The following is a 55300-nucleotide window of genomic DNA, read 5'->3' as shown; positions in this document are numbered from 1 at the left end:
GACCTGTTCGGCACCCGGCACACCGTGGGCTTCTACAACACCTTCACCGCCCGTTGCACCGACGAGGACGCCGCCCGGCTGGCCGCCGAGGGGATCGAGGTGGCCCGGGCGGACGGCTCCGAGGACGTGCACGCGCTGCGCGGGCCGGGCTTCGCCACCCTGCAGTTCCACCCGGAGTCGGTGCTCACCCGGGACGGCGTCTCGCTGGTCGCCGAACTGCTGCGCAGCGCGGTCGCGGTCTGAGGGAGGGTCAGGGGCGCCCCGCGCGGGGCGCCCCTGCTCAGAGGGTGTCGTCCAGGCCCTTCTCGATGGCGTAGCGGACCAGCTCGACCCGGTTGTGCAGCTGGAGCTTGCCGAGGGTGTTCTGCACGTGGTTCTGCACCGTGCGGTGGGAGAGCACCAGGCGGTCGGCGATCTGCCGGTACGACAGGCCCTTGGCGACCAGCCGGAGCACCTCGGTCTCCCGGGCGGTCAGCTGCGGGACGGCGGGCGAGGCGGGTGCGGCCGGCTCGGTGGCCAGCCGGCGGAACTCGCCCAGCACCAGCCCGGCCAGGCCGGGGGTGAAGACCGGGTCGCCGTGGAAGGTGCGGCTGACGGCCTCGATCAGCTCCTCCCGGCTGGCGGACTTCACCAGGTACCCGGTGGCGCCCGACTTCACCGCCTCCAGCACGTCGGCGTGCTCGCCGCTGGCGGAGAGCACCAGGACCCGCACCGTCGGGTCCTGGGTGACGATCTGCCGGCAGGCCGCGACCCCGGGCAGGGTCGGCAGGTTGAGGTCCAGCACCACCACCTGCGGCAGGCTGGCCCGGGCCCGGCGGACGGCCTCCTCGCCGTCCCCGGCGGTGGCCACCACGTCGAACCCGGCCTCCGCCAGGTCCCGGGAGACGGCCTCCCGCCACATCGGGTGGTCATCGACGACCATGACGCGGACCTGAGCGTCCATCAGCGGGCTCCTCGGGGGTGGGTGGTGCGGCTCGTACGCCTCCGGCGAGGTTAGCGGAGCCGTCCGGGCGAAACCGGGCGGCCCCGGCGGGCGTCCTCCAGCCCATGAGTGATCTTGGAGCGGAGTCGAGCCCCCGGGACCGGGCCGGCTGCCTGTGGCTGGTGGTCACCGCCGTGGTGGCCACGGTGGTGGCGCCGGTGTCCGCGGGCTGGGTGGTCCGGGGGAGCTGCTTCCGCGGCGAGGTGCTGCCGTGGGTGCTGATCGCGGCCGGGGTCTGGTTGGCCCTGGTGGTCCTGCTCACCGTGCTCGGCCTGGCGGTCGAGCGGCGCGGCCCGCAGCTCCAGCGGGTGGCCCTGGTGGTGCTGGTCCTGCTGACCGGGCTGGTGTGCGGGATCGACTCCGCGCTCGGCCCGCTGCCGTCGGACGACTGCTACGGGAACGTCCCGTAGCGGCTGACGGTCCGTCAGTCCTGCGGCCGGCGCGGGACCCGCAGCTCCACCTCGACGCCCTGGCCCGGGGCCGAGTACAGGTCGGCGGTGCCGCCGAGGTCGTGCAGCCGGCCCCGGATGGACTGGGAGACGCCGAGCCGGCCGGCCGCCTCGGCGGCCGGCAGCCGGTCGGGGGCGTAGCCGGGGCCGTCGTCGCGGATCGAGACGGTCACGGCGTCCGGCTCGTCCTCGACCAGGATCCAGGCCCGGGCGGCCGGGCCGGCGTGCCGGCGGACGTTGTCCACCGCGGCACCGACGGCGGCCGTCAGCTCGGCGGCGGTCCGGGCCGGGAGCGGCACGGGGGTGGCGGGGGCGGAGAGGGTGATCCGGTCGTCCGCGTAGCGGGTCAGCAGGACGGAGAGGTCGGTCTCCTCGGCGGCGGCCGGATCGGCGGGCCGGGCGCCCGTCATCAGGGCGCGCAGGGCGCGCTCCTGCTCGCCCGCCAGCCGGCCCAGCTCGCCGAGCTCCTCCGGGTGGCCGCTCTCGCCCACCCGCCGCTGGACCAGGGCGAGCACCTGGAGCACGCCGTCGTGGATGTCGCGGGAGAGCCGCTCCCGCTCCCGGGTGGCCGCCTCGACCTGGAGCGCGCGGGTCAGGGCGCTCTCGCCGGCCCGGGCGATCTCGATCACGTAGCCGATGGCGCAGCCCACCACCAGCAGCAGCACGATGTTGTGCAGGTTGTCCGGGGTGATCCCGCCGTGCCCGGCGATGTTGGCCAGCCCTATCACGGCCCCGGCGAAGGCGGCCCAGCGCCAGCCGCCCTTGCCGGCGAAGCCGAGCACCGTGCCGGCCGCCCAGATGGTCGGCAGGGTGGGCGCACCGGCGGCGATCCGGGCGGGGGTGTCGATGTAGCCGCTCATCACGATGCCGAAGACGGTGAAGGCCATGTCGGTGGCCAGCACGTACCAGGTGCACCGCTGCGGGCCGGCGAAGGCCCGGGTGGAGGCCAGCGTCCAGAGGGTGAGCGCGCCGAGGAAGATCCAGCCGGAGACGGGGTGCAGGAAGTCCAGGTAGGACCCGAAGAAGCGGAGCACCGCGTAGGCCAGGGCGAGCAGCCGGAAGGTGGAGATGGCCCGCCACAGCGGCATCTCCACCGACATCCCGCCGGCCCCGAGGGGCCCGCCCCAGCCCGGTCGCTGAGCCTCCATCAGGCCCCCCTCCGCCGGAGTGCTACTCGGGCTTCTCGTCCTTCTGGTCCTTCTGGTCCTTCTCGTCCTGCTCCGCCGCGAGCTCGGCGGCGGCCTTCTTCTCCGCGTCCTGCTGCGCCTTGACGGCCTTCTGCTCGGCCTTGCGCTCGGTGTCGGCGCGCTTCTTGTCCTCGGCGATCTGCCGCTTGGCGGCGGTCGCGTAGATGTCCACGTACTCCTGGCCGGAGAGCCGCATGATCTCGTACATCACCTCGTCGGTGACCGAGCGCAGGATGAAGCGGTCGTTCTCCATCCCCTGGTAGCGGGAGAAGTCGAGCGGCCGGCCGATCCGGATGCCGGGGCGGACGCCGAAGTTGGGCATCACCTGGCCGGGCGGCTGCACCTTCTCGGTGTCGATCATCGCGACCGGGATCACCGGGGCGCCGGTGGCCAGCGCGACCCGGGCCAGGCCGCCGACCTTGCCCCGGTAGAGCTTGCCGTCGGGCGAGCGGGTGCCCTCGGGGTAGACCCCGAACAGGTCGCCGCCCTCGATCACCGCGATGGCGCTGCGGATCGCCGCCTCGCCCGCGCCGCGCACGCCGGAGCGGTCCACCGGGAGCTGGCCGACGCCCTTGAAGAAGGCGGCGGTGAGCTTGCCCTTGATGCCCGGGGTGTTGAAGTACTCCGCCTTGGCGATGAAGGTCACCCGACGCTTCATCAGGGCGGGCAGGAAGAACGAGTCCGAGAACGAGAGGTGGTTGCTGGCGATGATCGCCGGCCCGTCCTCGGGGATGTTCTCGGCACCCTCGATCCAGGGCCGGAAGAAGATCCGCAGCAGCGGTGCGACGATCATCTTCATCAGTCGGTAGAACAACCGGGGCCTCCTGGAGTGCGGACCGCACGATCCTAATGCTTCCGGCCGGTCCGGTACGCACCGGCGGGGCTGTACGAGCCGCATCCCTGCGTGGGACGATTCGAGCGCCCGTTCACACTCCCTCGTCGAGGAGCCAGCCGATGCCGCTGATGCCCGGTGCCGAACCGTACCGCCGGGAGGGCGGCCCGGTCGGCGTGCTCTTCGTCCACGGCTTCACGGGCTCGCCGCAGTCGATGCGGCCCTGGGCCGAGGAGTTCGCCGCCGCCGGGTACACCGTCTCCCTCCCGCTGCTGCCCGGCCACGGCACCCGCTGGCAGGACATGCAGGTGACGCGCTGGGAGGACTGGTACGCCGAGGTCGACCGGGCCTTCCGCGAGCTGGCCGAGAACTGCGAGCAGGTCTTCGTCTGCGCGCTCTCGATGGGCGGCGCGCTGGCCCTGCGGCTGGCCGCCCGGCACGGCTCGGCGCTCGCCGGTCTGGTGCTCGTCAACCCGTCCGTGCGTTCCGACAACCCCGCAAGTGTGTTGTTGCCGGTGATCCGCCACCTGGTGCCCAGCCTGCCGGGGGTGGCGAACGACATCGCCAAGCCCGGGACGCACGAACTCGGTTACGACCGCACCCCGTTGCACGCCGCCTGGTCGCTGAGCCGGCTCTGGCGGACGGTGCAGGCGGAGCTGCCGGACGTCCGCCAGCCGGTGCTGCTGCTGCACAGCCCGCAGGACCACGTGGTCTCCCCGGCCAACTCCGAGTTGGTGCTGGCCCGGATATCCTCGACCGATGTGACCGAGCTGCTCTGCGAGCGCAGCTACCACGTGGCGACGCTGGACCACGACGCCGGACTGATCGTCGAGTCGAGCCTCGACTTCGTCCGGCGCCTGACCCCGGCCGCCGTCGTGGAGGCGCGCGGCGTGGACGTGAGTGCCGAGGACCTCCTCAGCTGAAGGGCCGGCAGTGCAGATGAACAACACGGCGGGCGACGACGAGGAACTGCCCCTGGACGGCAAGGCCGCGCCCGAGCCGTCGGGCGGCTCCGACGCGCCCGTCCGGCGTCCGGTCGGCGGCGGCAGCCAGGCCGAGCAGGACGCGATCTTCGCGGCGCTGGTGGCCCAGTTCGACGATCCGGTCGACCTGACCGACCCGGACTGGCCGGAGATCGAGAACGTCCGGGCCAAGGAGACCAGGGCCCGCGAGGCCCGGCAGGACCTGCCCGGCGGCGCCGACGGACCGGACGGGTTCGCCCCGCAGCCGCGCCGCCGCCCGGAGGCGCCCGGCCCCCGGGACTACGTGGCCGCCGAGGATCCGGACGAGGGCCACTTCGTCCCGCCGGAGCCGCCGCCGCTGCCCTCGCTGGACACCACCGCCCGGTTCGCCTGGCTGGCCGTGCTCGGCGGGCCGGCCCTGCTGCTCTTCGACGTCCTGGTCTGGCGCGAGGTCTCCGGCTGGCCGGCCTGGGTCGGCGTCAGCGCCTTCCTGGGCGGCTTCGCCACCCTGGTCATCCGGATGAAGGACCGCGACGACGAGGACGAGCCGGATGACCCGAACGGCGGAGCGGTGGTCTGACGCCCCGTCGGGTGGGGGGAATGCGCGGGCATGACGAAGGGCCCGTACCGGGTGCAGCACTCGGTACGGGCCCTTCGAGGGTGTTACAGCGGGCGGATGTTCTCGGCCTGCGGGCCCTTCTGGCCCTGCGTGACGTCGAACTCGACCTTCTGGCCCTCGAGCAGCTCACGGAAGCCGTTGGCCTGGATGTTCGAGTAGTGGGCGAACACGTCCGGGCCGCCACCCTCCTGCTCGATGAAGCCGAAGCCCTTCTCCGAGTTGAACCACTTGACGGTGCCGTTAGCCATGTATTGATCTCCTTGTAGGAGGCCCGCCAGAAACAGGAAATGCGCCTCCGGTCACAACCGGAAGGCGCACACAACGTTCATGGGAACCAGGAATTGCAAGTGGTTCCCACTGTAGCAGAGGCACCGGCGGGGTCACTCCGGCGCGCTGGGGCGCATACTGGCCGGGATGACGAATTCAGGAGCAGGACGCCGCGCACTGCCCACCAGTCCCTTCAAGGCTCAACCGCAGCCCGTGCCCAAGGAGTTCGCCGTGGGCGAGCGGGTCTCCCACGACCAGTACGGCCTCGGCCGGGTGATCGCCCTGGAAGGCGGCCCGGACAACGCCGTACTGGTCGACTTCGGCTCCCAGCGGGTACGGGTGTCGGCCCCCTACACCCGGCTCTTCAACCTCTGACCGCGGGGATCCGGACGGCCGCGAGCAGCGGCAGGTGGTCGGTGGCGGCCACCAGGTCGGGCTGGGTGACCCCCGGCAGGCCGTGGGGGACGCCACAGGCCAGCACCTCGATGCCCGGGGTGGCGAAGAGGGCGTCGATCCGCTGGTGCGGGTCGGACGGCACCGAGGTGTTGGTGCCGCCCCAGGGCGCCGCCAGGTGCCCGTCCTGGTAGGCCTCGGACATCCGCCGCCAGCCGGGGCCGTCCGGGTGCTCGTTGAAGTCCCCGGCGACGAAGCCCTCCTCGCCGGGCCCGAACTGCTCCGGCAGCAGGGCGAACTGCCGCAGCCGCTCGTCCGGGTCCAGGCTCAGGTGGCAGCTCGTCACGGTGAACGGGGCGCAGCCGCCGATCCGCACCCGGGCGGTGGCGAAGCCGCGCGCGTGCAGCCCCCGGGTCTTCGGCAGCAGCCGGTCCCGGACCTCCAGCACGTCCACCGACAGCCGGCCGAGCAGCAGCGGCCCGGCCGCCGCCCGGCCGCCGCCGGAGAGCACCACCAGCCCGCTGCGGGCCGCCAGCCAGGCCGCCTGGCCCTCCGGACGCCAGTAGCGCGGCGACTCCTGGACGCAGACCACGTCCGGGGCGCAGGCCCGGATCACCCGGACCAGCGCGGCCCGGTCGTCCCGGAGCGAGCGCACGTTGTAACTCAACACCCGGACCGTACGGGACCCGTCGGGCCCGGGCCCGGACTCCGGCAGCGGAGGCAGTCGGCTCATCCGGCCGATGCTACCGACCGGGCCGGGCCCGCAGGCGCGGATCGCGCCGGTCCGCCGGGGCGCGCCTCAGCACGGGCCGGGGAGCTGGCTCTCGACCCGGGCGGTGTAGTCGTTGCCGACCTTGACGTAGAGCGGTTCGGCGGCCGAGTAGCTCCGCTCGAAGTCCGGGGTCCACGGGAAGAACCCCTCGAAGGAGACCCGGTAGCACCGGCCCGGGTCCACCCGGAAGGTGTCCCAGTCCTGGCCCGGCGGGGTCTGCCGGCCGGGTGGGAGGGTGGTCCAGCGCTGCTCGGACTGCTCGGAGGCGCAGCCCGGCCGGCGGGTCGTCAGGCCGCCGGTGGACTGGCCGCCCGCGCAGTAGTTCCGCCCGGCGGTGAGCGGCTGCCCGCTCGCGTTGACGGTCTCCGAGCAGATGCCGGTGCAGCCGCCGCCGGGCAGCGGCAGGGCGACGGCGCCGGTCAGCGCGAGCGCCAGCGTGGTGGTGACCGTCAGGGCCCTGCGCATCGGCTCTCCCGTCCCGGCGGCAAGCGGTCCCGTCAGGATAGGAGGCCCGGCGGCGGCTGACCCGCGGTCAGAACGCCGGCCGCTCCCGGGTGTCCAGGTCGGCCCGGCCGGCCATCGCCGAGGAGGCCTCGGCGTGGAAGCGGCGCGGGATGCGGCCGGCCCGGTACGCCAGCCGGCCGGCCTCGGCGGCGTGTCGCATGGCCCCGGCCATCAGCACCGGCTGCTGCGCCCGGGTGACGGCGGAGGCCAGCATCACGGCGGCGCAGCCGAGCTCCATGGCCAGTGCCACGTCGGAGGCGGTGCCGGCGCCCGCGTCCAGGATCACCGGGACGTTCGCGCTCTCCACGATGAGCTGGAAGTTGTGCGGGTTGCGGATGCCGAGGCCGGAGCCGATCGGCGAGCCGAGCGGCATCACGGCCGCGCAGCCGACGTCCTCCAGCTTGCGGGCCAGCACCGGGTCGTCGTTGGTGTAGGGCAGCACGGTGAAGCCGTCGTCCACCAAGGTCTCGGCGGCGTCCAGGAGTTCGACCGGATCGGGCAGCAGGGTGCGCTCGTCGGCGATCACCTCCAGCTTCACCCAGTCGGTGCCGAGCGCCTCGCGGGCGAGGCGGGCGGTGAGCACGGCCTCCCCGGCCGTGTAGCAGCCGGCCGTGTTCGGCAGCACCCGGATGCCGTTGCGGGTCAGCACGTCGAGCACCGAGCCCTGGGTGCCCGGGTCCACCCGGCGCATCGCCACGGTGGTCAGCTGGGTGCCGGAGGCGAGCAGGGCCTGCTCCAGCACCTCCAGGCTGGGGGCGCCGCCGGTGCCCATGATCAGCCGGGAGTCGAAGACCGTCCCGGCGATGGTGAGTTGGTCGTCGGCCATGCTGCTCAGCCTCCCTGGACGGCGGTGAGGATCTCCACCCGGTCGCCCGGGTGGAGCACGGTCGCGGACCACGAACTGCGCGGCACCACGGCCTCGTTGACGGCGGCGGCGACCCCGCCGGGGGAGGCGCTGAGCTCGCTGACCACCAGGTCGAGGGTGGTGGCGGCGGGCACCTCGCGGGGCGTGCCGTTGACGGTGAGGGGGATTGGGCTCGGCTGGTTCATGCGGCGGCCTTCGGGGTGAAGCGGCTGGGGGAGAAGGGGGCGGCCAGCGCGGGCACCGCGCCGGTGGCCAGGTAGTCGGCGGTCAGGTCGGCGGTGACGGGGGTGAGCAGCACGCCGTTGCGGTAGTGCCCGGTGGCGGCGACCAGCCCGGGGAGCGCGGTCGGGCCGAGCAGCGGGGCGTTGTCCGGCGAGCCGGGGCGCAGCCCGGCACCGGTCTCCAGCAGTGGGAGCTCGGTCAGGCCGGGCACCAACTCGTGGGCGTCGCGCAGCAGTTCGTAGACCCCGCCGGCGGTGACGGTGGTGTCGTAGCCCTGCTCCTCGCTGGTCGCCCCGATCACCAGCTCGCCGTCCGCGCGGGGCACCAGGTAGATGTGCTGCCCGCGCACCACGGCCCGGACGTTGCGGGACAGGAACGGCGCGTAGGCGGACGGGATGCGCAGCCGCAGCACCTGCCCCTTGACCGGCCGCACCGGCGGCAGCACGCCGTCCGGCAGGCCGGGCAGCCGGTGGCTCTGCGGCCCGGCGGCCAGCACCACCTGAGCGGCCGTCAGCTGCTCGCCGGAGCCGAGCCGGGCGCCGGTGGCCCGGCCGTCGGTGACGGTGAGTTCGACGGCTGCGGAGCGGATCACGGTGACGTTCGACCGCTCGCAGGCCAGCACCAGCGCGGCGGCCAGCCGGCGGCCGTCCACCTGGTGGTCGCCGGTCACGTGCAGTCCGGCGCGCACCCCGGGGGCCAGCATCGGTTCGAGCCGGCGGGCCTCCCGGCCGGTCAGCCAGTGCGACTCCAGGCCGAGCCGCTGCTGGAAGGCGTGCAGCTCGCGCAGCTCCTCGCGGTCGTCGGAGTCCAGCGCCACCGCCAGGGTGCCGGTCCGGCGGTAGCCGGTCTCCAGGTCGGTGAGGTCGGTGAGCTCGGCGACGAAGTCGGCGTACCGGTCGTTGGAGGCCATGCCGAGGCGGAGCAGCGGCTCCTCGCCGTACTGCAGCTCGGTGACCGGGGCCAGCATGCCGGCCGCCACCTGGGCGGCGCCCCGGCCGGGCTCGGGGTCCACCAGGGTGACGGCGAGGCCGCGTTGGGCGGTGCGCCAGGCGACCGCCAGGCCGATGATGCCGCCGCCGATCACCAGCACGTCGCTCTCGGTGCGTGTCAAAGCCGTGCACTCCCTTCGCCGGAATGACCCGGATCAGGTTCGGACGGTCGCCGGCCGCGTCAGCCCGCCTCTCAGCCCGGTGCGCCGGGCTCCCGTGGATACCGCCCCACCATATCCCCGCCCGGGTCGTCGGCCGAAGGGCGAGTTCACGGAGTGGGCGCGGCCGTGGCGGGCCCCGCTGGTGCGAAGCTCCAAGGTCCGCCGCGGGGTCCGCCGCAGGCCCCGTCGTCAGGTCAGCCGGTGGCGTCGAGCAGGGCCCGGAGCAGGCCGGGGAAGCGGGCCTCCAGGTCCTCGGTGCGCAGGGTGTTGAGCTTGGTGGTGCCCGCGTAGGACTGGCGGATCAGGCCGGCCTCGCGCAGCACGTTGAAGTGGTGGGTGAGGGTGGAGCGGGAGACGGTGGCGTCGAAGGTGCCGCAGCTCATGCCGGCCCCGGACTCGGACAGCTGTGTGACGATCCGCCGCCTGACCGGGTCGACCAGCGCCTCCAGGACCTGCTGCAGGGTGACGTCGGCCAGTTCGGGGTGATCCAGGGTGCGGGTCACGGTGACTCCTCGGGAGGGCGGGTAGGTCCCATCGTACGGCCGGACCGGGCGATGTTCGACTGTCATCGAAGTTTGACGGTGGTCGAAATTCATGGTTCGGTCGTTCCGAGTGCGGATCCGGCAGAAGGAGAGACCGAACCATGGCGCGGCACGTCCAGTTCGACGAGATCGGCGGCCCCGAGGTCCTGACGGTGCGTGAGGTGGAGGTCCGGGCGCCCGGCCCCGGCGAGGTCCGGATCCGGGTGGACGCGATCGGCCTCAACCGGGCCGAGGTGATGTTCCGTTCGGGCGGGTACTTCCTCCGGCCGAGCTTCCCGTCGGGCCTCGGTGCGGAGGCGGCCGGCGTGGTCGAGGAGCTCGGCCCCGAGGTCACCGGCTTCGCCCCCGGCGATCCGGTCGGCGTGGTGCCGGCCTTCCCGCAGAACGTCTACGGCACCTACGGCGACCACGTGATCGTCCCGGCCCACGCCCTGGTGCCCGCCCCCGCCGGGCTGGACCCGGTGGCCGGGGCGGCGGTCTGGATGGCCTACCTGACCGCGTACGGGGCACTGGCCGAGGACTCCCCGGTCCGGCCGGGCGACCACGTCCTGGTCACCGCCGGCTCCAGCAGCGTCGGCCTGGCCGCGATCCAGACGGTCCGTCACCTCGGGGCGGTGCCGATCGCCACCACCCGGGGCGAGGCCAAGCGGAAGGCCCTGCTGGCGGCCGGGGCGGAGCACGTCATCGTCACCGACCGGGAGGACCTGCCCGCGAGGGTCGCGGAGATCACCGGCGGCCGGGGCGTCCGGCTGGCCTTCGACCCGGTCTCCGGCCCCGGGGTGAACACCCTGGCCCGGGCGATCGCCCCCGGCGGGCAGCTGGTGGTCTACGGGCGGCTGGACCCGCGCCCGACCCCGCTGCCGAACGCCGACGAGTACCCGGCGCTGAGCACCCGCACCTACACGCTCTTCGAGGTCACCGGCGACCCGGAGCGGCTGCGGCGCGGCGTCGCCTTCGTCACGGCCGGGCTGCGCAGCGGCTCGCTGGTGCCGGTGGTGGACCGGACCTTCGCGCTGGACGACATCGCCGAGGCGCACCGGTACATGGAGTCCAATGTCCAGGTCGGCAAGATCGTGGTCACCGTCCCGCACCAGGCGGCACCGACGGCCTGAGCCGAGGCGCGCCCTCCGGTCGCGCTGCGCCGGGGGGACGGCAGCACGGGCGACCGGCTGACGGCGGGTCGGCTGGAGGTCGGCCGCCTTCCGTGCCCGCGCGGTCCCCGTGCCTGCCGTCGCGTGTGCCGGTGCGGGCCCGGGGTACGGCCCGCGTGGGTAGGGTGACCGCTGTGGCTGAACTGACGGGTAGTGGACGGGCGGTCGTGGTCGGGAGCGGCATGGCGGGGGCGCAGTGCGCGCTCGCGCTGCGGGCCGGTGGCTGGGACGGGCCGGTGACGCTGCTCGGGGCCGAGCCGCACGCGCCGTACGACCGCCCGCCGCTCTCCAAGGACGTGCTGCTCGGCCGGACCGACTCCACCACGCTGGACGTCAACTGGGCGGGCGTCGACCTGCTCCCCGGCCACCGCGCCACCGGCCTGGCCGGCGGGGTGCTCCACACCGACCGGGGCGAGTTCGGCTACGACACCCTGGTGCTGGCCACCGGAGCCAAGCCGGTCACCCTCCCGGGCGCCCGGACGCTGCGCACCGTCGAGGACGCCCGTGCCCTGCGCGAGCGCCTGGCGCCCGGCCGCCGGCTGGTGCTGGTCGGGGCGGGCTGGATCGGTGCCGAGACCGCGACGGTGGCCCGGAAGCTGGGCTGCGAGGTGACGGTGGTGGAGGCCGCCGCCACGCCCGTCGCGGGGGCGCTGCCCGCCGAGGTCGGTGCCCTGATGGCCGGTTGGTACGCCGAGGCCGGGGCGGAGCTGCGCTGCGGGGTCGGGGTGGCGGCGGTCGAGCCGGGCGCGGTGCTGCTCGCGGACGGGGCCGAACTGCCCGCCGACGAGGTGGTGGTGGGCATCGGTGCCCGCCCGGCCACCGGCTGGCTGGCCGGCAGCGGGGTCGAACTCGACCACACCGGAGCGGTGTTGACGGACGACCGGCTGCGCACCTCGCTGCCGGGGGTGTGGGCGGTGGGCGACTGCGTCTCCTACCCCTCGGCCCGGCTCGGTGCCCGGCTGAACACCCAGCACTGGGACCACGCCCTGCAGTCCGGCCGGGCGGTGGCCGCCGCACTGCTCGGGGCGGAGACCCCGTACGACCCGGTGCCCTACTTCTGGTCGGAGCAGTTCGGCCGGATGGTGCAGTACGCCGGGCGGCACGGCGAGGGGGACGCGCTGGTGTGGCGCGGCTCACCGGAGGAGGCGGGCTGGACGGTGCTGTGGCTGCGCGAGGGCCGGCTGACGGCGCTGCTCGCGGTGGACCGGCCGCGTGACACCGGTCAGGCGAAGAAGCTGATCGAGCGCGGCGCGGTGCTCGACCCGGCGCTGGCCGCCGACCCGGCGGTGCAGCTGAAGGCCGCCTCGGTTTAGGGCGTGGCGGCCCGAGATGGCAGTCTTGGTGCCGTGAGCGAGAACGAGTCCAAGATCGAATCCCTGGTCCGCGAGTGGACCTACCTGCCCGACATCTGCGAGCGGTGGGGCGTCCGGGTCACCGAGGTCCGCGACATGGTGCGGTCCGGCCAGCTGATCGCGGTGCGCCGGGGCCCGAACAAGTCGCTCCAGGTGCCCGCCGCGTTCATCACGGACGAGGGCCTGGTGAAGCACCTGTCCGGCACCCTGACGCTGCTGCGGGACGCCAAGTTCACCGACGAGGAGATCATCGAGTGGCTGTTCACCGAGCAGCCCTCGCTGCCCGGCAGCCCGATCGAGGCCCTGGTGGAGAACCGGGGCACCGAGGTCAAGCGCCGCGCCCAGGCCGAGCTGATCTGATGGACCGCCGTCAGCAGCTGGCCGAGGCCCGGCTCTACCTGTGCACGGACGCCCGGCGCGAGCAGGGCGATCTCCCGGAGTTCCTCGACGCGGTGCTGGCCAACGGCGTGGACGTCGTCCAGCTGCGCGACAAGGGGCTGGAGGCGAAGCAGGAGCTGGAGTACCTGGAGGTCTTCGCCGACGCCGCCCGCCGGCACGGCAGGCTGTTCGCGGTGAACGACCGGGCCGACGTCGCGCACGCGGCCCGGCCGGACGTGCTGCACCTCGGCCAGGACGACCTGCCCGTCCCGGCGGCCCGGGCGATCCTCGGCGAGGACGTGCTGTTCGGCCGCTCCTGCCACGCCGAGGCCGAGGTGGACGCGGCGATCGCCGAGCCCGGGGTGGACTACTTCTGCACCGGCCCGGTCTGGCCGACCCCGACCAAGCCCGGCCGGTACGCCCCCGGCCTCGGCCTGGTGTCGTACGCCGCCAAGGCGGTGACGGACCGTCCGTGGTTCGCCATCGGCGGCATCGACCTCTCCAACCTGGACCAGGTGCTGGCGGCCGGCGCCACCCGGATCGTGGTGGTGCGCGCCATCACCGCCGCCGACGACCCGGGCGCGGCTGCGGCCGAACTCGCCCGCCGGGTACGGCAGTAGCGCACGCAGGAGCTCCCGACCGGCCGTCCGCATCCGCTGCGGGCGGCCGGTCGTCGCATGGAACGGGTGTGATCCGTGCGGCAGTTCGGGCCGTTCGGAACCAATGATCGTCTTTGGGCGTATTTGTCACCGTAGACGAACCGACGGCGGGCAAGGGGAGCGTGACGATGACGGGCAGGCACGGACGAGGCATACGGATCGCGGTGGCGGCGGCGGTGGCGGCGGCCCTGGTGGCGGGCGGCGGGGTGGTCGCCGTGCAGGCGCTCGACGGCGGGGGCGGCTCCGCCCCGGTCGCCGCGCCGAGCCCGAGCCCGGACCCGGTGGTACGGGTGGACCCGTCGATCGTGCACGCCTCCGAGGAGCAGGGGAAGACGGTCAACCTCACCATCGACGACGGCCCGGACCCGACCTGGACCCCGAAGGTGCTCGACCTGCTGGCCCAGCACCACGCCAAGGCGGTGTTCTGCATGGTCGGCCCGAACGCGCAGGCCCACCCGGCCCTGGTCAAGCAGGTGGTGGCGGGCGGCCACCGGCTCTGCGACCACTCGGTGCACCACGACACCGGCATGGACAAGAAGCCGCTCGCCTACCAGCAGAGCGAGATCCTGGACGCCCAGCGGATGATCGAGCAGGCGGCCGGCGACGGCGCCGAGGTGCAGTACTACCGGGCCCCCGGCGGGGCCTTCACCCCCGAGAGCCGGCAGATCGCAGCCGAGCACGGGATGCGCCCGCTCGGCTGGAACGTCGACCCGGACGACTGGAAGCGCCCCGGCGTGGACGCCATCGTGGCCGCCGTGCAGAACGGCATGGCCAAGGGCACCGGCCCGACCGTGCTGTTCCACGACGGCGGCGGCGACCGCTCGCAGACCTACCAGGCGCTGGAGCGGCTGCTGCCCTGGTTCGAGCAGCAGGGGTACCACTACGGCTTCCCGCAGGTCTGATCCGGCGTCCTTCGCGGGCCGTCCTGGCAGGTCGTCCTGGCGGGTCGTCAGTACTTGCGGACGGTGGCGGCCTCGGCCAGCGCCAGCAGCACGGCGCGGGCCGGGCCGCCGGCCAGCGGGGCCGCGTCCAGGGCGGCCAGCGACTGGGCCATCAGCTCGTCGATCCGGTGCTCCACCAGCTCGGCCGCGCCGCTGCGCTCCACCAGGCGGCGCAGCACCGGCACCTCCTCGGCCGTCAGGTCCGGGGCGCCGAGCCGCTCGTCCAGGTGCCGGGCGTCGGCGGGGGAGAGGCCGCGCATCGCGTGCGCCACCAGCAGGGTCCGCTTGCCCTCGCGCAGGTCGTCGCCGGCCGGCTTCCCGGTCACCCCCGGATCGCCGAAGACCCCGAGCAGGTCGTCCCTGAGCTGGAACGCCTCGCCCAGCGGCAGGCCGAACTCCGAGTAGGCGGAGACCAGTTCGGGCCCCGCTCCGGCCAGCAGCGCGCCGACCTGGAGCGGTCGCTCGATGGTGTACTTCGCCGACTTGTAGTGCAGCACGGTCTGCGCCCGCTCCAGTGCCCCGGCGTCCGCCGAGTCCCCGGCCACCGGCTCCAGCACGTCCAGGTACTGACCGACCATCACCTCGGTGCGCATCAGGTCGAAGGCCGGCTTGGCCGCCAGCACCCGCTCGGCCGGCAGGCCGGAGCGCAGGAACAGCTCGTCGCACCAGATCAGCAGCAGGTCACCCAGCAGCACCGCCGCCGAGGCCCCGTACTGCTCCCGGTCGCCGCGCCAGCCGTTGGCCCGGTGCAGCCCCTCGAACCGGCGGTGGATCGACGGCAGGCCGCGCCGGGTGTCGCTGCGGTCCATCAGGTCGTCGTGCACCAGGGCGCTGGCCTGGAGCAGCTCCAGCGCCGCCGCCGCCCGGGCGATGCCCGCCCCCTCGGCCGGGCCGCCGGCCCCGCGCCAGCCCCAGTAGCAGAAGGCCGGGCGCAGCCGCTTGCCGCCGTCCAGCAGGAACTCCCGCAGCGCGTCGGCGACCGGGCCCAGCTGGGGCGAGACGGTGTCGAGCAGCTCGGACTGCTCGGTCATGAAGACCGCGAGCGCCGCGTTGACACGCTCGCGGACGGACTCGGTCTCCAGGGGACTGACCGGGCGGGCGGTGGGCGTGGGCACGATGGGACTCCGGATCACTGGCATCACTCGGGTGACGATCAGCCTAACCGGGCGGCCGTGAGGGCCGTGCCGGGTCCGGCCGTCGAACGCCCGTCCGGGCAGCGGTGGGAACGTCCGTACGGGCGGCGGTGGGAACGTCCGTACGGGCCGTCCATCGAACGGATTGCGGGCGTCTCAGCTGGTGGACGACGTTTGGTCGGCCGTTCGCGGGGAGGGCTAATCTGCCAGCATGGCACTCGGCATCCCGTCCACCAGAACCGACCGGGCAGAGACGGTCCGTGACCTCTTGGCGGCCGGAGACCGTTCCTTCTCCTTCGAGTTCATGCCGCCCCGCACCGAGCTCGGCGAGTCCAAGCTGTGGGACGCGATCCGCCGGGTCGAGTGCCTGGACCCGAACTTCGTCTGCATGACGTACGGCGCGGGCGGCGGCTCGCGCGAACGGACCGTCAACCTGGTCGGCCGGATCGCCACCGAGACCACCCTGACGCCCGTCGCCCACCTGACGGCGGTCGACCACTCGATCGCCGAGCTGCGCAACATCATCGGCCACTACGCCGACCAGGGCGTCCGCAACGTGCTCGCGGTCCGGGGCGACCCGCCCGGCGACCCGGAGGGCGAGTGGGTCCGGCACCCGCAGGGGGTCGAGTACGCCTACCAGCTGGTCGAGCTGATCAAGGGCATCGGGGACTTCTGCGTCGGGGTCGCGGCCTTCCCCAACATGCACCCGCGCTCCGCGAACTGGGACGAGGACATCCGGCACTTCGTGGCCAAGTGCCGCGCGGGGGCCGACTACGCGATCACCCAGATGTTCTTCGAGGTGGAGGACTACCTGCGGCTGCGGGACCGGGTCGAGGCGGCGGGCTGCTCGACGCCGATCATCCCGGAGATCATGCCGGTCACCAACATCCGCCAGCTCACCCGCTTCCCGCAGCTCTCCGGCTCGGACTTCCCGCCCGGCCTCAAGGACCGCTTCCTGGCCGTCGCCGACGACCCGGACGCCGTGCGGGCGGTGGGGCTGGACCACGCCACCGCGATGTCCGAGCGGCTGCTCGCCGAGGGGGCGCCGGGGCTGCACTTCATCACGCTGAACCACTCGACGTCGACGCTGGAGATCTACCAGAACCTCGGTCTGCACCAGCGCTGAGCGACGCCCGCCCGGCGGAGGCCGGGCAGGGTGCGAACGGTCCGTCCACCTCCGGTCGGCGGCCTTGCTGCGGATGGCCGCCGGGGTCGTCCACGGGCGCGGGGAGCCTGTACAGTCGCCGGGACGCGGGGCGGGCTGGGCCGGTGAGTTGGAGGAACGCGGTATGAGCGTCGGGTACCTCGTGCTGTACGCCGCCCTCGGGGTGGTGGCGCTCTGGCTGGTCGCCGAACTGCTGCTGCAGAGCCGTGCCCCGCTGCACTGGCGGGCCGTCGCGCTGGCCGGCTTCCTGCTCGTCCCGGTCGGGATGTCCCTCTCCTCCGTCCCGGTGATCGGGGCGGGTGCGGCCGGCTTCGCGCTGGGCCAGGTGATGGTGACCCTCTCGGTGAAGCGCGGCTACACCTCGGGCTGGTCGCTGCGCCGCGCCGACGGTGAACTCCCCGGTGCGCTGGCCAAGGTGCCGCTGCTGAGCGCGGCCACCGGCGGCGAGGACCCGGCCGCCGAGGCGGTCGCGGTCGCGAAGGTCGGCGAGGTCGGCCCGGTCGAGGAGCCGTCGGCGGAGGAGCCGGCCGCCGCCGCGCCGTACGCGTTCGAGCAGGTGGGCTTCGAGCAGGCCGCGTTCGAGCCCGCGCCGTTCGAGCAGACGCCGTTCGAGCCCGCGCCGTTCGACGGCTCCGCCTACGACTACCGGCAGCAGGCCGCGTACCAGCCGGAGCCGCTCGCCGAGGACAGCGTCTACGCCGGTGCGTACTACCAGCCGCAGCCCGAGCAGCAGCAGTACTACGCCGCCGCCGACGAGTACGGCCACCAAGCGCCGGTGGGCGGCTACGAGCAGCAGTACCAGCCGCAGTACCAGGACCCGTACGCGCAGTCCGGCTACTACGAGCAGGGCTGGCAGCCGCAGGAGGACTGGCAGCAGCAGCCCGCCATCCCGCAGCAGCCCGCCCCGGGCCACGACCAGCAGCAGCCGAACTGGAACTACCAGCAGCAGCCCTGACGGCCCGTCAGCCGCTCAGGAGCGGTAGCCCTCCACCTCGGCGGCCGGCCGCAGCTTCGCCCCCGCCGGGTCCTCGCCGAACTCGGCCCGGGCCCGGCGCTGGCGCAGCAGGTCCCAGCACTGGTCGAGCTTGACCTCGATGGCGGCCAGCTCCGCCCGGGCCGCGTCCTGGTCCGTGCCGCCGGCCGCGATCCGGGCGCGGAGCTGCTTCTCGGCCTCGACCATCTGGCCGATCGAACCGAGGATCTCGGCGTTCTCCTTGCCGCTCATGGGCGTCTCCTGTGAACGAGTGGGTACCGGACCCGCTCCATCCTGCCCCACCGGCCGCCGCCCGCGACTCGGGAACACCCGGGCGGCGGCGCTGGTTGCAGGGGGCGGAACGAGGGCCTGACCGAGGAAGGAGCCCCCGCAGTGAGCTACCAGGAGTACCAGCGCGCCAACCTGTTCTTCGACTCGAAGGACTACAGCGGCGCGGCCGACATCCTCGCCCCGATCGTCGAGGCGGACCCGGGGAACCGGGCGGCCGTCGAGCTGCTCGGCCGGTCCTACTTCCACAGCGCCCAACTGGGCCGGGCCGAGGCCGCGTTCCGCCGTCTGGTCGAGCTCGACCCGGCGAACGGGTGGGCCTACGAGGCGCTCGGCCGCACCCTGCACCGGCAGGGCCGTCCGGACGAGGCGGGCCGCTACCGGCGCCTCGCCGAGGCGATGGGGACCGAGCCGGAGACCGGTGCCGTCTACGAGGTCCGGGCCGCGAACCTGGCCGACTAGGCCGGCCCGGTGCCGTCAGGTGGCCCGTCGCACTCCGTGGGGTGCGGCGGGCCCTGACGTACCGTCAGGCGTCAGGCCGGGCCGATCAGCCCGGCCACCACGCAGGCCGACATCCCGGTGCGGGCCAGCCCGCCGCCGGGGTGGGCGGCCGAGCCGATCCGGTACAGCTGCGGGTGGTCGGTCGCGTTCGGCGGGCTGAGGAAGGCCCCGCCGAGACCGGCCAGCGAGGGCGGGCGCAGCTCCGAGCGCTCGGGCACGTGCAGCCGGAGCAGCCGGTCGCGGAGGTCGAGACCGGCTCCGGCCAGGTGCTCCAGCAGGTGCCCGGGGTAGCCGTCGGGCAGGTCCGGCCCGCCCGGGGGCACCGTGACGGTGAGGGTGACGGCCTCGTGGCCCGCCGGGGCGCCCTCGCCGGGGCGGTGCACCTGGACGGTCGGGAAGCGCGGGTACTCGCCCCGGTCGAACAGTGCGGCCAGCTCGGCGGCGCCGTCCCGGGCGTGCACCACGGTGCGGACGGCGGTGCCCGCGGGGCGCTCGCCGCGCAGCGACAGGAGGACCGAGAGCCGCCGCGGCACCGGCCGCGCGGCGGGCGGGAGCAGGCCGCCGCCGGCCGCCACCAGCACCACGTCGGCGTCGATCCGCTGCTCCGCGCCCGCGGGGCCGTCGGTGAGCACCCCGGCCACCCGGCCGTCCGCGGACAGCACCTCGGTGACGGGCGTCCCGAAGCGGAACTCCACCCGGCGCTGCTCGCACCGCCGGTACACCGCCGTGGCCAGCTCGCGCAGGCCGCCGCCGACCGACCAGACGCCGAAGGACTGCTCCATGTAGGCCAACACCGTGGCCCCGGCGGGCGCGGTGCGCGGGTCCAGGCCGTGCCGGAGCGCGTACTCGTACAGCAGCGCCGTCGGGCCGGCCCCGCCGCCGAGCTCCTCGGCGGCGACGGCGGCCAGGGTGTGCGGGCGCTCGCGGCGCAGCCGGGCCAGGCCGCGCCGGGGCGGTGCGGGGTAGGGGTCGGTGTGCAGCGGGGTCGGGTCGGCGGGCAGCGGCTCCTCCAGCAGCGGGCGGCGGGTGGCCTCCCAGACCGTGCGGGCCCGGTTGCTCACCTCGCCCCAGCGCTCGCCCGTCCCCGGCCCGAAGGCGGCGTCCAGCGCCTCGGCGACCCGGCCCCGGGAGGCGTTCGGCAGCACCAGCTCGGTGCCGTCCGGGAAGAGGTGCCGGCTCTCCGGGTCGACCGGGGCCAGCCGGACCAGCTCCTCCAGCGGCTCGCGACCGCTCTTCAGCGCGAGGTCGCGGTAGACGGCGGGCAGCGCCAGCAGGGTCGGGCCGGTGTCGAAGCGGAAGCCGTCCGCTTCGTGGCGGCCGAGCTCCCCGCCGTACGTGGGCCCCGCCTCACAGACCGTCACCCGATGCCCCAGCGTGCCCAGCCGCGCCGCCGCGGCCAGTCCGCTCATCCCCGCGCCGACGATCACGATCCGTGCCATGCGGACGATCCTAGGGGCTGTCTCCCGGGTGGGGCCGGGCGGCTCGGAGGGGGCCGTGGCTGACGGTCCGTCAGCTGGTCCTAGGGTGGCGGCATGGACGCAGAGATCGTGCTGGCGGAGCGGTTCGAGGCCGAGCGGCCCGCGCTCCGGGCGGTGGCCTACCGGATGCTCGGCTCGCTGGCCGAGGCGGAGGACGCGGTGCAGGAGGCGTGGCTCCGGCTGAGCCGTGCGGACGTGGCGGAGGTGCGCAACCTCGCGGCCTGGCTGACCACCGTGGTCGGCCGGGTCTGCCTGGACCAGTTGCGGTCCCGGAAGGCCCGCCGGGAGGAGAGCACCGACTTCCAGCTGCCGGACCCGGTGGTCTCCGACCTAGTGGACGCCGATCCGGAGCGGCAGGCGCTGCTCGCCGACGAGGTCGGCCTGGCCATGCTGGTGGTGCTGGACACCCTGCCGCCCGCCGAGCGGGTGGCCTTCGTGCTCTACGACATGTTCCAGGTGCCGTTCGAGACCGTGGCGCGGATCGTGGACCGCGAGCCCGCCGCCGCCCGGCAGTTGGCCTCCCGGGCCCGCCGCCGGGTGCAGGGCGCGACCCCGCCGGAGGAGCCGGACCGAGGGCGGCAGCGGGTGGCGGTCGAGGCGTTCCAGGACGCCGCCCGGGACGGGGACTTCGACGCGCTGCTGGAGATCCTCGACCCGGACGTGCTGCTCCGGGTGGACTCCGGCCCCGGCCTCAGCCAACTGCTCCGGGGCGCCCGGCTGGTCGCCGCGCAGGCGGCCCGGTTCGCCGGGCTGGCCCCGTTCGGGCGGCTGGTGCTGGTCAACGGGCAGCTCGGCAGCCTGGTCGAGCCGGACGGCCGGCCGTACTCGCTGCTGGCCTTCACCGTCCGGGACGGCCGGATCACCGAGATCGCGATCCTGGCCGACCGCGAGCGGCTGGCCCGGCTGGACCTGCCGCCCGCACTGTCCTGACCCGCACTGTCCTGACCCGCGCCGTCCTGACCTCGGGTCAGTACGGCATCCGGCTGGCGCCGCCGGCCTGCCCCGCAGGGGTGCGGCCGGCGGCGCGGTCCGCCTTGCGCTCCCGGCGGCGGGCCAGGAAGCGGCGGATCCGGGTGACCGCGAACCACACCAGCAGCGCGCCGACCAGCAGCAGCACGGCGGCGGCCGAGGCGGCCAGCCAGGGGTGGAAGATCGCCAGGGTGACCAGGCCGGCCACCGAGAGGTCCTCCGCGACGCTGGCCACGACGTTGCTGGCCGGCTCCGGCGAGGTGTTGATCGCCATCCGCAGCGAGGCCTTGATCAGGTGGCTGACCAGCGCCGTGGTGCCGCCCACCGCCCCGGCCGCCACCTCGCCCAGCGAGCCCGGGTCCTGACTGGCCAGCAGGGCGCCGATGGTGGCCCCCGCGATCGGGCGGATCACGGTGTGCACCGCGTCCCAGACCGAGTCCACGTACGGGATCTTGTCCGCCACCGCCTCGCAGAGGAACAGCACGGTGGCCGCGATCAGCACGTCCGTGCGCTCCAGCGCGGGCGGCACCGAGTCGGCCCCGCCGAACCGGCCCAGCAGGCCGAGCAGCAACACCACCGCGTAGGCGTTGATGCCGCTCGCCCAACCGCTGGTGAAGACCAACGGGATGACGCTCATCCGCTCCCCCTCGTGAACACTCCTGGCGCTGTCAGGACGACACCGTACCGGTGCCGGTTCCCCCGCTGCCGAAGGTGAGTACGGATACTCAGACGCGCACTTGAGTACGGCGACGGATACCCGCCCGACCTGCGGGAACGGCAGAGTTGGGGCCACCCGGAGCGACGGACCGTCAGGTCCCCTCCGGACAGCGGCCCGACGTCCACGGACTGTGGGGGACCGGTGGGCATCCACTCGGGCCGCGACAACGGGCCGGGTGCGGCCGCGGACCGCCGACACGGGGCGGCGGACCGCGGTACGGGGGAACGCCGGGCCTGGGGGGACCCACCCGGGGGGCCACGGGGGAACCACGGGGGGACGCGTCCGGGCGTCCCGCACCGGTCGGTGCGGGGCGCCCGTGCGTCATCGCCCACTACCAGATTGTCAGTGCCTCCGTCCACCATGGAGTGGTGTGGACCGTCCGGTCCGCACGACCGCCGTGGACCGGGGGAGAGTATGACCATCAGTCAGCCCGAGACCGCCCCACTGCTGCCCGCCCCGTCCGGCCCGCCGTACGTCCCGGCCGGCCGCCTCCGGGGCGCCGACATCCACCCCGTGCCGCGCCGGGCTGCCGCCCCGCCGGCCGCCCTCGACCTGCTCCGGCACGCCGAGCTGACGCTGCTCCAGGCCCGTCAGTACGAGGACCCGCTGCAGCGCTACTCCACCGCCCACCTGGCCGCGCTGCGGACCACCGCCGCGGTGCTGGCCGTCCGGGGCCGCCCGGAGAAGCGGACCAGGCGCCGGCAGGCGATCCGCAGCGCCTGGGACGTGCTGCCCGAGGTGGCCCCCGAGCTCTCCGAGTGGGCGGCCTTCTTCGCGGCCGGCGCCCGCCGCCGCGCCGCCGCCGAGGCGGGCATCCCGAACGCGGCCTCCGGCCGGGACGCCGACGACCTGATCAGGAACACGGCCCTCTACCTCCGCCTGGTGCAGCGGCTGCTGGACCTGCACCCGGACCGACCGCTGCCGTTGGGGGAGCGGGGTGGCGCGGTGGAGTGAGGGGGAGCGGTGGGCCGGGCGGCGGGGTGACGGGCCGTCAGGCCGCGCCCCGGGGGGGCTTGTGACGCAGTGCGGCGGGAGGGGCGCCGGGGGCGTCTAAGGTGGTGGCGTCCGGCGTCCCGCTTCGCCCTAGCCGAGGAGTCTCCGCCTTGTACCCGACCCGTCCCCGCAGTGCCCTGCGTACCGCCGTGGTGTGGGAGGTGGTACGGGCCGCCCTGGAGTCCCGGGCGGCCGAGCTGGGCAAGCCCGTGCTGGAGGTGCTCGACACCGGCGGCGGCACGGGCAACTTCGCCGTGCCCGTGGCCAAGCTGGGCCACCGGGTGACCGTGGTGGACCCGAGCCCGGACGCGCTGTTCGCGCTGGAGCGCCGGGCCGCCGAGGCCGGCGTCACGGAGCTGGTCCGGGCCGTCCAGGGCGACACCCAGACGCTGCCCGAGCTGGTCAGCCCCGGCACGGTGGACGCGGTGCTCTGCCACGGTGTGCTGGAGGTGGTGGACGACCCCGCCGAGGCGCTGAAGAACCTCACCGCGACCCTGGTGGAGGGCGGACTGGTCAGCCTGCTGGCCGCCAACCGGAACGGCGCGGTGCTGGCCCGGGCGCTGGCCGGCCACTTCACCGACGCCCGGACGGCCCTGGACGCCCCGGACGGCCGATGGGGCGCCCAGGACCCGATGCCCCGCCGGTTCACCGGTGAGGAGCTGAACGAGCTGACCGCCGCCGCCGGCCTGCGGGTCGCCTCGGTGCACGGCGTCCGGGTCTTCGCCGACCTGGTGCCCGGGGTCCTGGTGGACACCGAGCCGGGGGCCATGGAGGCGCTCCTCAAGCTGGAGCGGGCCGCCGCCGAGCAGCCGGCCTTCCACGCCGTGGCGACCCAGCTCCACCTGTTGGCCGCGCTCGCCTGACCCGGTCTTCACCCCCCGTTGGCGGCACCGAAACCAGGGTCGTCCGGATGAATCCGCCGGTTCGGGCACTTGTCGGGACCCCGCTGCGTTGGGTGCCAGTGAGCGGGGAAGGTGACGTGGCCCGAGCCACGTGCACTCGACCGTCCCGAACCGGGCGCCCGGACCGTATGATCTGGGTAAAGCCGGAAAGCATGACGGCCTGGCCGGTGGGGCATATGGTCCACACAACGACCCGAGCCAGGGGTGGCGGACCGGTCGCCCCGCGACCGACGAGTAGGAGGACTCCGTGCCGCTCTCGGAGCACGAGCAGCGACTGCTCGAGCAGATGGAGCGAGCGCTGTACGCCGAAGATCCCAAATTCGCGTCAGCGCTTGAGGGAACCGGGCTGCGCACCTACACCCGTCGGCGGGTCTACCTGGCCGCCGCGGGGTTCGTGGTGGGCATCGCCCTCCTGATGGGGGGCCTCGTCGCCAACGTACCCGTGGTGGGCGTGGCCGGTTTCGTGGTGATGCTGGGCTGCGCGGTCTTCGCCGTGAAGGGCTGGAAGCGTGGTCCGGCCGGGCCGGGAGCGGGGGCCAAGGACTCCCCGCCACCCCGACGCAAGGCCGGTGTGATGGACCGGATGGAGCAGCGCTGGCAGCGCCGCCGGGACGAGCACGAAGGCCACGACGGTATGTGACCCGCGCGGAAGACCGAGTTCGTGGACGAGGGCGGGCAGTCGAGAGGAATCGACTGCCCGCCCTCGTCGTGCGTCCGGCGCCGGGCCGCTTTGAGCAGAACGTCCTGAGCCGGGCGTCCCGAGCACGGCCTGCGCACGGGCCCGGACCGATCCGTCTGGTGCGGTGCGGTGCGGGTGCCGGGTCCCACCGGGACCCGGCACCCGCCCGTCAGTCCCGCTCGCGCCGCCGCAGGCCCGGCAGGCGGCGGAGCGCGCCGGCCACCCGGTCGGACCGGGACCGGACGGCGTCGCCGACCGCCGCGAAGCGGGCCCGGATCCGCTGCCGCAGCCGGGCCGAGGAGGGCGGCAGCAGGACCGCCCGGGTCCGGCCCCGCCGACCGGCCGAGGCCCGCAGGCCCTCGGCGGCGGTCCGCACGTCGGCCCCGAGCGGCAGCCCGGCGTCGGTGCTGCGGGCGTAGAGCACCCGCTCGGTGGCCAGCGCCACCCGCCCGGCGGCGGCCGTGGCGGTCTCGTCCAGCTGCCCCGCCTCGGCGATCCGGCGGACGGCGGTGCGCGGGGTGCGCGAGTCGTCCGGCGGGATGCCGAGGTCCCAGGCGGTGTCGATCAGCTCCTCCCAGGCGGCCAGGACCTGGCGGTCCGTCAGCTCGGTGCCGCCGTCCCCGCCCGGGGACCGCCGGCCGGTGCCGAGCCGACGCCGGCGCTGGCGGATCCGCCAGAGCATCGGGGTGGCCAGCATGGCCAGCACCAGCAGCGCGGCCAGGGCCCAGACCAGCACCGTCCACTCCTGCCACCAGGGCCGCTCGACGAGCTGGACCGCAGTGGTCTGCTGCTCGTCGGCGCAGCCGTCCTGGCGCTGCTGCTGCGCGGTGCAGCTGCTGCTGGCGCTGGGGGCGGCCGAGGGCGCCGCGGTCGGGGCGGTGGTGGCCTCGGTCGGCTGGGCGGTGGGCGCCGGGGCGGCCTTCTCGGTGGTGTACTCGGGCTGGGAGCCCCGGCTCGGGGTGGGCTCGAAGCGCAGCCAGCCGGAGCCGGGGAAGTACAGCTCGGGCCAGGCGTGGTAGTCCTGGCTCCGCACGGTGAAGGCGCCCCGGCCCATGTCGGTGCCGGGGGCGAAGCCGATCGCGACCCGGGCCGGGATGCCCAGCGAGCGGGCCATCGCGGCCATGGTGCCGGCGTAGTGCACGCAGAAGCCGGTCTTCTCGCGCAGGAAGCGCTGGATGCCCTCGTTCCCCATCGTCCCGGGGACCTTGAGGCTGTAGCGGAACTCGTCGCCGGTGAACCAGTTCTGCAGGGCCACCGCCTGGTCGTACGGGTTGTTCTTCCCGGCCACCATCCGCCTGGCGGTGTCCTTGACCACCGCCGGCAGGTCGGCCGGCAGCTCGGTGAAGCGGCGCATCTCCTCGGGGGCCAGCGGAGCGGAGCGCAGCTGTGCCGGGGTCGGGCTGACCTCCGTGCTGAACACGGTGTACGCCAGGCCCCCGCTGTTCGACTTGCCGTCACTGACCACCGAGCGGGTGGTGGGCTCGTACTTCCAGTTGCCCTTCACGTTGATCGACGCGGCCGGGTAGGCCATCGGCAGCCAGTCGATGGCGAGCGTGCTGGCGAGCTTGACGTCGGTGCGGAAGCCGCTCGTCCGGACGTCGTCCGCCAGGCCGGGCGGGGACGGGAACTGGGCCGGCAGGTTCTGCAGGCGCTGCTCGGAGGCCGTCCACTCGGAGCCGTTGAAGTTGTCCAGCGCGCTGATCCGCAGGTAGAGGTCGGTGGCGTTGGTGTCGGTGGTGAAGGTGAACATCTCCGTGTTCTGCTCGCTCCGCAGGCTGGAGGTCAGCGCGACCACCGGGTTGAGCGAGGTGATCTGCTTGCTGCCGCCGCCGAGGCCCGGACCGCCGCCCTTGCCGTCGAACAGGCCGAGGCCGGTGGTGGGGACCACCAGCGGGATCAGCACGGCGCAGGCCAGGGCGAGCAGGCCGACCCGGTGGCCGCTGTGCGAGAGGGAGCCGGTGCCGTCCTGGGAGCTGCCGTGGAAGACCCGGCCCCAGCGGGACAGCCGGTCCTGGCCCTCGGCGAAGAGCAGCAGCAGGTAGCCGGCGGCGGACAGCAGGAACCACAGCCAGGCGTTCTCGCTGCCGTTCAGCCCGGTGCCGACGGAGTACAGCGCGAGCAGCGGCAGCCCGGCCAGCGCGGCCCGGCGGAAGGTCACCGCGAGGGCGTCCACCAGCACCGCGATCAGGGCCACCGCGCCGACCAGGATCAGCTGCACGCCCTCGGTCGCCGGGGCCGGTGCGGTGTACTCCTGGACGGTCTTCTGACCCTCCGACAGCAGGGTGCCCAGCGCGCTCAGCGCGTCCGGCCCCGGCAGCACCACGTAGTCCATCGCGCGCTGCACGAACAGCAGCATCACCAGGTAGACGACGGCCAGCAGTTGGAGCGGCACCTGGAGCGCGCGGGAGAACGCCAGCCGGCGCAGGCCGGCCCCGACGGCGCCGGCCGCGAGGGTCACCAGCGCGGCCCGGACGATCCAGGTGGCCGGCTCGACCAGCGGGACCAGACAGAGCGTCACCAGCACGGTGGCCAGCGCCGAGTAGAGCGTGAGCTTGGCCCGGGTGGTCATCCGGTGGCCTCCCCGCTTCGGTGGGTACGGACGGCCGGGCGCGGCGCGCGGGCGGCCGGAAGGGTACGGGGGCCGGGTGCCCGGCGGGCGGTCACGACGCCGCCCCGTTGCGGTAGGGCGCGGCGCCGGCCCGCTCGGCCTGGCGCCACAGGGTGGCCACCGAGTCGCCGGCCCTGGCCGGGAGCACCGTCCAGCCGGCCTCGCGCAGCTTGGTCACCTGGTCGGTGGCGTCCTGGTCCGGGGTGTCCGGTGCCAGGTGCCGCAGGCCGGCCCAGGTACCGGTGTCCAGCAGGAAGGCGACCGCCCCGGCGGCCCGCCGCCGCAGCCGGCCCAGCCGGGCCACCTGCTCCTCGTCCAGCGAGCCCAGCACCGCGACCAGCACGCCGTCGCCGCCCTGCCGGAGCACCTGCTCGGCCCGGGCCAGCGTGCCGCCGTCGGAGAGCTCCACCACCGCGAGGGAGTCCAGCAGCAGCCCGGCGGCCTCGGCCACGGTGGCGATCGCCCCGGCCTCCGGGCCCGGCACGGCCAGGCCGGTGTCGGTCAGCAGCCTGGTGCGGTAGCCGCGCTCCAGCAGGTGCACGCCGACCGAGGCGGCGCAGCTGACGGCCCACTCGAAGGAGGAGGCCGGGCCGGAGCCCCGGTGCGCCACCTCCCGGGTGTCCAGCAGCACGGTGGCCTTGGCCCGCAGCGGCTGCTCCTCCCGACGCACCATCAGCTCGCCGTACCGGGCGGTGGACTTCCAGTGCACCCGGCGCAGGTCGTCGCCGTGCCGGTACTCGCGCGGGATCACGTCGTCGTCCCCGGACAGCGCCAGGGTGTGGGTGTTGGACTCGCCGTGCCCGGTCGACTCGCCGGGCAGCTTCACCGTCGGCAGCGGCAGCACCTGCGGCACCACGGTGAGCACGTCGGAGGCGGCGAACGAACGGTTCAGCTCGCACATCCCGAACGGGTCGGCGACCCGCAGCTGGAGCGGCCCGAGCGGGTAGCGCCCGCGCAGGTCGGAGCGGACCCGGTAGGACACCTCGCGGAAGCCGCGCGGCTCCACCCGGTCCAGCACGAAGCGCGGGCGCGGCCCGAGCACGTACGGGACCTGGTCCTCCAGCAGCAGCAGGCCGGTGGGGACCCGGGAGACGTTGTCGAGCCGCAGGTGCACCCGGGCCTCCTGGCCGGCCGCCACCCGGTACGGGCTCAGCCGCCGCCCGCCGGCCACCCGGTAGCGGGTGCGCAGCAGCAGGGCGGCGGCGGCCAGCGGCAGGGCGGCCAGCAGCACGGAGACCTGGAGCAGGGTGTCCTGGCCGAAGACGTAGGCGCAGAGCGCGGCGGTGATCCCGGCGGCCAGGAAGGACCGCCCCCGGGTGGTCAGGCCGCGCAGTCCGGTGCGCAGTCCGGTCGGACTGCCCTCCTTGGCCACCTCAGACCCGGCCCTGCGCGCGCGGGATCGGCAGGCTCGCCACCAGGTCGGTGACGATCTGCTCGGTCGAGCGGCGGCTCAACTGGGTCTCGGCGGTGGGCAGCAGACGGTGCGCCAGCACCGGTACGGCCAGCGCCTGGATGTCGTCCGGGAGCACGTAGTCCCGGCCGTCCAGCGCGGCGGCGGCCCGGGCGGCCCGGATCAGGTGCAGGGTGGCGCGCGGCGAGGCGCCGAGCCGGAGCTCCTGGTGGTAGCGGGTGGCGCCGACCAGCTCGACCGCGTAGCGGCGGACCGGCTCGGAGACGTGCACCGAGCGGACCACCTCGACCAGCTTGAGGATGTCGTGCGCGTGCGCGACCGGGGTGAGGTCGTCCAGCGGGCTGGCGCCACCGTGCACGTCCAGCATGGCGAACTCGGCCTCGGCGCTCGGGTAGCCGATCGAGATGCGGGCCATGAAGCGGTCCCGCTGTGCCTCCGGGAGGGGGTAGGTGCCCTCCATCTCCACCGGGTTCTGGGTGGCGATCACCATGAACGGGCTGGGCAGCTCGTAGCTGGTGCCGTCGATGGTGACCTGGCGCTCCTCCATCGACTCCAGCAGCGCGGACTGGGTCTTCGGCGAGGCGCGGTTGATCTCGTCGCCGACCACGATCTGCGCGAAGATCGCGCCCGGGCGGAACTCGAAGTCCATCCGCTGCTGGTCGAAGACGTTGGTGCCGGTCACGTCGGAGGGCAGCAGGTCCGGGGTGAACTGGATGCGGCGGACGGTGCAGTCCACCGACCGGGCCAGTGCCTTGGCCAGCATGGTCTTGCCGACGCCCGGCACGTCCTCCAGCAGCAGGTGGCCCTCGGCCAGCAGCACGGTGAGGGCGATCCGGACCGCCTCCGGCTTGCCCTCGATGACGCTCTCGACCGAGGCCCGGACCCGTTCGACCACTGCGCCGAGCTCGTGCAGTCCCGAACCGCCCGCGCCGCTCTGTCCGTTGAAGGTCGTCACCCGATTGCTCCCATGCCCCGAAAATCAGCTGGCCGGTCGGCCTGAAGGCGCATTCTTCCCTGTCAGGGGCCGGAACGTCACCCGAGTGGGCGACACGGGAGGAGTGTCCGTTTTGCGCGCCGATGCGGGGCCGGGTGCCTGCCGCGACCCGGCTGTCGGTTTCTTCCGCTTCGCGCGGTCCCCCGCACCCCCGGTCGTGCGACGTCGCCGCCCGACCGGGGGTGCGGCCGGTGTCAGTGGATCTCGCGGAGCAGGCCGGTGTGCACGTCGAAGACGAACCCCCGGACGTCGTCGCGGTGCGGGATGAACGGGGAGGTGCGGACCCGCTGCATGGACTGGCGGACGTCGCCGTCCAGGTCGACGAAGGACTCGACGGCCCAGGTCGGGCGCTGGCCGACCTCCATCTCCAGATCGCGGCGGAAGTCCTCGGTGAGGCCGAGCAGGCCGCAGCCGGTGTGGTGGATCAGCACGATCGACCGGGTGCCGAGGGCACGCTGGCTGATGGTCAGCGAGCGGATGGTGTCGTCGGTGACGACCCCGCCCGCGTTGCGGATCAGGTGGGCGTCGCCGAGCTCCAGGCCGAGCGCGGCGAACAGGTCGAGCCGGGCGTCCATGCAGGCCACCACGGTGACCCGCTGCACCGGGCGGGCGTCCATGCCGCCGTCCCGGAAGGTCTCGGCGTACCCGCGGTTCGCGGCCAGGAAGCGGTCGGTGACGGTGTGGTCGGCGGGTTCGGCGACGGTGGGGCCGGACGGGTCGGGGGTCACTGTCATGCCGATGACCGTAGTGGGATTCCGGCCACTGCGGAGGGGGTCGGGAGGTGAACGCGGCGGGTGTGACCGAGGACATGGCGGCTGAGCGGTGCGGCGCGTCCGGTTCGCCCCGGTCCGTCCGGCGTGCGGCCGGGGGTGCGCGCGGTGCGGCCGAGTGGGGGACGGCGGCCGTCGTCCCCGCTCCCACCTGCGGGAATCCATGCCGCCGGCCGGGTGGCAGGTGGCCGGGGACGATTGACTGGGCAGGTGGGAGCGGTAGAGTTCCGGCCAAGTGGAACCCCGGCCCCGGCGGTCCTGACGGACCGTCAACTGCCGCCCCGGGCCGGGCCGGTACGCGGTCCGCGGCCTCCACCCGCTCCGTGCCCACCTGGCGCACCTTCCCCGGTGCCGGGCGGTCACTCCTTCCCCGGACGAGCGGGCGGGGACCCCGGACCGCGTCCCGCCGGCGGCGGGCCCCGGAGCGGGCCGCGGCCGGACCGGCCGAGGCGCGCCGCCGGGTGCTCCCGGCCGCACAGAGGCGGCGCGATCGACCTGCCCCCCGGGTCGGGTCGTTCGTGGTCGGCCCGTCGTGCCGTCAACCGCCGTTCGCCGGCCGGGCGTTCGGCCGGGTCCGGGCGCGGCGGGGCCCCGGGTGGGGGGTGGGGCGGGTGGGATGGACCAGAATGGGCGTCATGAGCACCGACAGCCCGGCCCCCAAGCACGTCCCGGTGATGCTCCAGCGCTGCGTAGACGCGCTGGCCCCGGCGATCTCCGCCCCCGGCTCCGTGGTGGTGGACGCCACCCTCGGCCTCGGTGGGCACAGCGAGGCGCTGCTCACCCAGTTCCCCGAGGTCCGGCTGGTGGCGGTGGACCGCGACCCGCAGGCGCTGAAGCTCTCCGGCGAGCGGCTGGCCCGGTTCGGCGAGCGGGCGACGCTGGTGCACGCGGTGTACGACGAGATCCCCGAGGTGCTGGACCGGCTCGGCATCCCGCAGGCGCACGGCATCCTGTTCGACCTCGGCGTCTCCTCGATGCAGCTGGACGAGGCCGACCGGGGCTTCGCCTACGCCCAGGACGCCCCGCTGGACATGCGGATGGACCAGACCCGGGGCCTGAGCGCGGCCGAGGTGCTGAACACCTACACCCACGGCCAGCTGGCCCGGATCCTCAAGGTCTACGGCGAGGAGCGGTTCGCCGGGAAGATCGCCTCGGTGATCCTGCGCGAGCGCGAGAAGGAACCGTTCACCAACTCCGCGCGTCTGGTCGAGTTGGTGCGCAACGCCATCCCGGCCGCCACCCGCCGCACCGGGGGCAACCCGGCGAAGCGGACCTTCCAGGCGCTGCGGATCGAGGTCAACGGCGAGCTGGAGGTGCTGGACCGGGCGATCCCGGGAGCGCTGGACGTGCTGGCGCTCGGCGGCCGGATCGCGGTGATGTCCTACCAGTCGCTGGAGGACCGCCTGGTGAAGCAGTACTTCGCGCAGGGGGCCACCAACACCGCTCCGCCGGGGCTGCCGATCATCCCCGAGGAGCACCAGCCCTGGCTGAAGCTGCTCACCCGCGGTGCCGAACTGGCCACGGAGGAGGAGATCGAGGAGAACCGGCGTGCCGCGCCCGTGCGGCTGCGCGTGGCGGAGAGGATCAGGGAGACCCGCGGCTAGAGACGACGCCGGGCGGGGGAGCGAAGCGGCGAGGGAGAAGAGCGGTGCCGGTGGCCGGTGGTGGCCTGACGGGTGGTCGGACGCGGCGGGAGCGCGGGTCGGTCCCCGGGCAGGGCGGTGGGGTGCGGATCTCGGTCCGTCCGGCCCGGCGCCAGGTGCGGGGACGGACGCCCTTCGCGGTGCTGGTGGTGCTGCTGCTCTCGGGCGGGCTGCTCGGTCTGCTGATGCTGAACACCGCGCTCAACGAGGGATCCTTCGAACGGAGCCGGCTGGAGCGCCAGACCACCGAGCTGACGGACCGCCAGCAGACCCTCCAGCAGGAGATCGACCAGCAGTCCGCGCCGGACGCGCTGGAGCGCCGGGCCCGTGAGCTGGGCATGGTGCCCGGCGGCGACCTGGCCTTCCTGCAGGACGACGGCTCGGTCAACGGCAAGCCCGCCAAGGCCGAGGACAGCCCGCCGGTGAAGCGCACCGACCAGGAGCTGTGGAGCCGTCCGGGCGCCTCCCCGACCCCGGCCGCGCCGCCGCCCGCCGACACCGGGGTGCAGATCGACCCGGCCCCGCCGCTGGGCACCGCCCCGCCCGCCGCCGCGCCGTCGGCAGCGTCGCCGTCCGCCGCCCCGTCAGCAGCCGCCCCGTCCGCCGGAGGTACCGCGCGATGAGCACCCCCCGTCAGCCCGGCCGAGGACAGGGCGGTTCAGGCGGCAGCGGCGGCCGGCCCCGCCCCCGCCCGGCCGGTCAGGGCCGCCCGCAGCCCGCCCGCCGCCCCGCCGCCGGCGCCTCGGGTGGCGGGGCGTCAGGAGCGGCTGCCCGCAAGGCCGCTGCCGCGCCGCGCCCCCGCACCCCCCGGCCGCGCAGCGGCGAGCCGCCGCGCCGCCAGCCGCCGCCCCGCCGGCCGGCCCCGCCGCAGCCGCCGCGCCTGATCAAGCTGGGCGACCCGAAGAAGCGCCTGCGGGTGGTCGGCATCGCCCTGGTGGCGGTCTTCTCGGTGTTCGCCGGCCGGCTGGTGCAGCTCCAGCTGCTGGATTCGGACGCACTGGCCGCCGAGGCCGGGGCCAACCAGTACGTGCAGGCCAAGCTCTCCGCCGACCGGGGCTCGATAACGTCCTCCGACGGCGTGGCGCTGGCCACCACGGTGGACGCGTACGACATCACCGCCGACCCCTCGCTCTACCCGGCCGAGAAGTCCCTGGTGCCGGACGCCCCGGAGCAGGCCGCCGCGCTGCTGGCGCCGATCCTGAACCGCAGCAAGGAGCAGCTGGCCACCCTGCTGCACACCCCCAAGACCAAGTGGGTGATGCTGGCGCCCCGTCAGAGCCCGGAGACCAAGAAGCAGATCACCGACCTCAAGGCCACCCTGGCCAAGCAGGCCGACACCGCCGACTGCCGGGCCCAGCGCAAGCTGGTCGGCAAGCCCGCCGAGCAGGGCGGGCGGCAGTCCGTGGACGCGGCCTGCGCAAATCCGCTGGCCGGGATCATCTACCAGGACTCCAAGCGCCGGGTCTACCCGGCCGGCGGCCTGGCCGCCAACCTGCTCGGTTACGTGAACGCGGACGGCAAGGGCACCGGCGGGCTGGAGTACCAGTTCGAGAAGGAGCTGGCGGGCAAGGACGGCCACAGCACCTACGCCCAGGTCGGCGGCCGGATGGTGCCGACGGCCGGCGGCAGCCAGCAGTCCCCGGTGGAGGGCTCGGACCTGCGGCTGACCATCGACCGGGACATCCAGTGGGCGGCCCAGCGGGCCATCACCGACCAGGTGGCCAACGCCGGGGCGGAGAAGGGCTACGTGATCGTCCAGGACGTGAAGACCGGTCAGGTGCTGGCGATGGCCGCCTCGCCCGGCTTCAACCCCAACGAGCTGGCCAAGGCCAAGGCCGACCAGCTGGGGAACCCGGCGGTCGGCGACACCTTCGAACCGGGCTCCACCGCCAAGCTGATGACCATGGCGGCGGTGCTGGACAGCGGCACGGCGGCCTGGGACACCCACGTCACGGTGCCCAACCGGCTCCAGCGCTCGGACCAGCTGTTCCGCGACGACATCGACCACGAGACCTGGTACCTGACGCTGGCCGGCGTGCTGGCCAAGTCCTCGAACATCGGGACCATCCTGGCCGCGGAGCACCTCGGCGCGGACCAGGCGGCCTCCAACAAGGTGCTGCACGAGTACCTCACCCGCTTCGGGATCGGCAAGGTCACCGGCGTCGGCTTCCCCGGCGAGACGCCGGGCATCCTGATCCCGCCGGAGAAGTGGAGCGGTTCGCAGCAGTACACCATCCCGTTCGGCCAGGGCCTCTCGGTGAGCGCGCTGCAGGCCACCTCGGTGTTCTCCACCATCGCCAACGGCGGGGTCCGGGTCACCCCGGGCCTGCTGGCCGGGACCACCGGCCCGGACGGGCGGTACGTGCCGGCCGCGCCCGGGGCCGAGACCCGGGTGGTGAAGCCGGAGACCGCGAAGACCCTGACCGAGATGCTGGAGTCGGTGGTCTCGGACGAGCAGGGCACCGGCACCAAGGCCAAGGTCGAGGGCTACCGGGTGGCCGGGAAGACCGGCACGGCCAACCGGGTGGACCCCAAGACCGGTACGTACAAGGGCTACACCGCCTCCTTCATCGGCTTCGCCCCGGCCGACGCCCCGCGCGTCACCGTCTCCTGCGTGATCCAGGACCCGAAGAACGGCCACTTCGGCGGCCAGCTCTGCGGGCCGGTGTTCAAGCAGGTGATGGAGTTCACCCTGAAGACCCTGCACGTCGCCCCGAGCGGCAGCCAGGCACCGAACCTCCCCGTCGAGTGGAAGCCCTGATGAGCAAGAGCGCAGCGACCCGGTTTGGCTCTACGGGGGTCCCGGCGGATAGCCTTCCGGCCGTGCCGAAACCCGATCAAATCTCCGCGAGCCCGCCCCGACCCACCTCCCCGGCGGCGCTGCCGCTGGCCGAGGCCGCCCGACTGCTGGGGGTGCCGGCCGTCGAGGGCGCGGCGGTCACCGGCGTCACCCACGACTCCCGGGCGGTGCGGCCCGGGGACGTCTACGTGGCCTTCCCGGGGGCCAACCACCACGGGGCCCGGTTCGCCGCCCAGGCCGTCGGGCAGGGCGCGGTCGCGGTGCTGACGGACCGTGAGGGCGCCGGGCAGGCGGCCGACTGCGGTGCGCCGCTGCTGGTGGTGGAGAGCCCCCGGGCCCGGATGGGCGAGCTGGCCGCCGCCGTGTACGGCCGCCCCAGCGAGGGCCTGCGGATGATCGGGCTGACCGGCACCAACGGCAAGACCACCACCGCCTACCTGGTGGAGGGCGGGCTGAAGGCGGCCGGCCTGAACCCGGGCGTGATCGGCACCGTGGAGATGCGGGTCGGCAGCGAGCGGATCAAGAGCGAGCGCACCACCCCGGAGTCCACCGACCTGCACGCCATCCTCGCCGTGATGGCCGAGCGGGGCGCCGAGGCCGTGGTGATGGAGGTCTCCAGCCACGCGCTCAGCTACGGCCGGGTGGACGGCGTGGTCTACGACGTCGCGCTGTTCAACAACCTGACGCCGGAGCACCTGGACTTCCACCCGGACATGGAGGACTACTTCCGGGCCAAGGCCAAGCTGTTCCAGACCGACAAGGCCCGGCTCGGGGTGGCCAACCACGACGACCCGTACGGCCGGCGGATCGCCGCCGAGGCGCCGATCCCGGTCACCACCTTCTCGGCCAAGGGCGACCCGGCGGCCGACTGGCGCGCGCTGGACGTCCAGCTCGGTCCGCTCGGCTCCACCTTCACGGTGGCGGGGCCTGACGGTGCGTCGGCCGAGGCGAGCGTGCCGCTGCCCGGCCCGTTCAACGTCGCCAACGCGCTCGGTGCGATCACCGCGCTGGTCACGGCCGGGGTGCCGCTGGCCGAGGCGGTCGCGGGCGTGGCCGCCGTCGCGGGCGTGCCCGGGCGGCTGGAGCGGGTGGACGCCGGGCAGTCGTTCGTCGCGGTGGTGGACTACGCGCACAAGCCGGACGCCCTGCAGGCCGTCCTGGAGTCGCTGCGCGAGGTCACCAAGGGCCGGCTGCACGTGGTGGTCGGCTGCGGCGGCGACCGGGACCCGTACAAGCGCGGGCCGATGGGCGCGATCGCCGCCCGGCTCGCCGACACGGCGGTGCTGACCAGTGACAACCCGCGCTCCGAGGACGCCCTGGCGATCCTGGCCAGCATGCTGAACGGCGCCACCGAGGTGCCGGAGACCGAGCGCGGCGAGGTGCTGGTGGTACCGGACCGGGCCGAGGCGATCGCCGACGCGGTGGCCCACGCGCACGCGGGGGACACCGTCCTGGTCGCGGGCAAGGGCCACGAGCTCGGCCAGTACGTCCGGGGCGAGGTCCGCCCCTTCGACGACCGTGAGGTCCTGCGCACGGCGATCGAGCACCGCACCTCCAAGGGAGTTGAGCACCTGTGATCGCACTGACGCTGGCAGAGGTGGCCGAGGCCGTCGGCGGCACCCTGCACGGCGCGGACCCGGCCGCCGTGGTCTCCTCCTCGGTGGAGCACGACTCCCGCAAGCTCACCCCCGGCTCGCTCTTCGTCGCCATCGTCGGCGAGCGGGTGGACGGGCACGAGTTCGCCGGGCGGGCGGTGGAGGCCGGCGCGGTCGCGGTGCTGGCGACCCGTCAGCTGGACGTCCCCACCGTGCTGGTGGCGGACGTGCAGACCGCGCTCGGCAAGCTGGCCCGCGCCGTGGTGGACCGCTCCACCGCCGCCGTGGTGGCGCTGACCGGCTCGGCCGGCAAGACCTCCACCAAGGACCTGATCGCCCAGCTGCTCGCCCGCAGGGGCGAGACGGTCTTCCCGCCCGGCTCGATGAACAACGAGATCGGCCACCCGATGACCGCGCTCCGGGTCGAGCCGTCCACCGAGCACCTGGTGATGGAGATGGGTGCCCGGCACAAGGGCGACATCGCCTACCTGTGCGGGATCACCCCGCCGCTGGTCGGCGCGGTGCTGAACATCGGCACCGCGCACCTGGGCGAGTTCGGCTCCAAGGCCGGGATCGCCGAGGCCAAGGGCGAACTGGTCGAGGCGCTGCCCGCCGGGGGCACCGCGATCCTGAACGCCGACGACCCCTTGGTCAAGGCCATGGCGGCCCGTACGCGCGCGAAGGTCCTCTTCTTCGGCGAGAGTCCGTCAGCCGACGTGCGGGCCACCGACGTTCACCTCGACGACGCCGGGCGGCCGCGCTTCACGCTGACCACCCCGGCCGGTTCCGCACCCGTGAGCCTGCGCCTGTACGGTGAGCACCACGTTTCGAACGCCCTCGCCGCCGCTGCGGTGGCGGTGGCGCTCGGGATGTCCGTCGACGACATCGCCGCCGCGCTCGGCGGGGCGGAAGCGCTGTCCCGCTGGCGCATGGAGGTCGTCGAACGGGCCGACGGTGTCACCGTGGTCAACGACGCCTACAACGCGAACCCCGAGTCCATGCGGGCCGCGCTGCGGGCGCTGGCGAACATGGCTGGACGCGGCCCGGAGCGCCGCCGTACCTTCGCGGTGCTCGGTGAGATGCGGGAGCTCGGCGAGGACAGCCTCGACGAGCACGACGCCATCGGGCGGCTCGCGGTCCGACTGGACGTCACCAAGCTGGTGGCGGTCGGCGGACGGGACGCGGCCTGTATGGAACTGGGCGCGAGGAACGAAGGTTCGTGGGGTGAGGAGTCGGTGCTGGTGTCCGACGCGGACGCGGCGGTGGAGCTGCTGCGGGGTCAACTACGGCCCGGGGACGTGGTCCTGGTGAAGGCATCCCGTTCGGTGGGTCTGGAGCGGGTCGCCGAGGCCCTGCTGGCCGATGGAGCCGCGCAGTGAAGCAGATCCTGTTCTCCGGCCTGATCGGCCTGATCCTCTCGCTGCTGGGCACGCCGGCCCTGATCCGGCTGCTGGCCAAGCACGGCTACGGCCAGATGATCCGGGACGACGGTCCGCAGGCCCACCTGAGCAAGCGCGGCACGCCCACCATGGGCGGCATCGCGTTCATCCTGGCCACCCTGATCGCCTACGCCGCGACCAAGGTGATAACGGGTGAGAAGCCCACCGCCTCCGGGCTGTTGGTGCTCTTCCTGACCGCCGGGCTCGGCCTGGTCGGCTTCCTGGACGACTACATCAAGGTCGTGAAGCAGCGCTCGCTGGGCCTGCGGGCCAAGGCCAAGCTGCTCGGCCAGTCGTTCGTCGGCCTGACCTTCGCCATTCTGGCGCTGCAGTTCAAGGACGACCGCGGGCTGACCCCGGCCTCCACCAGCCTGTCGTTCGTGCAGGACTTCAGCTGGTCGATCGGCCCGGTGCTGTTCGTGATCTGGGCGTACTTCATGATCGCCGCGATGTCGAACGGCGTGAACCTCACCGACGGTCTGGACGGTCTGGCGACCGGCGCCTCGGTGATGGTCTTCGGCGCCTACGTCTTCATCGGCGTCTGGCAGTACGGCCAGACCTGCGCCGTGATGGCCACCGCCACCAACAGCTGCTACGACGTCCGCGACCCGCTGGACCTCGCCGTCATCGCCTCCGCGCTGATGGGCTCCTGCTTCGGCTTCCTCTGGTGGAACACCTCGCCCGCCAAGATCTTCATGGGCGACACCGGCTCGCTGGCCCTCGGCGGCGCGCTGGCCGGTCTGGCGATCTGCTCGCGCACCGAGATGCTGCTGGCCCTGCTGGGCGGCCTGTTCGTGATCATCACCCTGTCGGTGATCATCCAGGTCGGCTCGTTCCGGATGACCGGCAAGCGCGTCTTCAAGATGGCCCCGCTCCAGCACCACTTCGAACTCAAGGGGTGGAGCGAGGTGCTGATCGTGGTCCGGTTCTGGATCATCCAGGGCCTCTGCGTCGCGGTCGGCCTCGGCCTCTTCTACGCGGGCTGGGTGACCGGATGACGGACGGTCACAACCCCGACTTCACGGGTCTGCCCGTGGTGGTGGCCGGGCTCGGCATCTCCGGCGTCTCGGCCGCCCGGGTGCTCCGGGACCTCGGGGCCGAGGTCACCGTGGTGGACGGCGGCGACGGCGAGGGCCTGCGGGCCCGGGCCGGGCAGCTCGGCGAGGGCATCGCGGTGCGCCTCGGCGACGGCGCCACCCTCCCCGAGGGCACCCGACTGGTCGTCACCTCGCCCGGCTGGCCGCCGAGCAGCCCGCTCCTGCTGGCCGCCGAGGCGGCCGGGCTGGAGGTCTGGGGCGACGTCGAGCTGGCCTGGCGGCTGCGCAGGCCGCTGCCGGAGACCGGCGAGCCGGCCCCCTGGCTGGCCGTCACCGGCACCAACGGCAAGACCACCACCGTGCAGATGCTGGCCTCGATCCTGACCGCGGCCGGCAAGCGCACCGCCGCCGTCGGCAACGTCGGCGTCTCGGTGCTGGACGCGGTGCTGGCCGAGGACCCGTACGAGGTGCTCGCGGTCGAGCTCTCCAGCTACCAGCTGCACTGGGCGCCCAGCCTGCGCCCGCACTCGGCCGTGGTGCTCAACCTGGCCCCGGACCACCTGGACTGGCACGGCTCGATGGAGGCGTACGCCGCCGACAAGGGCCGGATCTACCAGGGGAACCAGGTCGCCTGCGTCTACAACCTGGCCGACCCGGCCACCCGCGCGCTGGTCGAGGAGGCCGACGTCGAGGAGGGCTGCCGGGCCGTCGGCTTCGGCCTCGGCTCGCCCGGCCCGTCCGACTTCGGCGTGGTGGACGGCCTGCTGGTGGACCGCGCCTTCGTGCCCGAGCGGCACAAGAACGCGGCCGAGATCGGCGCCGTCTCCGACGTGCACCCGCCCGCCCCGCACAACGTCACCAACGCCCTGGCGGCGGCGGCGCTGGCCCGGGCGTACGGGGTGGACACCAGCGCCGTCCGGGACGGCCTGCGGGCCTTCCGCCCGGACGCGCACCGGATCGCCGAGGTCGCGGTGGTCGGCGGGGTCTCCTACGTGGACGACTCCAAGGCCACCAACACCCACGCGGCGGCGGCCTCGCTGGCCGCCTACGAGCCGGTGGTCTGGATCGCCGGCGGGCTGGCCAAGGGCGCCACCTTCGACGAGCTGGTGCAGGGCGCGGCGGGCCGGCTGCGGGCCGCGGTGCTGATCGGCGAGGACCGGGCGCTGATCGCCGAGGCGCTGGCCCGACACGCCCCCGATGTGCCGGTGATCGAGGCGGCAGCGGGTGAGACTGGCGCGGTGGCGATGGCCGAGGTGGTCCGCACGGCCGCCGGACTGGCCCGGGACGGGGACACCGTCCTGCTGGCCCCGGCCTGTGCCTCGATGGACATGTTCACCAACTACGGCGAGCGCGGCGACCTCTTCGCCGCGGCGGTCCGGGCGCTGTAGCGGCACGGACCTGGACGGGGGAGCGGTGTGATGGCGGGTCAGGCCCCGGAACGGGAACCGTGGCGGGCACCGGTCATCTCGGCCAGCAGCGCCACCTTCAAGGCGGCTGACCCGCTGACCCGGCTGCGGCAGTTCCGCGGCCGGGTCCGGTACCTGCTGGCCCGGCCGCTCACCCCGTACCTGCTGATCCTCGGGGCCGGCTTCCTGCTGCTGGTGCTCGGCCTGAGCATGGTCTTCTCCTCCTCGCAGATCCTGGCCGTCCGCTGGGGGCTGCCGACCTACTTCTTCGTCATGAAGCAGGGCATCGCGGTGGGGCTCGGCCTGGTCGGCCTGGTGCTGTTCGCGCTGATGCCGGTGAAGCTGCTGCGGCTGCTGGTCTACCCGGTGATGCTCGGGGTGATGGGCTCGCTGGTGCTGGTCGCCATCCCGGGCATCGGCAAGGAGGTCGGCGGCAACCGGAACTGGCTGGACCTCGGGCTGCTCCAGCTCCAGCCCTCCGAGTTCGCCAAGCTGGCGCTCGCGCTCTGGGCGGCCGACCTGCTGGCCCGCAAGCAGAAGACCCACATGCTGGACCAGTGGAAGCACCTGCTGGTGCCCCTGGTGCCCGGCACCCTGCTGCTGATGCTGCTGATCATGCTCGGCGGCGACATGGGCACCACGATGATCCTGATCGCCATGCTGTTCGGCCTGCTCTGGACGGTCGGCGCCCCGCTGCGGCTGTTCGCCGCCACCCTGGGCATCGCCGTGGTGGCCTGCACCGCGCTGGTCATCACGGTGCCGCACCGGATGGACCGGCTGGCCTGCATCGGCGTCACCCAGCCGGACCCGAACGTCAACTGCTTCCAGGCCCTGCACGGCCTCTACGCCTTCGCGGCCGGCGGCCCGTTCGGCTCCGGGATCGGGGCCGGGGTCGAGAAGTGGGGCCAACTCCCGGAGGCCCACACCGACTTCATCTTCGCCGCGACCGGCGAGGAGCTCGGGTTGGTGGGGACGCTGTCGGTACTCGGGCTGTTCGCGGCACTAGGCTACGCGGGTATCCGGGTGGCCAGCAGTACGAAGGACCCCTTCGTCAGGTACGCCGCGGGAGCCGTCACCACCTGGATCATGGCCCAGGCCATGGTCAACCTGGGGTCGGCGCTGGGACTGCTGCCGATCGCGGGCGTCCCGCTCCCGCTGTTCTCCTACGGAGGGTCGGCGATGCTGTCGGCCCTGTGCGCCGTCGGAGTGCTGCTCTGCTTCGCGCGCAGCTCCCCGGAGGCGAAGGCGGCACTGTCCGCGCGGAGCTCTAACAGCCGGTTCAGGACCGTCCTGAACCGGGTGCTGCCAGGACGAACCACGGGGCGCGGGGCCGCACGGCCGAAGCGCAGGGAGCGGTGAATTTCGGTGCATGTCGTACTCGCAGGCGGCGGGACCGCCGGTCACATCGAGCCGGCCATGGCCCTCGCGGACGCCCTCCGCCGGCGTGACCCGTCGGTCGGGATCACCGCGCTGGGCACCGAACGCGGCCTGGAGACCCGGCTGGTGCCCGAGCGCGGGTACCAACTGGAGCTGATCCCGGCCGTGCCGCTGCCGCGCAAGCCCACCCCCGAGCTGATCACGGTGCCCGGGCGGCTGCGCTCCACCGTCCGGGCCGCCCAGGCGATCATCGAGCGGGTGAAGGCCGACGCGGTGGTCGGCTTCGGCGGCTACGTGGCGATGCCCGCCTACCTGGCCGCCAAGCGGGCCGGGGTGCCGATCGTGGTGCACGAGGCCAACGCCCGCCCCGGGCTGGCCAACAAGATCGGCGCCCGGTACTCCGACTTCGTCGCCGTCTCCACCCCCGACTCCAAGCTGCGCGACTCCCGGTACATCGGCATCCCGCTGCGCCGCACCATCGCCACCCTGGACCGCAACGCGGTCCGCCCGGAGGCCCGGGCGTACTTCGGCCTCGACCAGCGGCTGCCCACCCTGCTGGTCTCCGGCGGTTCGCAGGGCGCCCGCCGGCTGAACCAGACCATCGAGACCATCGCCCCCCGGCTCCAGCAGTACGGGGTGCAGGTGCTGCACGCGGTCGGCCCGAAGAACGAGCTGCCGGTGATCGACGACATCCCCGGCATGCCGCCGTACCGGGCCGTGCCGTACGTGGACCGGATGGACCTGGCCTACGCCGCCGCCGACCTGATGCTCTGCCGGGCCGGTGCGATGACGGTGGCCGAGCTGGCCGCCGTCGGCCTGCCCGCCGCCTTCGTGCCGCTGCCGATCGGCAACGGCGAGCAGCGGCTGAACGCCCAGCCGATGGTCAAGGCGGGCGGCGGCCTGCTGGTGGACGACGCCGAGCTGACCCCGGAGTGGGTGCTGCAGAACGTGCTGCCGGTGCTGACCGCCCCGCAGAAGCTCTGGGAGATGAGCCGGGCCGCCGCCGAGTTCGGCCGCCGGGACGCCGACGACCTGCTGGTCGACATGGTGTACGAGGCGATCGAGGCCGCCCGGCGGGGCCGCCGTGGCTGAGACGCCGGTCCTCGACCCGGTCGAGGAGGAGGACGAGGACGAGGCCGGTGAGTACCACCCCCGGCTCCGGCTCTCCCGGCGCGGGATCGTGGTGCTGAGCGCGCTCGGCGCGCTGCTGCTCGGTGCGGCTGGCTGGCTGGTGTTCTTCTCCTCGGTGCTGGACGTGCGGGTGGTCGCCGTCCAGGGCCTGGCCGGCGACCACCTGACGGCGCACCAGGTCCGCGAGGCGCTGGGCGACGGCGAGAGCGGTCCGCTCGCCCGGGTCGACCTGGCGCAGGCCGAGCGCCGGGTGGAGGCGCTGCCCCGGGTGGCCAAGGCCGAGGTGTGGCGCGGCTGGCCGCACACCCTGCGGATCAAGGTGACCGAGCGCCGGGCGGTGGCCGCCGTGAAGACCCCCGAGGGCGCCTACGGCCAGGTGGACTCGGCCGGCTTCACCTTCGCCACCGAGCCGACCGCCCCCGAAGGGGTCCCGGTGGTGGAGCTGGCACTCAGTCAGCAGGCGAACGACGCCTCGGCGGTCTTCCCCCGGGAGGAGCTGCTGCGCTCCGCGATCACCGTCGCGGCCGGCCTGCCGGAGGCGGTCCGCAAGCAGGCCGGCACCGTCCGGGTGCAGTCCTTCGACGACATCCAACTCCAGCTCGCCGACGGTGCGGTGGTGCGCTGGGGGAGTGCGGAGCGGACCTCGCGCAAGGCGCAGGTGCTGACCGCGCTGCTGAACCGGAAGGCCCGGATCTACGACGTGAGCGCCCCGGAGGCGCCCGGCGTGGGCGGTTGACGGCCCGTCGGACCCGGAGGATCCGGTAAGTTCTTCCTCCGGGGGAGGTGTTGACGGGGCACCAGTTCCGGCCCGACCCTGGGTCTCCCCGAGTGGTCACCCCGGTTTCACCGGCTGATGGATGATCACATAGGCTCAAAAGAAAAACGGGAAGCCCGGCGTGTTCGTTGAACACGGCCCGCCCACCGAAATAGTGTCCTGTGTCACCAGGCTGTGTCCCACGGTGATGTGACGCAGGCACAGCCACAACCCTAAAGGTCAAGTTTAGGGTTCGGGTCGGTGGTCGGAATTTCGGACATACAGTCAGGAATCACTCGGGCTCCCACCCATCGACATCCGTCGGACCGCGCCAACCGGTGCGGACGACCCGGAAATTCGAGGCGAGAGGCCTTCGACGTGGCAGCACCGCAGAACTACCTCGCAGTCATCAAGGTCGTCGGTATCGGCGGCGGTGGTGTCAACGCCATCAACCGGATGATCGAGGTCGGTCTCAAGGGCGTCGAGTTCATCGCGATCAACACCGATGCGCAGGCCCTCCTGATGAGCGACGCCGACGTCAAGCTCGACGTGGGCCGTGAACTCACCCGGGGCCTCGGCGCCGGCGCCAACCCCGAGGTCGGCCGGAAGGCCGCCGAGGACCACCGCGAGGAGATCGAGGAGGTCCTCAAGGGGGCCGACATGGTCTTCGTGACGGCCGGCGAGGGCGGCGGCACCGGTACCGGTGGCGCCCCCGTGGTGGCGAACATCGCCCGCTCGCTCGGCGCGCTCACCATCGGCGTGGTCACCCGCCCGTTCACCTTCGAGGGCCGCCGCCGGGCGAACCAGGCCGAGGACGGCATCGCGCAGCTGCGCGAAGAGGTCGACACCCTGATCGTCATCCCGAACGACCGGCTGCTCTCCATCTCGGACCGCCAGGTCTCGGTGCTGGACGCGTTCCGCTCGGCCGACCAGGTGCTGCTCTCCGGCGTGCAGGGCATCACCGACCTGATCACCACCCCGGGCCTGATCAACCTCGACTTCGCCGACGTCAAGTCGGTCATGTCGGAGGCCGGTTCGGCCCTGATGGGCATCGGCTCGGCCCGGGGCGAGGACCGCGCCAAGGCCGCCGCCGTGATGGCCATCTCGTCCCCGCTGCTGGAGGCGTCCATCGACGGCGCCCGGGGCGTGCTGCTCTCCATCTCCGGCGGCTCCGACCTCGGTCTCTTCGAGATCAACGAGTCGGCCCAGCTGGTCAGCGAGGCGGCCCACCCGGAGGCGAACATCATCTTCGGTGCCGTCATCGACGACGCGCTCGGCGACGAGGTCCGGGTCACGGTGATCGCGGCCGGCTTCGACGGCGGGCAGCCGCCGGCCATCGTCCGTGACCCGGTGGTGAAGTCCACCCCGGCCTCCACCACCCCGGAGCGCCCGGCCGGCCGGCCGACCTACGGCTCGGTGACGGACCGTCCGAAGGAGGCCCCGGCCCCGGTCGAGGCCCCGACCGCCACCGCCCCGCCGGTGCCGCCGCAGGTCCAGCCGGCCCGCCAGCCGTTCGTGGAGAGCCCCGCCGAGGAGCTCGACGTGCCGGACTTCCTCAAGTAACCGGCCTCCGGGCGACCGACCACGAGGCAACCGACCGCGCGCCGATGCCCACCGCGTTCCCGTCCCAGAGCGGGAGCACGGTGGGCATCGTGCGGTCCGGAGTGCGATCATCTGATCGTTCTCCAGGCAACCCCCCCCACCGAGGCGACCATGACCAACCTGTACGGACCCGAGCCGGGCGGCCCGGACTTCCTGGCCGCGCTGACCGACCGTCAGCGGGCCCGGTACGAGGAGCTGGGCACCAACCTGGAGGTCGTCGAGCGCCGGATCGCCGACGCCTGCGCGGCCGCCGGGCGGGCCCGCGAGGAGGTCCGGCTGGTGGTGGTCACCAAGACCCACCCCGCCGAGGACACCGCCCTGCTGGCCGCCCTCGGCGTCACCGACGTGGCCGAGAACCGCGACCAGGACGCCGCCCCCAAGGCGGAGACCTGCCGCGAACTCCCGCTGGACTGGCACTTCGTGGGCCAGCTGCAGACCAACAAGGTGCGCTCGGTGGTGCGCTACGCCAACCACGTGCACTCCGTCGACCGGCTCCGGCTGGTCGAGTCGCTGGCCGCCGCGGTGCGCAACGCCGGGCGCCCGCCGCTCGGTTGCCTGGTCCAGGTCGCCCTGGACAAGGAGGCCGGCGAGGGCGAGGGCCGGGCCGGCGTCGCCCCCGGCGAGGTGCTCGCGCTGGCCGACGCGATCGCCGACACGCCCGGGCTGCGGATGGACGGTGTGATGACCGTCGCCCCGCTGGCCGGACCGCTGGCCGGCGACCCGGCGGCGGCCTTCGCGCGGCTGGCGGAAATCGCAACTGCCGTACGCGGGAGCCACCCGGCTGCCACGATGGTTTCGGCAGGGATGAGCGGTGACTTGGAGCAGGCGGTGGCCGCTGGAGCGACGCACGTGCGTGTCGGGACGGCGGTGCTCGGAGTGCGCCCGACGCTCCGGTAACGTCAGCGGGTAAGTAGATCAGACTGCAGGACAAAACAGGACAGAACCCAGCAGCTGCCTACAGCGCTGGCAACCGTGGATCGAACGGAAGTCCGCCGCCCTCCAAGCCCCCTGACGGGGTGTCGGGTGCACGCGGAACCACCGGTGAAGGGCCGGTCGATCCACCCCCTAGCGGAGGAGACGGGAGCATGGCCGGCGCGATGCGCAAGATGGCGGTCTACCTCGGCCTCGTGGAGGACGAGACGTACGACGGCCAGGGGTACGACCCCGACGACGACTACGACGCGGACCCCGAGCCGATCCGGACCGGACGTACCGAGGGTCTGGAGCGGCCCGCACCGGCCCCCGCCGCCCCGGCGCCGGTCGCGCACATCGCGCCCCAGCCCGTCCCGGCCCCGGTGCCGATCCGGCAGGAGCCGCCGAGGATGGCGCCAGTGTCGTCCATCACACCCGAACGCCGCCACAACCTGGAGAAGAGCGCCCCGGTGATCATGCCCAAGGTCGTCAACGAACGAGAGCCGTACCGCATCACCACGCTGCACCCGAGGACCTACAACGAGGCCCGTACCATCGGGGAACAGTTCCGCGGCGGCACTCCCGTGATCATGAATCTGACCGAGATGGACGACACGGACGCCAAGCGGCTCGTAGACTTCGCCGCTGGACTCGTCTTCGGTCTGCACGGCAGTATCGAGCGAGTGACGCAGAAGGTGTTCCTGCTGTCTCCTGCTAACGTCGACGTAACGGCGGAGGACAAGGCTCGGATCGCCGAGGGTGGGTTCTTCAACCAGAGCTGACCCGACCACGACTTCACGTGTGGATCTGATGGCAGTGGAACGCGGCTGACGGACCGTCCGTTACGAGCGGGACAGACAGGACGAGGGAGAGGGAGACTCGATGGGGATCGTGCGGGCAGTGCTCTACTACGCACTGAGCGCCTTCCTGCTCGTCCTCCTCTTCCGCCTGGTGATGGACTGGGTCTTCCAGTTCGCCCGCTCGTGGCGTCCCGGGAAGACCATGGTCGTCGTCCTGGAGGCCACGTACACTGTCACCGATCCGCCGCTCAAGCTTCTTCGGCGTTTCATTCCGCCGTTGCGTTTCGGGGGCGTGGCGCTCGACCTGTCCTTCTTCGTACTGATGATCATTGTGTTTGTCCTGAGATCGCTCGTGCTGACTCTGCCGTCTTGAGCGCTGCCACAGGATGCCGCTGATGCCGACGATCACGTTGAGGTGAAGAGATGCCGTTGACCCCCGAGGACGTGCGGAACAAGCAGTTCACGACCGTCCGCCTGCGTGAAGGCTATGACGAGGACGAGGTCGATGCCTTCCTCGACGAGGTCGAAGCCGAACTGACCCGCCTGCTCCGCGAGAACGAGGACCTGCGCGCCAAGCTGGCCGCCGCGACCCGTGCCGCCGCGCAGAACCAGGCGAACATGCGCAAGGAGCAGCAGCCGCAGGACGGACGCCAGCAGGGCGCCCCCGTCCCGGCCGCCATATCCGGCCCGCCGGTGCCGGGCCAGCCGCAGATGCAGCAGCCCCCGCAGCAGCAGGGCCACCAGCCGCTCGGCCTGCCCTCGGGCGCCCCGCAGCTGCCGGCCGGCCAGGGCGGTCCGATGGGCCAGCCCCAGCAGCAGATGCAGCCCATGCAGCAGATGGGCCAGCAGCCGATGGGCACCATGGGCGGCCAGCAGCAGCTGGTGCAGCCGATGGGCGGCCAGATGCTCCAGCCGATGGGCCAGCAGCAGATGGGCCAGACCATGGGCGGGCAGCAGCTCCAGCCCATGGGCGGCCCGATGCAGCAGCAGCTCGGCGGCCCGCTGGGCGGCCCGATGCAGCAGCAGCCGCCGCAGCAGCAGAACCCCGGTGGCGACAGCGCCGCCCGCGTCCTCGCCCTCGCCCAGCAGACCGCCGACCAGGCGATCTCCGAGGCGCGGTCCGAGGCCAACAAGATCGTCGGCGAGGCCCGCAGCCGCGCCGAGGGCCTGGAGCGGGACGCCCGCGCCAAGGCCGACGCGCTGGAGCGGGACGCCCAGGAGAAGCACCGGGTCGCGATGGGCTCGCTGGAGTCCGCCCGCGCCACCCTGGAGCGCAAGGTCGAGGACCTGCGCGCCTTCGAGCGCGAGTACCGGACCCGCCTGAAGTCCTACCTGGAGACCCAGCTGCGCCAGCTGGAGTCGCAGGCGGACGACTCGCTGGCCCCGCCGCGGATCCCGGCCACCGCCTCGCTCCCGCCGGCCGGCTCCTCCGCGATGAGCAGCCAGCCGTCGTTCGGCGGCCAGAACTCCTTCGGCGGCGGTGCCCCGCAGCCGTCGTTCGGCGGTCAGAACTCCTTCGGCGGCGGTAACCAGCCCTCCTTCGGCGGCCAGCCGAACGGCGCCCCCACCGGCGCCGCGCAGATGGCCCCCGCCGGGATGACCCAGCCGATGGCCGCGGTCCGCCCGCAGCCGCCGCAGCCGATGCAGCAGGCTCCGGCCCCGATGCGCGGCTTCCTCATCGACGAGGACGGCGACAACTAAACAGCACCACCTCCGAGGGCGCCCCCGTCGTGACGATCCGTCACCACGGGGGCGCCCTCGCGTTCCCGGCCGTGCCGGCGCGCGGGGGATGTCCTCGGCGGGGTCGGCGTGCGGGGGAGGTGCTCGGTCTCGCCGGCGCGCGGGGGATGTCCTTGGTGAGGTCGGCGCGGGGTGGTCCTCGGTGAGGTCGGCGCTGGGGAGGTTCTCGGTGGGGCCGGGGGCGCGAGGAACTGCGCGCGGGGGTACGGCAGCATGTGCGACTGGCTGAGGGTGGTTCAGTTGCCGGTGGGCCGCCTTCCGATTCGCGCAGTTCCTCGCGCCCCTGGGGTGCTGCAAGCGGGGGTCGCGTCGCTGGGTGCCGCGCGGGGAGGTGCTCGGTGAGGTCGGCGCTGGGGAGGTTCTCGGTGGGGCCGGGGGCGCGAGGAACTGCGCGCGGGGGTACGGCAGCACGTGCAACTGGCTGAGGGTGGTTCAGTTGCCGGTGGGCCGCCTTCCGATTCGCGCAGTTCCTCGCGCCCCTGGGGTGCTGCAAGCGGGGGTCGCGGCGCTCGGGTGAGGGTGTGCCGAAGGGGCACCGGAGGTGTGTCCGGTGCCCCTTCGGGGTGGGTCAGGCCTTGCGGAGCTGGAAGTGCAGGCCCAGGCCCTCGTCGGTGAAGGTCTCGGACTGCCAGTCGGCGGCGCCCGCCGCGAAGTCGGTGGCGAGCACCTCCTCGGCGACCAGGTGACCGTGCTCGGCGATGGCCTCGACGGTCTCCTCGTCGGTGGCCCGCCAGCGCAGCACGATCCGGTCGGCGACGTCCAGGCCGGAGTTCTTCCGGGCCTCCTGGATCTGGCGGATGGCGTCGCGGGCGATGCCGAGCCGCTTCAGCTCCGGGGTGATGGCCAGGTCGAGCGCGACGGTGGCGCCGGCCTCGTTGGCCACCGCCCAGCCCTCGCGCGGGGTCTCGGTGATGATGACCTCGTCCGGCGTCAGCTCGACGCTCTCGCCGTTCAGCTCGACCGTCGCGGTGCCGGTGGCCCGCAGCGCGGCGGCCAGGGCGGCGGCGTCGGCGGCGGCGACCACCTTGGCCACGTCCTGGACGCCCTTGCCGAAGCGCTTGCCGAGCGCGCGGAAGTTGGCCTTGGCGCTGGTGTCCACCAGCGAGCCGCCGACCTCGGCGAGCGACTCCAGGGTGGAGACGTTGAGCTCCTCGGCGATCTGCGCGCGCAGGTCGGCGGGCAGCTCCTCCCAGCCCTGGGCGGCGATCAGTGCCCGGGAGAGCGGCTGACGGGTCTTCACCCCGGACTCGGCCCGGGTGGAGCGGCCGAGCTCGACCAGCCGGCGCACCAGCGCCATGTGCCGGGAGAGCTCGGTGTCGATCAGCGCCTCGTCGGCCACCGGCCAGGAGGCCAGGTGGACCGAGCCGGGGGCGTCCGGCACCACCGGGACGACCAGGTCCTGCCAGACCCGCTCCGTGATGAACGGGGTGAGCGGGGCCATCAGCCGGGTGACGGTCTCCAGCGCCTCGTGCAGGGTGGCCAGCGCGGCGGCGTCGCCCTGCCAGAAGCGGCGGCGGCCCCGGCGGACGTACCAGTTGGAGAGGTCGTCGACGAAGCCGGAGAGCAGCTTGCCGGCCCGCTGGGTGTCGTACGCCTCCAGCGCCGCGTCCACCTCGCGCACCAGGGTGTTCAGCTCGGAGAGCACCCACTTGTCCAGCTGCGGACGGTCCGCCGGGGCGGGGTCGTTCGCGGACGGGGCCCAGTCGGCGGTGCGGGCGTAGAGGGCCTGGAAGGCGACGGTGTTCCAGTACGTCAGGAGGGTCTTGCGGACCACCTCCTGGATGGTGCCGTGGCCGACCCGGCGGGCGGACCAGGGCGAGCCGCCGGCCGCCATGAACCAGCGGACGGCGTCGGCGCCGTGCTGGTCCATCAGCGGGATGGGCTGGAGGATGTTGCCCAGGTGCTTGGACATCTTCCGGCCGTCCTCGGCCAGGATGTGGCCCAGGCACACCACGTTCTCGTAGCTGGACTTGTCGAAGACCAGGGTGCCGACGGCCATCAGCGTGTAGAACCAGCCGCGGGTCTGGTCGATCGCCTCGGAGATGAACTGCGCCGGGTAGCGCTTCTCGAACAGCTCCTTGTTCCGGTACGGGTAGCCGTACTGGGCGAACGGCATCGAGCCCGAGTCGTACCAGGCGTCGATCACCTCGGGCACCCGGGTGGCGGTCTTCGCGCAGCTCGGGCAGTCGAAGGTGACGGCGTCGATGTACGGGCGGTGCGGGTCCAGGCCGGACTGGTCGGTGCCGGTCAGCTCGGAGAGCTGGGCCAGCGAGCCGACGCAGGTCAGGTGGTCGTCCTCGCAGCGCCAGATCGGCAGCGGGGTGCCCCAGTAGCGGTTGCGGCTGAGGGCCCAGTCGATGTTGTTGTTCAGCCAGTCGCCGAAGCGGCCGTGCTTGACGTTCTCGGGGTGCCAGTTGGTGGCCTCGTTCTCCCGGATCATGGCGTCCTTGACCTGGGTGGTCCGGACGTACCAGGAGGGCTGCGCGTAGTAGAGCAGCGCGGTGTGGCAGCGCCAGCAGTGCGGGTAGCTGTGCTCGTACGGCAGGTGACGGAAGAGCAGGTCACGCGCCTTCAGATCGGCGACCAGCGCCTCGTCGGCCTTCTTGAAGAACTGCCCGCCGACCAGCGGCACCGAGGGGTCGAAGGTGCCGTCGGCCAGCACCGGGTTGACCACCGGCAGGCCGTACCTGCGGCAGGTGGCGAGGTCGTCGGCGCCGAAGGCCGGCGACTGGTGGACGATGCCGGTGCCGTCCTCGGTGGTGACGTACTCGGCGTTCAGCACGTAGTGCGCGTCCGGGATCTCCACCAGGTCGAACGGGCGGCGGTAGGCCCAGCGCTCCATCTCGGCACCGGTGAAGGACTGCCCGGTGGCCTCCCAGCCCTCGCCGAGCGCCTTGGCCAGCAGCGGCTCGGCCACCACCAGCTTCTCGTTCCCGTCGGTGGCCACCACGTAGGTGACGTCCGGGTGCACGGCGGCGGCGGTGTTGGAGACCAGGGTCCACGGGGTGGTCGTCCAGACCAGCAGCGCGGCCTCGCCGGCCAGCGGGCCGGAGGTCAGCGGGAAGCGGACGAAGACCGAGGGGTCGACCACGGTCTCGTAGCCCTGGGCCAGCTCGTGGTCGGAGAGGCCGGTGCCGCAGCGCGGGCACCAGGGGGCGACCCGGTGGTCCTGGACCAGCAGGCCCTTGTCGAAGATCTGCTGGAGCGACCACCAGACCGACTCGATGTAGGACGGGTCCATGGTGCGGTAGGCCTCGTCGAGGTCCACCCAGTAGCCCATCCGCGTGGTGAGCTCGGTGAAGGCGTCGGTGTGGCGGGTCACCGAGTCGCGGCACCTGGCGTTGAACTCGGCGATGCCGTACGCCTCGATGTCCTTCTTGCCGGAGAAGCCCAGCTCCTTCTCGACCGCGAGCTCGACCGGCAGGCCGTGGCAGTCCCAGCCGGCCTTGCGGGCGACGTGGTAGCCCTTCATGGTCTTGAAGCGCGGGAAGACGTCCTTGAAGACCCGGGCCTCGATGTGGTGGGCGCCGGGCATGCCGTTGGCGGTCGGCGGGCCCTCGTAGAAGACCCACTCGGGGCGGCCCTCGGACTGCTCCAGGGTGCGCTGGAAGACCTTCTGGTCCTGCCAGAAGGAGAGGATCTGGTGCTCCAGCGCGGGCAGGTCGACCTGCGCGGGGACGGAGTTGTAGGTGCTCATCGCGGGCGTCTTCCTCCGACGGATGCGTGGACTGGCTTCCGACGGAGGGACGAGACGGACAGGCCGTCCCGCGGTACCACCCTCCTTGGCCGCGAACTGCTGGTGCGGCCCACTTGTTTGGGCTTGCGGCCGGGTCTAACGGGCCGTCAGGCCCCTCTTCCGGCGGCTCCGGGGTGATCTTCCCGCCGCGCACACCCCCGGGCTCCCACCGTCCCCGGGTCGCTCCTGGCTGCGTACGTCGGTACTCGTCCCATCAGCGCCTTGCAGCGCTCAGTGTATCGGCCCGCACAACCGCTTTGCGTCGCACGCCGCCCCGGCGGCGGGGCCGCACTGGTCAGCCGGTGGTTAGCAGGTGACGATCTGGGCACAACCTGGACAGCATCCGGGCAGGACGGCCGCTCGGGTCGAACGGGTGGGAACCGGCGGCCGTATCGGTATGTCCCATTGTGAGGGGATTCGATGGGGATTATCGTTCCGGCACGGAAGCCGCCGGGAACCGGCGGTTCGTTTCGTTCGTAGATGAGGTCGAAGCCATGGCTGAGAAGGCAAGTGGTGCTACCGCCACCACCGCCACCAAGCGGACGCACAAGGCCGTGGCGGGCGACTCAGGGGAGGGGACCGTGACCACTACACGGCGCAAGACCACCACCAGCACCGGCCGGGTGGCCGCCACCGGCCGCAACCACGCTCCGGCGGGCAGCGGGGCGCGGGGCGCGGAGTCGGTGGACCCGGCGGAGCTCCCGGTCCGGCCCGGTGAGGACCCGTGGACCGCGGCCGAGGTGCAGGAACTGCACCAGGAGTTGAACGAGGACGCGGACCGGCTGCGGACCGAGATCACGGCTGCCGAGCAGGCCCTCAACGGTCTGATGCGGGACTCCAACGACGGCGCCGGCGACGACCAGGTGGACGCCGGCACCAAGAACATCAACCGGGAGAGCGAGCTCGCCCTCGCCAACAACGCCCGGGACAGCCTGGCCCAGACCGAGCGCGCGCTGGCCCGGCTGGAGGGCGTCGGCTTCGGCGTCTGCGAGTCCTGCGGCCAGGCCGTCGGCAAGGCCCGGCTGCAGGCCTTCCCGCGCGCCACGCTCTGCGTCACCTGCAAGGCCAAGCAGGAGCGCCGGTAGCGGCACTCGGCCCAGGCAACGGGCTGGTCACGGGGTCGAGCGGGTGCCGTACGCTCGACCCCGACGACTTGTCCACCCCACCCCGGCAACGGAGCGGATCATCAGTACTCCAGGTTCCCCCCAGGCCCAGGACGACGACGTCCAGCCCGCCGGCCACGTCGCGGAGGCCGCAGTGACCACCGAGCCCGAGCCCGACACGGCCGCCGGTGACGCGGCGGCCGCCGCCGAGGCGGTCCGGCGCCGCCGGGTCGGCGTGCTGCTGGTGGTCGCGCTGCTCGCCTACCTGATCGACCTCGGCAGCAAGCTGCTGGTGGTCGCCCGGCTGGAGGGGCACCAGGCCATCGAGGTGATCGGGGAGTTCGCCACCTTCCAGGTGATCCGCAACCCCGGGGCCGCCTTCGGGATGGGCCAGGCGATGACGGTGGTCTTCACCGCGATCGCCGCCGCCGTGATCGTGGTGATCTGGCGGATCGCCCGCAAGCTCTACAGCCTGCCGTGGGCGATCGCGCTCGGGCTGCTGCTGGGCGGGGCCCTGGGGAACCTGACGGACCGTCTGTTCCGCTCGCCCGGGGTCTTCCGCGGGCACGTGGTGGACTTCATCTCGGTCCAGCACTTCGCGGTCTTCAACCTGGCCGACTGCGCGATCGTCTGCGGCGGCATCCTGGTGGTGCTGCTGTCGTTCAAGGGCAGCAACCCGGACGGCACGGTCGCCCCGGTCTCCAGCAAGGGCGAGTAGCGCGCTCCGCACCGGGCCCGGTGAGCTGCGGGGCCGTACCGCCGGGTGCTCCGTTGTGAAGCGCCGGGCGGGCGGTCCGGCATACTCGTACGGGTGAGTACCCCCGCACAGACCCGCAGCCTCCCCGTTCCCGACGGCCTGGAGGGCGAGCGCCTCGACGCCGCCCTGGCCCGGATGTTCGGCTTCTCCCGGACCAAGGCGGCCGAGCTCGCCGCCGACGGGAAGGTGACCCTCGACGGTGCCACCGCCGGCAAGTCGGACCGGGTGACCGCCGGTGCCTGGCTGGAGGTGGAGATCCCGGCCCCCGCCGCCCCCGTCCAGGTGGTGGCCGAGCACGTCGAGGGGATGCGGATCGTCCACGACGACGACGACATCGTGCTGATCGACAAGCCGGTCGGCGTCGCCGCGCACCCCAGCCCGGGCTGGACCGGCCCCACCGTGATCGGCGGGCTGGCCGCCGCCGGGTACCGGATCTCCACCTCCGGCGCGGCCGAGCGCCAGGGCATCGTGCACCGGCTGGACGTCGGCACCTCCGGCCTGATGGTGGTCGCCAAGTCGGAGCGCGCGTACACCGACCTCAAGCGGCAGTTCCACGACCGGATCGTGGAGAAGAAGTACAACACCCTGGTGCAGGGCCACCCGGACCCGATGAGCGGCACGGTGGACGCGCCGATCGGCCGCCACCCCAGCTCGGACTGGAAGTGGGCCGTCACCCGGGACGGCAAGCACTCCGTCACCCACTACGACCTGATCGAGGCGTACCGGGCGGCCTCGCTGCTGGACATCAAGCTGGAGACCGGCCGCACCCACCAGATCCGGGTGCACATGTCCGCGCTGCGCCACCCCTGCGTCGGCGACATCACCTACGGCGCCGACCCGACGCTCGCCAAGCGGCTGAAGCTGACCCGGCAGTGGCTGCACGCGGTGCAGCTGGGCTTCGAGCACCCCTCGGACGGTCAGTGGGTGCAGTTCGCCAGCCCGTACCCGGAGGACCTGCAGAAGGCGCTCGACATCATCTCCTCGGAGAGCTGATGGGCGCGGAGCTGCGGATCGCCCTCTCGGAGGCCGACCTGGAGCTGACCCGGGAGGTCCGCCACGAGGTCTTCGTGGTGGAGCAGGGCGTGCCGGTGGAGCTGGAGTACGACGAGTACGACGCCACCTCGGTGCACGTGCTGGCGGTCGGTGAGGACGGCGCGGCGCTGGGCACCGGGCGGCTGATCCACGGGGCCGAGGCGCTCGCCATGACGGGCCGTCAGGGCCGGGTGCTGCTCGGCCGGCTCGCGGTCCGCGAGGCCGCCCGGGGCACCGGGCTGGGGGCCGCGCTGGTCCGCCGGCTGGAGGAGGCCGGGCGCGAGCACGGCGGCACCGAGCTCGAACTGCACGCCCAGGTGCAGGCGCTGGGCTTCTACGAGCGGCTCGGCTACCTGGCCGAGGGCCCGGTCTACCAGGACGCCGGCATCCCGCACCGGACCATGACCCGGACGCTCTGACCCGGACGTTCCGACTCCGGTGTGCTGACCTGGACGCTCTGACCCACCGTCGGGGCCGGTGCGCTGACCTGGACGCTCTGACCCACCGTCGGGGGGGGGGGGGGGGGGGGCCCCCCCCCCACCCCCCCCCCCCGCCCCCCCCCCCACCGCGCGCTGCGGCGGAGCCGGGGCGGGAGCCCCCCCCAGCACCCCCCCCCCGCCCTCCAGC

55 protein-coding genes and 1 riboswitch (1 of these 56 only partly in view) are annotated in these 55300 nt (G+C 73.6%); of the genes, 36 read left to right on the top strand and 19 right to left on the bottom strand.

Features of this window, described 5'->3' with window-relative positions; all coding sequences use genetic code 11:
• A protein-coding gene (locus ACIRBX_RS10835; protein WP_402295404.1) for an anthranilate synthase family protein crosses the window boundary here: on the top strand, positions 1-243 show its 3' portion. 1695 nt of this gene lie to the left of the window's left edge; the window shows 243 of its 1938 coding nt (coding positions 1696-1938); its start codon lies off the left edge, out of view; it ends in the stop codon at positions 241-243.
• 37 nt (positions 244-280) lie between these two features.
• On the opposite strand, the gene ACIRBX_RS10830 is transcribed toward ACIRBX_RS10835, so the two are convergent.
• Entirely contained in the window at positions 281-943 is a 663-nt protein-coding gene (locus tag ACIRBX_RS10830; protein WP_402295402.1) for a response regulator, read from the bottom strand.
• A gap of 104 nt (positions 944-1047) precedes the next feature.
• Between ACIRBX_RS10830 and ACIRBX_RS10825 the strand changes: the two genes are divergently transcribed.
• Positions 1048-1392, top strand: coding sequence for a hypothetical protein (locus ACIRBX_RS10825; protein ID WP_402295400.1), 345 nt, complete (start codon positions 1048-1050; stop codon positions 1390-1392).
• A gap of 14 nt (positions 1393-1406) precedes the next feature.
• On the opposite strand, the gene macS is transcribed toward ACIRBX_RS10825, so the two are convergent.
• Positions 1407-2579 (bottom strand): MacS family sensor histidine kinase, encoded by a 1173-nt coding sequence (macS, locus tag ACIRBX_RS10820; protein ID WP_402295398.1) that lies wholly within the window; start codon positions 2577-2579, stop codon positions 1407-1409.
• A 22-nt stretch (positions 2580-2601) separates the two neighbouring features.
• The gene (locus ACIRBX_RS10815) at positions 2602-3432 is read right to left on the bottom strand and encodes a lysophospholipid acyltransferase family protein (RefSeq protein ID WP_402295396.1); all 831 of its coding nucleotides are present in this window, start codon (positions 3430-3432) and stop codon (positions 2602-2604) included.
• Positions 3433-3572: 140 nt separating this feature from the next.
• On the opposite strand from ACIRBX_RS10815, the gene ACIRBX_RS10810 reads away from it, so the two are divergent.
• Positions 3573-4373, top strand: a complete 801-nt coding sequence (locus ACIRBX_RS10810; RefSeq protein WP_402295394.1) for an alpha/beta hydrolase — start codon at positions 3573-3575, stop codon at positions 4371-4373.
• 16 nt (positions 4374-4389) lie between these two features.
• A complete protein-coding gene (locus ACIRBX_RS10805) occupies positions 4390-4992 on the top strand; it encodes a hypothetical protein (RefSeq protein WP_402295392.1) in 603 nt (200 codons plus the stop codon).
• A gap of 83 nt (positions 4993-5075) precedes the next feature.
• Here ACIRBX_RS10805 and ACIRBX_RS10800 read toward each other — a convergent pair whose 3' ends face one another.
• Positions 5076-5279, bottom strand: a complete 204-nt coding sequence (locus tag ACIRBX_RS10800) for a cold-shock protein (RefSeq protein ID WP_345697933.1) — start codon at positions 5277-5279, stop codon at positions 5076-5078.
• 166 nt (positions 5280-5445) lie between these two features.
• Between ACIRBX_RS10800 and ACIRBX_RS10795 the strand changes: the two genes are divergently transcribed.
• Entirely contained in the window at positions 5446-5673 is a 228-nt protein-coding gene (locus ACIRBX_RS10795) for a hypothetical protein (RefSeq protein ID WP_402295390.1), read from the top strand.
• Here ACIRBX_RS10795 and ACIRBX_RS10790 read toward each other — a convergent pair.
• From ACIRBX_RS10790 to ACIRBX_RS10765, 6 genes are all read right to left on the bottom strand, one after another.
• Positions 5663-6424 carry an endonuclease/exonuclease/phosphatase family protein gene (locus ACIRBX_RS10790; RefSeq protein WP_402295388.1) on the bottom strand — a complete coding sequence of 254 codons (762 nt, stop codon included), beginning with the start codon at positions 6422-6424 and terminating at the stop codon, positions 5663-5665. The two genes, ACIRBX_RS10795 and ACIRBX_RS10790, sit on opposite strands and share 11 nt — an antisense overlap.
• Positions 6425-6490: 66 nt before the next feature.
• Complete coding sequence (locus tag ACIRBX_RS10785; protein WP_402295386.1) at positions 6491-6928, bottom strand: hypothetical protein; 438 nt, start codon at positions 6926-6928, stop codon at positions 6491-6493.
• A 67-nt stretch (positions 6929-6995) separates the two neighbouring features.
• Entirely contained in the window at positions 6996-7793 is a 798-nt protein-coding gene (locus tag ACIRBX_RS10780) for a thiazole synthase (RefSeq protein WP_402295384.1), read from the bottom strand.
• 5 nt (positions 7794-7798) lie between these two features.
• Positions 7799-8017, bottom strand: a complete 219-nt coding sequence (thiS, locus tag ACIRBX_RS10775) for a sulfur carrier protein ThiS (protein ID WP_402295382.1) — start codon at positions 8015-8017, stop codon at positions 7799-7801.
• Positions 8014-9165, bottom strand: coding sequence for a glycine oxidase ThiO (gene thiO, locus ACIRBX_RS10770; RefSeq protein WP_402295380.1), 1152 nt, complete (start codon positions 9163-9165; stop codon positions 8014-8016). Before thiO ends, thiS begins: the two co-directional genes overlap by 4 nt.
• A riboswitch (TPP riboswitch) is annotated at positions 9159-9271 on the bottom strand. (Overlaps the previous gene by 7 nt.)
• 127 nt (positions 9272-9398) lie before the next feature.
• Positions 9399-9707, bottom strand: a complete 309-nt coding sequence (locus ACIRBX_RS10765) for an ArsR/SmtB family transcription factor (protein ID WP_402295378.1) — start codon at positions 9705-9707, stop codon at positions 9399-9401.
• Positions 9708-9847: 140 nt separating this feature from the next.
• Here ACIRBX_RS10765 and ACIRBX_RS10760 point away from each other — a divergent pair, with 140 nt between their 5' ends.
• From ACIRBX_RS10760 to ACIRBX_RS10740, 5 genes are all read left to right on the top strand, one after another.
• Entirely contained in the window at positions 9848-10858 is a 1011-nt protein-coding gene (locus tag ACIRBX_RS10760; RefSeq protein ID WP_402295376.1) for a zinc-dependent alcohol dehydrogenase family protein, read from the top strand.
• 164 nt (positions 10859-11022) lie between these two features.
• Positions 11023-12210, top strand: coding sequence for an NAD(P)/FAD-dependent oxidoreductase (locus ACIRBX_RS10755; protein ID WP_402295374.1), 1188 nt, complete (start codon positions 11023-11025; stop codon positions 12208-12210).
• Between the two features lie 33 nt (positions 12211-12243).
• Positions 12244-12609, top strand: coding sequence for an Rv2175c family DNA-binding protein (locus ACIRBX_RS10750; RefSeq protein WP_402295372.1), 366 nt, complete (start codon positions 12244-12246; stop codon positions 12607-12609).
• Complete coding sequence (gene thiE / locus ACIRBX_RS10745) at positions 12609-13247, top strand: thiamine phosphate synthase (protein WP_402295371.1); 639 nt, start codon at positions 12609-12611, stop codon at positions 13245-13247. Before ACIRBX_RS10750 ends, thiE begins: the two co-directional genes overlap by 1 nt.
• Before the next feature lie 167 nt (positions 13248-13414).
• Positions 13415-14188, top strand: coding sequence for a polysaccharide deacetylase family protein (locus ACIRBX_RS10740; protein ID WP_402295369.1), 774 nt, complete (start codon positions 13415-13417; stop codon positions 14186-14188).
• A gap of 47 nt (positions 14189-14235) precedes the next feature.
• Here the strand turns inward: ACIRBX_RS10740 and ACIRBX_RS10735 are convergent, their stop codons facing one another.
• Positions 14236-15342, bottom strand: a complete 1107-nt coding sequence (locus ACIRBX_RS10735) for a polyprenyl synthetase family protein (protein WP_402295367.1) — start codon at positions 15340-15342, stop codon at positions 14236-14238.
• A 229-nt stretch (positions 15343-15571) separates the two neighbouring features.
• Here ACIRBX_RS10735 and metF point away from each other — a divergent pair, with 229 nt between their 5' ends.
• On the top strand, positions 15572-16486 hold the full coding sequence (metF, locus tag ACIRBX_RS10730; protein WP_402295365.1) for a methylenetetrahydrofolate reductase [NAD(P)H]: 915 nt from the start codon (positions 15572-15574) through the stop codon (positions 16484-16486).
• 163 nt (positions 16487-16649) lie between these two features.
• The gene (locus tag ACIRBX_RS10725) at positions 16650-17480 is read left to right on the top strand and encodes a hypothetical protein (RefSeq protein WP_402295363.1); all 831 of its coding nucleotides are present in this window, start codon (positions 16650-16652) and stop codon (positions 17478-17480) included.
• A gap of 15 nt (positions 17481-17495) precedes the next feature.
• On the opposite strand, the gene ACIRBX_RS10720 is transcribed toward ACIRBX_RS10725, so the two are convergent.
• Positions 17496-17750, bottom strand: coding sequence for a DUF2630 family protein (locus ACIRBX_RS10720; RefSeq protein WP_402295361.1), 255 nt, complete (start codon positions 17748-17750; stop codon positions 17496-17498).
• Between the two features lie 141 nt (positions 17751-17891).
• Here ACIRBX_RS10720 and ACIRBX_RS10715 point away from each other — a divergent pair, with 141 nt between their 5' ends.
• Positions 17892-18248 carry a tetratricopeptide repeat protein gene (locus ACIRBX_RS10715; RefSeq protein WP_402295360.1) on the top strand — a complete coding sequence of 119 codons (357 nt, stop codon included), beginning with the start codon at positions 17892-17894 and terminating at the stop codon, positions 18246-18248.
• Between the two features lie 71 nt (positions 18249-18319).
• Here the strand turns inward: ACIRBX_RS10715 and ACIRBX_RS10710 are convergent, their stop codons facing one another.
• Positions 18320-19726 carry a phytoene desaturase family protein gene (locus ACIRBX_RS10710; RefSeq protein WP_402295359.1) on the bottom strand — a complete coding sequence of 469 codons (1407 nt, stop codon included), beginning with the start codon at positions 19724-19726 and terminating at the stop codon, positions 18320-18322.
• A gap of 93 nt (positions 19727-19819) precedes the next feature.
• On the opposite strand from ACIRBX_RS10710, the gene ACIRBX_RS10705 reads away from it, so the two are divergent.
• Positions 19820-20695 carry a sigma-70 family RNA polymerase sigma factor gene (locus ACIRBX_RS10705; RefSeq protein ID WP_402295357.1) on the top strand — a complete coding sequence of 292 codons (876 nt, stop codon included), beginning with the start codon at positions 19820-19822 and terminating at the stop codon, positions 20693-20695.
• Between the two features lie 37 nt (positions 20696-20732).
• Here the strand turns inward: ACIRBX_RS10705 and ACIRBX_RS10700 are convergent, their stop codons facing one another.
• The gene (locus ACIRBX_RS10700; protein ID WP_402295355.1) at positions 20733-21371 is read right to left on the bottom strand and encodes a DUF4126 domain-containing protein; all 639 of its coding nucleotides are present in this window, start codon (positions 21369-21371) and stop codon (positions 20733-20735) included.
• Between the two features lie 495 nt (positions 21372-21866).
• Here ACIRBX_RS10700 and ACIRBX_RS10695 point away from each other — a divergent pair, with 495 nt between their 5' ends.
• The 3 genes from ACIRBX_RS10695 to ACIRBX_RS10685 all read left to right on the top strand — a co-directional run bounded on the left by ACIRBX_RS10695 (position 21867) and on the right by ACIRBX_RS10685 (position 23987).
• A complete protein-coding gene (locus ACIRBX_RS10695) occupies positions 21867-22406 on the top strand; it encodes an SAV_6107 family HEPN domain-containing protein (protein ID WP_402295353.1) in 540 nt (179 codons plus the stop codon).
• Positions 22407-22555: 149 nt separating this feature from the next.
• Positions 22556-23308 carry a methyltransferase domain-containing protein gene (locus tag ACIRBX_RS10690; RefSeq protein WP_402295351.1) on the top strand — a complete coding sequence of 251 codons (753 nt, stop codon included), beginning with the start codon at positions 22556-22558 and terminating at the stop codon, positions 23306-23308.
• Positions 23309-23594: 286 nt separating this feature from the next.
• Positions 23595-23987 (top strand): DUF3040 domain-containing protein, encoded by a 393-nt coding sequence (locus ACIRBX_RS10685; RefSeq protein ID WP_402295350.1) that lies wholly within the window; start codon positions 23595-23597, stop codon positions 23985-23987.
• 208 nt (positions 23988-24195) lie between these two features.
• On the opposite strand, the gene ACIRBX_RS10680 is transcribed toward ACIRBX_RS10685, so the two are convergent.
• From ACIRBX_RS10680 to ACIRBX_RS10665, 4 genes are all read right to left on the bottom strand, one after another.
• The gene (locus ACIRBX_RS10680) at positions 24196-26595 is read right to left on the bottom strand and encodes a transglutaminaseTgpA domain-containing protein (RefSeq protein ID WP_402295349.1); all 2400 of its coding nucleotides are present in this window, start codon (positions 26593-26595) and stop codon (positions 24196-24198) included.
• A gap of 91 nt (positions 26596-26686) precedes the next feature.
• Positions 26687-28006 (bottom strand): DUF58 domain-containing protein, encoded by a 1320-nt coding sequence (locus ACIRBX_RS10675; protein ID WP_402295347.1) that lies wholly within the window; start codon positions 28004-28006, stop codon positions 26687-26689.
• A gap of 1 nt (position 28007) precedes the next feature.
• On the bottom strand, positions 28008-29000 hold the full coding sequence (locus tag ACIRBX_RS10670) for an AAA family ATPase (protein ID WP_402295345.1): 993 nt from the start codon (positions 28998-29000) through the stop codon (positions 28008-28010).
• 233 nt (positions 29001-29233) lie between these two features.
• Positions 29234-29773: a beta-class carbonic anhydrase gene (locus tag ACIRBX_RS10665; RefSeq protein WP_402295344.1), complete on the bottom strand. Its 540-nt coding sequence runs from the start codon at positions 29771-29773 to the stop codon at positions 29234-29236.
• A 671-nt stretch (positions 29774-30444) separates the two neighbouring features.
• Between ACIRBX_RS10665 and rsmH the strand changes: the two genes are divergently transcribed.
• The 15 genes from rsmH (at position 30445) to ACIRBX_RS10590 (ending at position 48006) form a co-directional block, all read left to right on the top strand.
• Positions 30445-31413, top strand: a complete 969-nt coding sequence (gene rsmH, locus ACIRBX_RS10660) for a 16S rRNA (cytosine(1402)-N(4))-methyltransferase RsmH (RefSeq protein ID WP_402295342.1) — start codon at positions 30445-30447, stop codon at positions 31411-31413.
• Between the two features lie 122 nt (positions 31414-31535).
• Positions 31536-32075: a septum formation initiator family protein gene (locus ACIRBX_RS10655; RefSeq protein WP_402295340.1), complete on the top strand. Its 540-nt coding sequence runs from the start codon at positions 31536-31538 to the stop codon at positions 32073-32075.
• On the top strand, positions 32072-34213 hold the full coding sequence (locus tag ACIRBX_RS10650) for a peptidoglycan D,D-transpeptidase FtsI family protein (protein WP_402295338.1): 2142 nt from the start codon (positions 32072-32074) through the stop codon (positions 34211-34213). The genes ACIRBX_RS10655 and ACIRBX_RS10650 overlap by 4 nt, the downstream gene beginning before the upstream one ends.
• A 62-nt stretch (positions 34214-34275) precedes the next feature.
• Complete coding sequence (locus tag ACIRBX_RS10645) at positions 34276-35829, top strand: UDP-N-acetylmuramoyl-L-alanyl-D-glutamate--2,6-diaminopimelate ligase (protein ID WP_402295337.1); 1554 nt, start codon at positions 34276-34278, stop codon at positions 35827-35829.
• Positions 35826-37226 (top strand): UDP-N-acetylmuramoyl-tripeptide--D-alanyl-D-alanine ligase, encoded by a 1401-nt coding sequence (gene murF / locus ACIRBX_RS10640; protein WP_402295336.1) that lies wholly within the window; start codon positions 35826-35828, stop codon positions 37224-37226. The genes ACIRBX_RS10645 and murF overlap by 4 nt, the downstream gene beginning before the upstream one ends.
• Positions 37223-38284, top strand: coding sequence for a phospho-N-acetylmuramoyl-pentapeptide-transferase (mraY, locus tag ACIRBX_RS10635; protein WP_402295335.1), 1062 nt, complete (start codon positions 37223-37225; stop codon positions 38282-38284). Before murF ends, mraY begins: the two co-directional genes overlap by 4 nt.
• On the top strand, positions 38281-39711 hold the full coding sequence (murD, locus tag ACIRBX_RS10630) for a UDP-N-acetylmuramoyl-L-alanine--D-glutamate ligase (protein WP_402295333.1): 1431 nt from the start codon (positions 38281-38283) through the stop codon (positions 39709-39711). The genes mraY and murD overlap by 4 nt, the downstream gene beginning before the upstream one ends.
• Positions 39712-39741: 30 nt before the next feature.
• A complete protein-coding gene (gene ftsW, locus ACIRBX_RS10625) occupies positions 39742-41088 on the top strand; it encodes a putative lipid II flippase FtsW (protein WP_402295331.1) in 1347 nt (448 codons plus the stop codon).
• Between the two features lie 6 nt (positions 41089-41094).
• Positions 41095-42198, top strand: coding sequence for an undecaprenyldiphospho-muramoylpentapeptide beta-N-acetylglucosaminyltransferase (murG, locus tag ACIRBX_RS10620; protein WP_402295330.1), 1104 nt, complete (start codon positions 41095-41097; stop codon positions 42196-42198).
• Positions 42191-42973: a cell division protein FtsQ/DivIB gene (locus ACIRBX_RS10615; RefSeq protein ID WP_402295328.1), complete on the top strand. Its 783-nt coding sequence runs from the start codon at positions 42191-42193 to the stop codon at positions 42971-42973. Before murG ends, ACIRBX_RS10615 begins: the two co-directional genes overlap by 8 nt.
• A gap of 396 nt (positions 42974-43369) precedes the next feature.
• On the top strand, positions 43370-44554 hold the full coding sequence (gene ftsZ / locus ACIRBX_RS10610) for a cell division protein FtsZ (RefSeq protein WP_402295326.1): 1185 nt from the start codon (positions 43370-43372) through the stop codon (positions 44552-44554).
• Between the two features lie 150 nt (positions 44555-44704).
• Positions 44705-45490: a YggS family pyridoxal phosphate-dependent enzyme gene (locus tag ACIRBX_RS10605; RefSeq protein ID WP_402295324.1), complete on the top strand. Its 786-nt coding sequence runs from the start codon at positions 44705-44707 to the stop codon at positions 45488-45490.
• A gap of 188 nt (positions 45491-45678) precedes the next feature.
• Positions 45679-46287 (top strand): cell division protein SepF, encoded by a 609-nt coding sequence (locus ACIRBX_RS10600; RefSeq protein ID WP_402295322.1) that lies wholly within the window; start codon positions 45679-45681, stop codon positions 46285-46287.
• Positions 46288-46387: 100 nt separating this feature from the next.
• Positions 46388-46678, top strand: coding sequence for a YggT family protein (locus ACIRBX_RS10595; RefSeq protein ID WP_345279720.1), 291 nt, complete (start codon positions 46388-46390; stop codon positions 46676-46678).
• Between the two features lie 50 nt (positions 46679-46728).
• On the top strand, positions 46729-48006 hold the full coding sequence (locus ACIRBX_RS10590; RefSeq protein ID WP_402295320.1) for a DivIVA domain-containing protein: 1278 nt from the start codon (positions 46729-46731) through the stop codon (positions 48004-48006).
• A 607-nt stretch (positions 48007-48613) separates the two neighbouring features.
• On the opposite strand, the gene ileS is transcribed toward ACIRBX_RS10590, so the two are convergent.
• The gene (gene ileS, locus ACIRBX_RS10585) at positions 48614-51742 is read right to left on the bottom strand and encodes an isoleucine--tRNA ligase (RefSeq protein WP_402295318.1); all 3129 of its coding nucleotides are present in this window, start codon (positions 51740-51742) and stop codon (positions 48614-48616) included.
• A 620-nt stretch (positions 51743-52362) separates the two neighbouring features.
• Here ileS and ACIRBX_RS10580 point away from each other — a divergent pair.
• The 4 genes from ACIRBX_RS10580 (at position 52363) to ACIRBX_RS10565 (ending at position 55092) form a co-directional block, all read left to right on the top strand.
• On the top strand, positions 52363-52866 hold the full coding sequence (locus ACIRBX_RS10580) for a TraR/DksA family transcriptional regulator (RefSeq protein ID WP_402295316.1): 504 nt from the start codon (positions 52363-52365) through the stop codon (positions 52864-52866).
• Positions 52867-52963: 97 nt separating this feature from the next.
• Positions 52964-53602: a signal peptidase II gene (lspA, locus tag ACIRBX_RS10575; protein WP_402296444.1), complete on the top strand. Its 639-nt coding sequence runs from the start codon at positions 52964-52966 to the stop codon at positions 53600-53602.
• Between the two features lie 93 nt (positions 53603-53695).
• Entirely contained in the window at positions 53696-54634 is a 939-nt protein-coding gene (locus tag ACIRBX_RS10570; RefSeq protein WP_402295314.1) for an RluA family pseudouridine synthase, read from the top strand.
• Positions 54634-55092 carry a GNAT family N-acetyltransferase gene (locus ACIRBX_RS10565; RefSeq protein ID WP_402295312.1) on the top strand — a complete coding sequence of 153 codons (459 nt, stop codon included), beginning with the start codon at positions 54634-54636 and terminating at the stop codon, positions 55090-55092. The genes ACIRBX_RS10570 and ACIRBX_RS10565 overlap by 1 nt, the downstream gene beginning before the upstream one ends.
• The last annotated feature ends 208 nt before the right edge of the window (positions 55093-55300 follow it).

The organism is Kitasatospora sp. NPDC096147 (genome assembly GCF_044763225.1).
GTDB lineage: Bacteria > Actinomycetota > Actinomycetes > Streptomycetales > Streptomycetaceae > Kitasatospora.
The sequence above is the reverse complement of the archived record's forward strand: the minus strand, read 5'-3'. Positions and strand labels throughout refer to the sequence as shown.

What these genes read in the sequence shown, in the direction of transcription:
- ACIRBX_RS10830 (WP_402295402.1), bottom strand. Translation starts at nt 943, where the DNA reads ATGGACGCTCAGGTCCGCGTCATGGTCGTCGATGACCACCCGATGTGG.
- ACIRBX_RS10825 (WP_402295400.1), top strand. Translation starts at nt 1,048, where the DNA reads ATGAGTGATCTTGGAGCGGAGTCGAGCCCCCGGGACCGGGCCGGCTGC.
- macS (WP_402295398.1), bottom strand. Translation starts at nt 2,579, where the DNA reads ATGGAGGCTCAGCGACCGGGCTGGGGCGGGCCCCTCGGGGCCGGCGGG.
- ACIRBX_RS10810 (WP_402295394.1), top strand. Translation starts at nt 3,573, where the DNA reads ATGCCGCTGATGCCCGGTGCCGAACCGTACCGCCGGGAGGGCGGCCCG.
- ACIRBX_RS10805 (WP_402295392.1), top strand. Translation starts at nt 4,390, where the DNA reads ATGAACAACACGGCGGGCGACGACGAGGAACTGCCCCTGGACGGCAAG.
- ACIRBX_RS10800 (WP_345697933.1), bottom strand. Translation starts at nt 5,279, where the DNA reads ATGGCTAACGGCACCGTCAAGTGGTTCAACTCGGAGAAGGGCTTCGGC.
- ACIRBX_RS10795 (WP_402295390.1), top strand. Translation starts at nt 5,446, where the DNA reads ATGACGAATTCAGGAGCAGGACGCCGCGCACTGCCCACCAGTCCCTTC.
- ACIRBX_RS10790 (WP_402295388.1), bottom strand. Translation starts at nt 6,424, where the DNA reads ATGAGCCGACTGCCTCCGCTGCCGGAGTCCGGGCCCGGGCCCGACGGG.
- ACIRBX_RS10785 (WP_402295386.1), bottom strand. Translation starts at nt 6,928, where the DNA reads ATGCGCAGGGCCCTGACGGTCACCACCACGCTGGCGCTCGCGCTGACC.
- ACIRBX_RS10780 (WP_402295384.1), bottom strand. Translation starts at nt 7,793, where the DNA reads ATGGCCGACGACCAACTCACCATCGCCGGGACGGTCTTCGACTCCCGG.
- thiS (WP_402295382.1), bottom strand. Translation starts at nt 8,017, where the DNA reads ATGAACCAGCCGAGCCCAATCCCCCTCACCGTCAACGGCACGCCCCGC.
- ACIRBX_RS10760 (WP_402295376.1), top strand. Translation starts at nt 9,848, where the DNA reads ATGGCGCGGCACGTCCAGTTCGACGAGATCGGCGGCCCCGAGGTCCTG.
- thiE (WP_402295371.1), top strand. Translation starts at nt 12,609, where the DNA reads ATGGACCGCCGTCAGCAGCTGGCCGAGGCCCGGCTCTACCTGTGCACG.
- ACIRBX_RS10740 (WP_402295369.1), top strand. Translation starts at nt 13,415, where the DNA reads ATGACGGGCAGGCACGGACGAGGCATACGGATCGCGGTGGCGGCGGCG.
- metF (WP_402295365.1), top strand. Translation starts at nt 15,572, where the DNA reads ATGGCACTCGGCATCCCGTCCACCAGAACCGACCGGGCAGAGACGGTC.
- ACIRBX_RS10725 (WP_402295363.1), top strand. Translation starts at nt 16,650, where the DNA reads ATGAGCGTCGGGTACCTCGTGCTGTACGCCGCCCTCGGGGTGGTGGCG.
- ACIRBX_RS10720 (WP_402295361.1), bottom strand. Translation starts at nt 17,750, where the DNA reads ATGAGCGGCAAGGAGAACGCCGAGATCCTCGGTTCGATCGGCCAGATG.
- ACIRBX_RS10710 (WP_402295359.1), bottom strand. Translation starts at nt 19,726, where the DNA reads ATGGCACGGATCGTGATCGTCGGCGCGGGGATGAGCGGACTGGCCGCG.
- ACIRBX_RS10705 (WP_402295357.1), top strand. Translation starts at nt 19,820, where the DNA reads ATGGACGCAGAGATCGTGCTGGCGGAGCGGTTCGAGGCCGAGCGGCCC.
- ACIRBX_RS10700 (WP_402295355.1), bottom strand. Translation starts at nt 21,371, where the DNA reads ATGAGCGTCATCCCGTTGGTCTTCACCAGCGGTTGGGCGAGCGGCATC.
- ACIRBX_RS10695 (WP_402295353.1), top strand. Translation starts at nt 21,867, where the DNA reads ATGACCATCAGTCAGCCCGAGACCGCCCCACTGCTGCCCGCCCCGTCC.
- ACIRBX_RS10680 (WP_402295349.1), bottom strand. Translation starts at nt 26,595, where the DNA reads ATGACCACCCGGGCCAAGCTCACGCTCTACTCGGCGCTGGCCACCGTG.
- ACIRBX_RS10665 (WP_402295344.1), bottom strand. Translation starts at nt 29,773, where the DNA reads ATGACAGTGACCCCCGACCCGTCCGGCCCCACCGTCGCCGAACCCGCC.
- rsmH (WP_402295342.1), top strand. Translation starts at nt 30,445, where the DNA reads ATGAGCACCGACAGCCCGGCCCCCAAGCACGTCCCGGTGATGCTCCAG.
- ACIRBX_RS10650 (WP_402295338.1), top strand. Translation starts at nt 32,072, where the DNA reads ATGAGCACCCCCCGTCAGCCCGGCCGAGGACAGGGCGGTTCAGGCGGC.
- murD (WP_402295333.1), top strand. Translation starts at nt 38,281, where the DNA reads ATGACGGACGGTCACAACCCCGACTTCACGGGTCTGCCCGTGGTGGTG.
- ftsW (WP_402295331.1), top strand. Translation starts at nt 39,742, where the DNA reads ATGGCGGGTCAGGCCCCGGAACGGGAACCGTGGCGGGCACCGGTCATC.
- ACIRBX_RS10605 (WP_402295324.1), top strand. Translation starts at nt 44,705, where the DNA reads ATGACCAACCTGTACGGACCCGAGCCGGGCGGCCCGGACTTCCTGGCC.
- ACIRBX_RS10600 (WP_402295322.1), top strand. Translation starts at nt 45,679, where the DNA reads ATGGCCGGCGCGATGCGCAAGATGGCGGTCTACCTCGGCCTCGTGGAG.
- ACIRBX_RS10595 (WP_345279720.1), top strand. Translation starts at nt 46,388, where the DNA reads ATGGGGATCGTGCGGGCAGTGCTCTACTACGCACTGAGCGCCTTCCTG.
- ACIRBX_RS10590 (WP_402295320.1), top strand. Translation starts at nt 46,729, where the DNA reads ATGCCGTTGACCCCCGAGGACGTGCGGAACAAGCAGTTCACGACCGTC.
- ileS (WP_402295318.1), bottom strand. Translation starts at nt 51,742, where the DNA reads ATGAGCACCTACAACTCCGTCCCCGCGCAGGTCGACCTGCCCGCGCTG.
- ACIRBX_RS10565 (WP_402295312.1), top strand. Translation starts at nt 54,634, where the DNA reads ATGGGCGCGGAGCTGCGGATCGCCCTCTCGGAGGCCGACCTGGAGCTG.